This window comes from Shewanella sp. BF02_Schw (genome assembly GCF_014596695.2).
GTDB lineage: Bacteria > Pseudomonadota > Gammaproteobacteria > Enterobacterales > Shewanellaceae > Shewanella.
The window spans coordinates 346028-403698 of sequence record NZ_JABKAW020000004.1 but is presented as its reverse complement, the minus strand read 5'-3'; the positions used below and the strand labels follow the sequence as shown (position 1 = coordinate 403698).

Sequence of the window (57671 nt, the reverse complement as noted above, 5' to 3'; positions counted from 1 at the left end):
TTGTTACACGACAAGTTTGCTATAGTGTAATGACCACGATGGTTGAGACTTACTATGAAACACATTCTATTTTCAGCGTTATTTTCAACGTTATTCTCCAGCTTGATATTAATAAGTGGCTGCACCCCAGCCACCCCTTCACAAGCATTAGGTACCTTAGAGCGCGATCGAGTCATTCTTCGTTCAACCGCCGCAGAAATCATTACTGCACAACCCATTAAAAAAGGCATGCAAGTCAACGCCGGTGATTTATTAGTCCAATTTGATACCCAAAAACAAGCCGCGCGCTTAGCGGTAATGCAAGCCGAAGTGGTCAAAGCCCAAGCCTACTTACTAAAACTCACCAATGGCGAGCGCCCTGAAGATATCGCCAGTGCCAATTCGGCATTAAAAAGTGCTAACGCCGCCAAAATCGAAGCACAAAAGTCTTATCAACGCAGCGCGAGTTTATTAGCAAAAAATCTAGTCAGTGAAGCAGAGCGCGATCGTGCTTTAGCGCTTCGCGATCAAGCCAATGCAGAATATGATGCCGCCAACGATCGGCTTACAATATTGATCAAAGGCGTTCGCCAAGAAGATATTTTTCAAGCGCAAGCCACACTCGATGCAGCCAATGCCAACCTACGTTACGAGCAACAGGTTTACAGCGACTTAAGCATTCGTGCAACTCGCAACGGCAAGCTAGATAACTTGCCTTACAACGTAGGCGAGCGCGTCCAACTGAGTGCAATAGTTGCGGTTATTCAAGCTGATTCAGCACCCTACGCCAGAGTGTATATACCTGAACCCTATGCAGCCAAACTTCATATAGGCCAAACGTTGTCGGTCAGTGTAGACGGTATCGACAGCACATTTAACGGCACACTGCGTTGGATAAGTACTGAACCGGCATTTACCCCCTACTACGCACTGAATCAAGCAGATCGGTCACGATTAGCCTTTCTAGCCGAAGTGAGTTTAGACAGTTCGGCCAGCGAGCTACCTACGGGCATACCAGCCCAAGTTATATTACCGACACAAAAATGACCTCATCCGTAGACCCACAATGGGTAATTCAAGCTCATGGGCTAACCAAAAAATTTGGCGACTTTACTGCGGTAGAGCAATTAGACTTATTGGTGCCTAAAGGCAACATTTATGGTTTTTTAGGCCCTAATGGCTGTGGTAAATCAACCACTATTAGAATGTTAACCGGTTTACTCACCCCCACTGAAGGCACCATTAATGTCATGGGGTTAGCCATCCCGAAGCAAGCTGAAGCATTACGCCATAATATTGGTTATATGACACAAAAATTTTCCCTCTACGATGACTTAACCGTTACAGAGAACTTGCAATTTATTGGCCGAATCTATGGTATCGACAATAGCACCTGCAAAAAACGCATTGATCAACTGCAAAGCACTTACAAACTAAGCCAATATCAGCATCAACTGGCCGGTACCCTTAGCGGTGGACAAAGACAACGATTGGCCCTCGCCTGCGCATGTTTAAATCAACCAAAATTACTGTTTTTAGATGAACCCACCTCAGCCGTTGATCCACAAAACAGGCGTGACTTCTGGGAGCAACTGTTCGATTTATCTGAACAAGGCACCAGTATTTTAGTGACTACCCATTATATGGATGAGGCCGAACGCTGCCATAAAATTGCCATTATGGAAAAAGGCAGGATCAGAGCGGATGACACGCCAAAAGCATTAATGGATAACATCAATGCCCATGTGGTTGAAATCAACACCACTGATTTAAGGCCGTTAAAACAAGCATTAATTAGCCACATTGAAGTGACCTCTGCGGCGCAGTTAGGCCATAGATTACGGGTCTTGGTCAGCAAACAAGTGGCAGATCCTATCTCTTGGTTACTGCATCAGTGCCAACAGCATAATCGCCCCGTTAACCTGCAAGATATTCACTTGGTTAGCGCTAATCTTGAAGACGTGTTTGTCAGTCATACTGGACAGCGTGTTCCAGCCTCCCATGAAGCAACATAAGGGCTAACAACATGCTGAACAGTATTCGCCATAGCTACATGCGCATTCACGCCATTACCGCTAAAGAAGTTAAGCAGCTTATGCGCGATCGAATTACCTTTGCTATGGTGATAATGATCCCGCTGATCCAGCTGTTGTTATTCGGCTATGCCATCAATACTGATGTACGGGCAATACCAGTCGCTATTGTTGATCAAAGTGACTCAGCAGCAGGGCGCTGGATAGTCGAGGCGGTAAAAGTCACCCAGGTAGTGGAAGTCACATCCTATCTCACCACTGCCGAGCAAGCTCAGGCTGCTATTCGCCGTGGCGACATTAAAGCGGCATTAATTTTACCGCCTACGTTGAACGAAAAAATCGCTCGCAATGAACCGATTGGCCAATGGATAGTCGATGGTTCAGACACCATGATTGCTGGCGCGATAAAGCAACTGCGAAACCTATCGCTCAACGATATTGTACCGGAGCAAACCAGCAGCCAATCTCGGTTTGAAGTTAGCTTGTTTTATAATCCGGAGCAGCGATCAGCGGTAAATATTGTTCCAGGTTTAATCGCCGTCATTCTGACCATGACCATGGTACTGTTTACTTCATCAGCCATCGTTCGTGAGCGTGAACGCGGTAATCTTGAATTATTAATCACCACTCCGATTAAACCAATAGAACTAATGATTGGAAAAATATTGCCCTACATCGTCATCGGCTTAGTGCAAATGACCATTATTTTGGGCTTGGGCAATATTATTTTTGCAGTGCCCATCAATGGCGCTATCAGTCATTTATTATTAGGCACTTTACTGTTTATTACCGCGAGTCTGACATTAGGGTTAATCATTTCCACTATTGCAAAAACCCAGCTACAAGCCATGCAAATGACCATTTTTGTATTATTACCGACCATATTACTCTCTGGATTTATCACCCCATTAGAAGCCATGCCGACGGCAGCCAAATGGATTGCTGAAGCACTACCAGGGACCCATTTTATGCGGGTGATCCGAGCGATTGTGTTAAAAGGGGCGACGTTGGGTGAGTTAATTAGCGATGTGTTATGGCTGGTGGGTTTTACAGTCATTGGATTATGGATTGCAGCGATGCGATTCAGTAAACGATTAGATTAGCGCCTATTGCATGACTCCAATAGGCGCTAGAAAAATGGGTCTAGTTATAAGCCACGGTCGATGACATATGCCTCGCCGTTACACTCTAAATAAACAGCACAAGACGGGTAATTAACTTTGCCACATTGCTTCAACACAATGGCATTACCGCCTCGTTGAGTTACTTGTAATTTGAGTGACTTAGTCATTGAAGACAAACTTGGAAGATCATCTAACTTTTCAGGATCCAATGAATTTTCACAATATGACGTGGTCACATCGCCAAGAAACTGTGCTTTGAACCTAGACATTTCTGCTGAGGTGTAGGTATCAACTCCAGCTATTGTGGCATTGCCTAGCGCAATTGTACCCGCATTGGTTCGCAGTGACAGGTTAGAGCAACCCGACACAAAGACCATACTCAAGATAGCGGCAACAGAGGCAGTAAAAAAAACGTGCTTCATAAAAAATCCTTTTAAAAAAGCATGTTTGTCAATGTACTGATAAACATGCTTAGCTATTATTATTGTTGAATTATATTGCTCGGTGCCATTATCCGGCGATTGCTGAATGATTTAGCCAAGCGATTCAGCCAAACAAATTATCCGAACAATGCACCTGCACTATTTACCCACACGATTTACTCACTCTATGCTTTGGCTTTTAGTGCGCGTTGCTTGATAAAGTATTCACGGGTTAAGCCAAATACCACAGGGCTTAATAGCACTAACGCAATTAAGTTTGGAATTGCCATCATCGCATTCAACGTGTCGGCTAATAACCAAATAAACTCTAATGAGCTTACAGCACCCAAAGGCACAACCAAGGTCCAGATTAGACGAAATGGTTTTACGGCTTTATCGCCTAATAAGTATTGAATACATTTTTCACTGTAAAAACTCCAACCCAAAATAGTGGTAAAGGCAAACACAGCCAATGCGATGGCCACAATATAATTACCCATGGGCAAAGCATGTGAAAATGCAAGAGAGGTTAATGCAGCGCCGTTTTCGCCAGATGTCCACGCACCAGAAACTACAATCGCCAAGCCCGTTATTGAACACACAATGAGCGTGTCAATAAACGTCCCTAACATGGCCACTAAACCTTGTTTCACTGGGTTATTAGTTTGCGCCGCCGCATGAGCAATTGGCGCACTCCCTAACCCCGCTTCATTTGAAAAGACACCACGTGCTACACCAAAACGAATCGCAGCCCATACCGCTGCACCCGCAAAACCACCTTGAGCTGCTACTGGGTTAAAGGCACTTTCAATAATCAACATAAAAGCAGCAGGCACTTCGTCTGCATATACAATCAATACCGCTAAACCTGCGGTAATATAAAATACCGTCATCAATGGCACTAACTTACCCGCCACTTCAGCAATACGTTTAATACCGCCCATGAGTACCGCACCCACTAGCACCATTAACACCACACCAGTAACCCAATTAGGTACACCAAAGTTACTGCTCATTGCATCAGCGACTGAGTTAGCTTGTACAGTATTACCAATACCAAAACCGGCAATAGATCCAAACAGAGCAAATGCAGTGCCTAACCAGGCCCATTTACTGCCTAAACCATTTTTGATGTAATACATCGGGCCGCCAACATGGTTTCCATTAGCATCTGTCTCACGATATTTTACCGCCAGTACAGCTTCCGAAAACTTAGTCGCCATACCCACGAGCGCCGTACACCACATCCAAAATAATGCCCCGGGTCCGCCAATAAAAATCGCCGTAGCCACACCAGCGATGTTACCCGTACCAATGGTGGCCGATAATGAAGTCATGAGGGCATTAAACGGACTGACATCACCTTTTTCACTTTCATCAGTAACCTGACGACCCGACCATAATAATTTAAAACCTCGATTCAGCTTTAAAATAGGCATAAATTTTAAGCCTATCGACAGAAACAGCCCGACCCCTAAAATCAAAATCAGCATGGGAACGCCCCATACTATACCGTTAATCATACTGACAAATTGCGTGACTGCTTCCATGTAAAAAACCTCATAATGAGTAATGACTTATGTCGAATATTATAATTATTAGATGTTTGGTTATTTTTATTATGGTTACGGTGGCCCAACTCCACTGCAACGATTGCATTTTTTAGATTACCCCGATTAAGTTAACCATGGCAAGCCACTGCATGAGCTAATGAATCATCTTCAAGATGATTCATTAGCTCATGCACATACAAATTATTTTTCGAGTACCACTTTCAATGACTCTAGACCTTGCTGTAAATCAGTACCTATCATGGTTTCAAAATCGATAAACAAAAACATTAAGTTAGTTGGATAAGCAAAATGGCCACTAAAACCCCAATCAACTTTAGTTTGATTAGCATTAACGGCTGTAGTGCTCATATAGGCAGGCTCGGTCGCTTCAAAGGGTGAAATAAACCGTAATTCAAAATCGATACGTTTACCTTCATCTATGGCAATAATTTCTTGCTCGCCAACACCTACATCTGGGTTTTCACTTGCCCAAGCAGACACAAAGCCTACTGTCGCATCGGTACCGCGGTAGGCTTTCACCATCTCGAGATCCATTTGCGCCCACTTACTGAAATTATCTTGGTTTTTTAGATGTTTAACGTAATCAAAAACCTCGGAGATCGGTTTATCTATGGTGATAGTACGAGTGACTGAATAGTCTTTTTGAACAAATAGGGCGACAACAAAAGGGATCGCTATAATAGTCGCGACAGCAACGAGAATTTTTCTAAGCATTATTATTATCCTCTAGTATACATAGCGTTATATGTCAGTCTTTTAGGCTTAATGGCCAACACGCAATCTCCTCAGTATACCGACTAACAGCAGGCTAACAATAAAAATTAACATTGGGTTAACAACAGCTTCTCATTAAACATCCTGCTGACGTCACGCTAGCGGCTATTGCTTAAAATGCGATCGCATGAGCAGAGGTCTGTCATAAATGACCAGAAAGGGTCTGCTTTATATCCACTGATCATTTAACGCAGTTCGATCGCTATCTATCTCACCCGTATTGACGACACCTCGAGGTTCGATAATCATGATCTTGCATTCTTTTTTCGCCATGGGTTTATGCTCAACCCCCTTAGGAATAACAAACATTTCCCCTGCCTGAAGCGTAATGTCCTGATCGCGAAAAGCGATCTGCAACGTTCCTTCCATTACAATAAACACTTCGTCAGTATCGGCATGTTCATGCCAAACAAACTCACCCTCGACTTTAACCAATTTAAATTGATAGTCATTCATTTCTGCAATTACACGAGGAGACCAATGCTGGTCGAACAAAGAGAACTTGTCATTGAAATTGATCACTTTCGTTGGCATAGAAACGCCCCTAATGAATGGTCATTATTATTATGGTTATAGTTATGGTTTGAGTTCTGATTCAGATTTTGGTTCTGGTTCTGGTTCTGGTTCTGGTGAATAAGTTTCAACGGGGTCTGTGTTGAATTGTTGCGCCAATTTAGTCATACATGACTGACAAACACATTGGCCATTAGGTAAATCAACCAAAGTAGATGCGGCTTTGAACTGCTCAATAATCAATGGCATGTCTAACGTTTGCTTAGCACACCAGCATGCATCAATGGCTAATCCTTGCTCCATCGCACAACCGTTAGCTTGCTGGCAAAGTGGGCACGATTGTGCTGCTGAAGTAAATAATGTCATTGCCCAGCCTATATGGTGATGATGATGACTGAATATACTGACATTTAGCATCATGCTCAATAAGCGCTCTGCGTATTACATTTCTGAAAATGAATTAACAACCAATAAAAATACCCATTAAACGTTAACTTAATGGGTATAACTGACAAAGATTAATGGTTTAGACTAAGCAAATATGATTACTTTATATTATTTTTAAGCGGGAAAACCGGATACGAAGCCGTGCCCAAAACAGGCTTGCCGGCAACGGATTGGCCATAATATCCTTGGTGCTTATGATAGGTGGCTTGAGTCTTACTCACATCACCGTTAAAACGAGGATCTTGTGGCCGATCAAACGAATTAAGGTAAGCCGCTACATCCCAAGCTTGCTGAACCGTTAATTGCACGCTTTTGCCTAACGGCATATTTTCATAAATAAAGTCAGCAGCTGTATTTACCCTATGCATGCCTGCGCCCCAATTATAGCTTTGAGCTCCCCATAATGGTGGTAATGCAGTAACACCAGCAATCACTTGTCCTTGGCCATCTTCACTATGACACACTTGGCAATGTGCTTGATAAACTGCCTGACCACGTTCAGGAGAATAAGCCAGTTCAGGTTGAGGTGTTTTCGGATAGCCGCGCCCAGGAAGCTGGCTTAACGCTGCAGTATCCAAATGTTTAGCAATAGCTGCTGGCATTGGGAAATCATCCCGTTTACCGCCTTTAACCAACTCCACATCAGACAACTCAGGCACTGGGCCTGCAACCTTGTATTGATCCATTAATCCGCTCATGCCCAACCAGTAAGAATAGGCCGATATTGCCACAAGTTCAGGAGAGTTTGCCGCCGGAGCTTTACCGTTCATTGAATAGGTAAAACAACCTTGTATACGCTCTTGAAAAGAGTTTACTTTATCGTTTTTCTTACGATAAGCAGGGTAAGCAAAGTATGCCGCCCATAAAGGCGACGAATTAGCTTGTCGTCCTGAATTCATATGGCAGTTAACACAATTGAGCTCATTGCCAACGTACTTGTCTCGTAGCTGTTGGGTGTTAACAAACAATTGATAACCTAACCGAACCTTGTCACCAAAATCCCCCTCGGGAATAGCAGTTAATGGTGCGGGTTGAAGATAAACAGCATCAACTTTTTTCTCCAGCGCAGGTAATGCAGCTTGGCGATCGGGTAGTGTCGTCGAAGACTCTGACGATTTTACCGCAGTAGGCTTAGCCGGAACTTCGGTCAATAATTCATCGGCCTGTAAAGGCAAGCTAAACAGAGCGCCAATGGTCAATAGCGATAATAATTTCATAGCCATGTCCTTATTTTATATTGGCAAAAAACTGAGATAACCCATCGATTTCGGCAGCCGTTAATTTCAGCGCAATATTGCCCATCATGTTATCAGCATCGCCTGTACGAGAGCCCTCTTGCCAGGCTAATAATTGGGTTTTAAGATAACTGGCTTGCTGCCCCGCTAAACGAGGAAACTGCCCGCCACCCACGGCAGATGGACCATGGCAACTAACACATGCTGGAATGGTACGTGACCAGTCACCTTGAAAGGCTAATTTTTCGAACGGATCGCTAATACCAACCTTGTCACCGCGAAATTGGAGCGGAATGTCAGCAACAGGTTGCTGACTAAAATATTGCGCTACCACAGCAATATTGTCACCTTGCACCGTTGCAGCCATTGCTAGCATGGTTGGATTTTGACGTTTTCCTGCATGAAATAACGCAAGTTGATTGCTGATGTAATCGGCAGATAAGCCTGCTAAACGAGGGCCAATAATGTCGATACCTTGACCTTGTGCACCGTGGCAAGAAGTACATAGCTGAGCCGCAGCAGGAACCGGCAGTTGTGGGGAAGTTGTTTCTGCAGCTTCTGCGGTCATAACAGTTAGCATCGTTATGCCAGCCAATGCAGCGAGCTTGTAAAAGGATGTTTTCATCATCACACCTCTTTAGTCATTCGTTATTGGTTATTGGTTATTGGTTATTGTCTTACCACCATAGGCTAAATATATTCAAAAAAGAATACGGCAAACGTCGAATATTTAAACAAAAACCCCGTTAATGGAACCATTAACGGGGTTTAAATTGAGTGAATGTTACACTGTACTACTTTGGACGCACGCCTAATGTATGGCAAATGGCATACGTTAATTCTGCACGATTAAGGGTATAAAAATGGAAATCTTTAACACCTTCACGGGACAATACTTTCACCATATCAATAGCAACGTTGGCACCCACTAACTGACGTGTTGCAGGGTCGTCATCTAAACCTTCAAATTGACGATGTAACCAATGTGGAATAGCGACATTGGTCATGCCAGCAAAACGCTTAGTCTGTTTAAAGTTAGTCACAGGTAATATCCCTGGAATAATCTCAACATCTATACCAGCTGTAACGCAACGGTCGCGAAAACGTAAGTAGGATTCAACATCAAAGAAAAATTGAGTAATGGCGCGGTTAGCACCCGCATCAATCTTTTTCTTTAAGTTAATTAAATCAGCCTGCGCATTACGCGCATCAGGATGCACTTCAGGATACGCTGCTACCGAAATATCAAAGTCGGCCACTGAGCGCAGTAAACGCACTAAGTCATTGGCAAAGCGAGTTGGTTTTGGGCTACCGTCAGGTAAATCACCGCGCAATGCCACGATGTCTCTAATACCAGAATTCCAATAATGCTTTGCCAGCTCAACCAATTCTTCATCACTAGCATCAACCAAGGTTAAATGCGGCGCAGCGAGTAGATTGGTTTCTTTCTGGATACGTTCAATCACGCTATGAGTACGATCACGTACACCTGAATTGGCACCGTATGTTACTGATACAAATTTAGGGTTCAATGGTTCTAAACGACGAATAGAATTCCACAAAATCTCTTCCATTGCTGGCGTTGATGGCGGAAAAAACTCAAAAGACACATTAATATCATTCAGCTCAGACAAGCTCTGATTTAACGACTGGGCATGTTGTGCATGATGAAAAGCCATAATGTATTCCTTTAACTTCTGTAACACTTAGGAGTCTATACCAATCAGCTTAAATGATTAACTTAACCTAAATCATTTGGCCGTTTGGACGTCTATATGTCCATATACTAGTTTAACTGCATACTAAGTCAAGCTAAAAAACCATCAATAAGCAATTTGTAATAATCACATTAACGCTAGGCCTAAATCATAGACAATATAAAACGGCTGAAAACAGCCGTTTGTTCATCTATCTGCAGGCTTTTTTTTCATCAGCCTGCAGACTGTGTCATTTGATAATGTTCAAATTATTTTTTAAAAAGTGCGCTAACACTTAGGTTCTAACAAAGTTAATAGCATTAGTGACTATATCTGATGTTAATGTGCGATAGACATGATGACTCTCTGACAATTATCGAGTTGCATAACGTTTGGTTTTATTAGCAGTTGCTTTTATTTGCGAACTGGATCGACTTTTGTAAAACCTAACTGCCTAAATTTAGTTTATTGTGCTAAATTTAGAACTCACCGTTCTAATTTTAATCTTTTGTGAGGCAACCATGGCGCATCGTTGGCAAATTGCAATTTCTGCTGGTTTATTAGCAGCTGTTTGGGCTGGTCTTGCTGATGTATTTCATCTCGTGACATGGGTCGGCTTTCTGGGCTGCAGTACCTTTTTCGCTCAAACGGAAACTGGCGCTAAAGGCATGATGATGGCGATGATGACCAATCTTTCCGGTGTATTCTGGGGCTGGTTAATTATTGCAGGCAGCGGTGTTCTAGGTTCGCCAATGATCAGCTATGCATTAACAGGCATTGTCACCGCATTTATGTGCTTACAAGCCAGTAATAAAAACTTCGCCTTTATTCCCGGCACCTTTATCGGTTGTTGCATCACTTTTGCCTTAAATGCTGATCTAGCCGCTATCATTCCACCACTTATTATCGGCGCCGTACTCGGTTACAGCATGAGCCTACTCACAGGCCTATTAATAACGTTAACCGATAAAACAGCTGAATCATTAAAAGATGACGCAGTAGAAGAAGCCTAAGCACAGGCGACTTAGATTGTGTCGCCTTAAGAGTATTCGTTACCTGAGAATAAATAAAGATAACTAAAGACTGGGCCAATCTTTAAATACTCGCAAAAATAGTATCCATAAACATCACTTCAAATTGGTCGAACTCTCAATCGGATATTCATATAATAAAAAGTCTAAGCCCTTCTATTATTGAGCTTTTTCAGCACTTAGAATAAGGACGCAGCTTTATGCTACCTATTCATTTTTATTATCTATTGTTCGTTTATGTCGAGGAGATGATTAAGCTTACATGGAACAATCTCATTAGATTACTGATACCAAATGGTAATATTTAACGTCGCTGGCATAAATGACCCACCGCTTTGAGTTTGTTTAATTTCGGTGATTTCTATAGATGTTTGTGTGGATAACCATAAATTAATTTCGTCTTGTAAACCACAATCAGCTTGTTCTATCGGTTTCATCCAAAAGCTTAGTTTAGGTTTTAACACTTTAGTAAATACTTTGATTTTCATAATTATTTTGAACTCCATTTCAAGATGTGAACACTTGTCATCTAACATTTTAGTATTTATGCGTTGAGCGGTTTGCGGCAAATAAAGAAAAGAGCTGAATTTCAGCTCATAAACATTCCCGAGATGACATAAAAAAAGACCATTAATAATGGTCTTTTTTAACAAAACTACTCTTGCAACAAGTCTTTGCAAATATGCACCAAATCCGACTGCACAGCCGCAGCAGTCACCTCACGCCCTGCCCCTGGGCCGCGAATAATCAATGGATTACCTTGATAAAACGCACTGCGAATAACAAACACATTATCCCCTGGGGTTAAATTCGCATAAGGATGATTATTATCAACCCACTGCAAACCCACTTCAGCCTGTAACTTACCTTCGACTTTATCCAGCGAAGCCACATAACGTAGCACCTTGTTCTGTTCAGCTGCAGCGACATACTGCTGCAACAAATCATCGTCTAACTCACTGATGCGTGTTAAAAAATCTTCTAGTGACAACTCTGCTAAAGCTTGAGGCACTAATGAGTTAAGACTAATATCGTCTAGCTCTACCGCTAAACCTATCTCGCGAGCCAAGATTAACAACTTACGTTGCATATCGCGGCCAGATAAGTCATCACGAGGATCCGGTTCAGTAATGCCTAAACTGCGAGCATGCAGTACTAATTCTGAGAACGGCTTACTGCCATCATAATTTTCGAACAACCAACATAACGTGCCCGAGAAAATACCACCCACGGCTTCAATAGTGTCACCACTATTACGTAAGTCATTTAACGCATGTTGAATAGGTAAACCTGCGCCACAACTGGCGTTATAACGCCAAAATAAGCGGCGATTACTCAGCTGCTGCTTTAATTCACGATAAAATAGCAATGGCCCTGAGCCGGCTAATTTATTGGCACTTACCACATGAATACCACGGGCAAATAGCTCGGGATATTGTAAGGTTAAGGCAGCACTCGCACTGATATCTAAGGCGACAATTTCATCGCATGATAACTGCGCTAATTGATCAAACAGTTGATCATAATCCCATTCAATACCTTGCTGTTGATAATCTTGTTGCCATTGTTCAAGGTTAATTCCGTCGTTAGAAATTAACGCTTTTTTCGAACCGACTAAACCAACGAGCTCAACAGAGGCTTCGAGTTCATGATCTAATGCTGGACTGGCGCGTTTAAACAAATCAATCCACGCCTCACCAATGTTACCCACTCCCAGCAATAACACTCCAATACGCATTCTTGGTCCAGCACAACGACGATGTACTTTTTGGGTCAATAAACTCACTTGAGCTTGCGGGACTAAGGTGACCAAACTTAATGCATCTTGATAAATCGGTTTGGCATCACGGCTGAGTAGTCGGGCAAAACTGCGTCTAAAGTGATGAGCATCGGCACTGACTAATGCCACTAGGCCTAAGTCAGTTTGGGCACTCAACTCTTCAATCAACAATTCGCTGCTGTATTGAGTGAGCAAAGCTTGCACTTGTTTTTGGCTTTCAAGCGTTAACGCCAACTCAAACTTATGTTGTGCTAGCGACCAATAAGCTAACGGCGTGATACCAGCTTTATCCAAAATGGCCAACAATGGTTCAATGTCTGCGTTCATTTTAAAACTAAACAACACCACTTCATTTAAGTTAGTCACGACTGGCGCACTCGCAGATGAACTCAGTGGCGCAATTAAGGTGAAGTCGGTGTGCGAAGCATAGCTTGAGCGTACCGCTAAACTCACTTTAGTATTAAACAGTGGCTGTAAGGTACGAGAATGCAGTACAGGAGAGCCCAGGCGCGCTAAGCGATCCGCTTCTGCGAGTGACATACTCTTGAGTAATTTAGCATCATTAATTTTATTCGGGTCGGCGTTAAATACCCCTTCAACGTCGGTCCAAATGGTCACACGCTCAATGTCAGCTAAGCTGGCAATTAAGGTGGCACTAAAATCAGAACCATTGCGACCCAGCAATAAGGTATCGCCGTGGCGGTTAGCGCATATAAAGCCGGTGATCACTAAACGCTCTTGCGGGTGCAAGGCTAATAAGGCCTGTACCTTGTCACGAGACTCAGCCACTAAAATATTGGGTACGGCGCCTTCATCGGCTACCAAAATAGAGCACGCATCGACATGAGTCGCAGCTACGCCCATTTCTCGTAACAAAGCGGCCATTAAGCGCGCCGACCAACGTTCACCAAAACTCACCACTTGGTTTAATTGGTAATCGTTACGTTGCTCTAAAGATAATAAGCTGACTAACTGAGATTTGTCGGTAGACAAACGTTCGCGTAAATCACGCGCTTGCTCGTTTGATAATAATTGTTCAATTAACGTCTGCTGGTAACTGATCAGAATTTGCAGCTCTTCTTGCCACAACTGACCGCTGTCACGCAGGCTCAATAATTTGTATAAGAAGTTAGTCGTTTTTCCGGCGGCGGATACCACAACTAAATCATCACTCTGACCATGCGTAAGTAGAATATGTGCAACACGGCGATAGCAATCTGCATCCGCTAAACTTGAACCACCAAACTTATGTAAATGACTTCGCGTCATTACTGACTCCTTAAACAACTACGACTTTTGTTGCGACTGCTAGACTTCTATTTTGAAACCAATAGTGTTGCAAGTGCATGTTTTGCTATTTTACCCAATTTGGTCGAAACCACAGCTAACTTAAACTCGAATTAAGCTGATTTTATCGCGGCAACAGCTGCTAGGCCTGCTTGAATATCGGCCAAGAGGTCATCTGCATCTTCAATACCGACAGATAGTCTCAATAAAGTCTCTTTAATACCAGCCTCTTGCCTTGCTTGTGGGTCCATTGCTCTATGGGTCATAGTGGCCGGAACGGCGACTAAACTTTCCACTCCGCCTAAACTTTCGGCAACACTAAACAACGACAGCGCCTTTAAAAATGCCACCACTTCCGCTTCGCCGCCGATTAACTCAAAACTTAACATAGCGCCAAAGCCTTGTTGTTGTTTTGCCGCAATTTCGTGACCTGGATGGTCTTTTAAACCCGGATAATACACCTTGGCCACCACATCACTGGCGCTGAGTAACTCAACAATCTTTTGTGCATTACGTTGATGCTCACGAATTCGTACCGCTAAAGTACGTAAGCCTCGGAGGGTTAAATAACTGTCAAATGCTGACCCCGTAAGCCCAAGAGTATTTGACCACCAATGTAACAACTCACCCACTTGAGGATCTTTAGCCACTACAGCCCCACCGACCACATCGCTATGACCATTGATGTATTTGGTGGTTGAGTGAATCACAATGTCTGCACCTAATAATAATGGCTGCTGTAATATTGGTGATAAAAAGGTGTTATCGACTGTCACTAGCGCGCCAACGTCATGGCAAGCGATACTAATGGCATTAATGTCTACCACCCGCAATAAAGGATTCGATGGCGTTTCTAACCACACCATTTTCGGTTTTTGAGCTATCGCTTTGCTCAGCGCTTGCGCATCAGTTTGATCAACAACCAATAACTTAAATTGGCCTTTTTTGGCCAAGTTAGTAAATAAGCGGTAACTGCCACCATAACAATCGTGCGGCACAACCAATAAATCCTCTGGGCCAAGTAAGCTAGTCACCAATGTAATCGCCGCCATGCCGGTACATGTCACCACGCCGGTAGCACCTTGCTCGAGTTTGGCGAGTGCGTCACCTAAAATACATCGAGTAGGATTACCCGAACGACTGTAATCAAACTCGCGCGGATTATTGTGGCCATCGAATGAATAATTGGTCGATAAATAAATCGGTGGCACGATAGCACCATGTTGTGTGTCTGTTTCAATACCTTGGCGAACGGCCAATGTGGCGTTTTGATGCTTAGTCATGGTAACTCCTAAAATTTCACAAACACACAAAGAGATGTCTAGACGTCCAAATTTACCTAAGAGATCCCCATCCGTCAACTTAAATAGACGTTTAGACGTCTAAACATCAAGAAATCTATTTGCAATCGGGATTAAATAGTAGCAATAATTTGACTAGAGATTGTAACGGTTTAAAATCTGCAGCGTATTTATCGTTAAGGGTAAGTTAATGACTGAGTGGAATGGCGAATATATCAGCCCATATGCCGAGCACGGCAAAAAAAATGAACAAGTAAAAAAAATTACGGTTTCTATCCCTTTAAAAGTATTAAAAGTACTGACGGATGAGCGGACGCGTCGCCAGATAAATAATCTGCGCCATGCAACTAACAGTGAACTGCTATGCGAAGCATTTTTGCATGCGTACACAGGTCAACCATTACCTTATGACGGTGATCTATCAAAAGATCAGCCTGATAGCATTCCAAGTGAAGCGAAAAAGTTAATGGATGATATGGGTATCGAGTGGGAAGAGCTCGAATAATTCACTGATTAGTCAATACCTCACAGACTTTGAAACGACCCTAATAAGAAGTCGTCATGTTTTTAAAGAGAACTTATGATGTCATTTATCGATCCAACGACCTTGATACTGGCATCGATTATCGTGTTTTTTGGCGCGCTAACCCAAAGCTTAATTGGCTTTGGGTTAGCCGTTGTTGCTAGCCCGCTGCTGTATATTGTTAATCCTCAATTAGTTCCTGTTCCTATTATTGTTATGGGCTTTGCCATTTCTGCAATGACCTTATTTAGAGAACGCGGTCATCTACAATTTAATGGTTTGCAATATGCCTTACTCGGGCGGATCCCTGGGGGGTTTTTAGGCGCTGGATTATTGCTGTTTGCCCCACAAGCCATACTAGGCTTAGTGATTGCAGGCATTGTGTTTATTGCTGTTATTCTTAGCATCTTTCGCTTTACCGCCCCTATTAATCGCCTCAGTTTATTTATCGCTGGGGTATTTTCAGGCATATTTGGCAATATCGCTGCTATCGGTGGTCCACCAATGGCCATTTTGCTTGCAGGCCAAGACCCAGGTCAGTTTAGAGCGGCATTATCTGCCTTTTTCGTGTTTAGCTCATTAATTGCCTTAGCTATTCTAACCATCGTCGGCTTAGTTGAAGTGAAGCATTTATGGCTATCACTGCTATTATTGCCTTCAGTCGTTGCTGGTTATCTTGTCTCAGGTAGATTAATTGGCCGCGTTGATAAAGATAAAACCCGCATAGTCACCTTAGTGTTATGTAGTATTAGTGCCACTGTGTTAGTGATTATGTCGACCAACACGTTAATGAGCTAATCAGCTAATCAGCTATTCTGTACCTGTAAACAAAACCAGCCATCAATGGGCTTGTTCGCTAATAATGATTAAAATCTTCCCCTTCTATTTATCAAGCAGTCTATTTCTCACCTAAAAACGCCATCAATAAGTATCAAAAAAACCACTTTTATCTCCTCTAGCAAAATCCTCATCTTGGCGCAATAGATCCACATCACACTAGTTCATTAGATTTCTTTCAATTAACTTTTTTTCAATTAGATTTTTCTCATGGATATGATCTACTTCAAATTAACACTACTCACTTTTAGGTAACATTGTTTACAGCAAAGAAATAATTAAATGCTGTTAATGCACAACCCTAATAAGCCCGACAGAGGACAAAATGATGAACACTTACATTAAAGTTGGTATCGCAGTTGCTATGGCATTATCACTTGGCACCCAAGTGATGGCCGCAGATGGTGGTAATCCTAAAAAAGGTAAGCACCTGTACAAAAAAGAATGTAAAGCCTGCCACAGCGCTAACAGTGAAGGTCCTGAATTAACCCCAATGACCAAAACCATGAGCCAATGGGATCGTTTCTTTACTCGTGATAAGCACAAAGCTAAACCTGCCGTTTTTGAAGCCTTATCAGAAAAAGACATAAAAGATATTCAACAGTTTTTATATGACCACGCCGCCGATTCAGACCAACCAGCTACTTGCGGCTAAATCATCAATGCTGAGTATCTTTTCGTTCTAAACGAAACATCAGCCAATAAACCAAACGAAAAAACTGTGAGGCTTAGCCTCAGGGATCCTGACACAAAAAATTTGCCAAATTGACCTTGTTATTTGGCAAATAAAGGGGAGAAAGACCATGAGAACTCTCATCTCAATATTAGTGGCTAACGCGCTCTTTATGAGCGGCGCAAGCCTAGCAGCAGATACCGATGCACAAAAGATTGCCGATCTTAAACAACAACTCGCTACGATTAATGAAGATCTTGATTACTTAAATTCACGAGTTGACAAAACCGAGCGTCACACAGCCTTAGACAGAATAGCCATTACGGGTGATTTTAGAACCAAAGCACATTCATTACATTATCAAAACGTCACTTGGAACCCAGCCATGAACGTTAACTTTTCTGACTTTGGCGCTAAAGCCATGTCAGGAGTATTTGGCGATCCAAATAGCGCTACCTCACCGTTAGGCCAAATGATGATGGCAAACCCTGATTTAGCCAGCGCGTTTCAAAGCGGTATGCTTCAAGGCGTTATGCCAATGCTGTTGGGCCAAAAAACCCAACAGGACATTGATAACGATATATTTTACACCACGCGCTTACGCCTAAATATTGATGCTAAAGTGTGGGATAACGTCAGCTTTGCAGGACGTTTAACCATGTTTAAGAGCTGGGGAGACTCTGCTGGGGTTAAAGTATTCGACTCATGGAACTCATTCACCATGGATGGCACCAGTAGCGGTAGCACCAGTGGTGATGAGTTAAAAGTAGAGCGCGCCTATTTTAATTGGAAAGACATTAACGGCAGTGGCACTTACCTTTCAATTGGACGTCGTCCTTCAACGTACGGTCCACCAAATCATTATCGTGAAAATGAACTCAGAGGCGGCACGCCATCAGGTCACTTAGTCAATTTCAACTTCGATGGTCTTACCTTAGGTTACAACTTGGGTGATATCACCGGTATTGAAGGCCAAACAGTGCGTTTTTGCTATGGCCAAGGCTTTGAATCACAGTACGGCAATGGCGAATTGTTTGGTGACATCATCACTAAAGATACCCACCTCGGCGGGTTTAATATCGACGTGATTAATGACGGTAACCATTTCTTACAGTTCACTTTATTCGGTGCTAAAGATGTCAATGATGGCTTTACGGGCACCATGGCATTCCCTACTCAACTGGCGGGTATCTTTGCCCCAACCATGTATCAAGACATGCAAAAATTCGACAACTTTAACTTCGTCACCCGCGTACAACCAAGCGGTGTCATTGGTGATATGTACTTAGGTGGCCTAGGTTATGCCTATGAAACCGATGACGACCTGAAAATGTTTGCCTCATTAGGATGGACTCGTGCTGAACCTAACGGCAATGCTGGTTTGTTCGGTGGCATGTTAAGCGATGCAGTATTTGAAGCAGAGTTGAACAGCACTGGTACTGAAATCATTATGGTGCCAAAAGAAACCGTTGATAGCGACACCAAAGATGGTTACGGCATTTATGTGGGCATGCAAATTCCTGCACCATACGGCAAATTCGGTTTGGAATATAACTACGGTTCTAAATACTGGAGTCCCTTCACCCAAGCACAAGACGACCCAATCGGCAGTAAGTTAGCCACTCGTGGCCACGTTGCCGAAGCTTATTATATCTTTGATATTAATCCAAAAATGTTTATCAAGTTAGCCGGTTTGTATTACGACTATGAATATACCGGAAGTGGCTCACCAGTAGGTGCACCGATGAAGGTTGACGATGTGATTGCCGGTAGCGCGTACTCAATGTTGCCCGTTGTTGACACCGCCTATGACGTCAATGCCTCACTGACCGTTAACTTCTAACGCTAACTTAACCTTCTAACTTGGCCCCCCTGAGCACAAGCTCAGGGGTAAGGACAAATATCATGAAACTATTATCAGCACTGGCTGTATTACTGTTATTAAGCAGTAGCGCACAGGCTGCCTTTAACCACAAAGAGGCGCTGAAAGGGCCTTTTGCTAATGGCCCTGAAGTGACGACACAATGCTTAACCTGCCATAAAGAACATGCTGAAGAGTTTATGAAATCTTCACATTGGACTTGGGAGTTAGAGCAAAAACTACCTGACCGCACAGTGATGCGTGGTAAAAAAAACAGTATTAACAACTTTTGTGTATCGATATCGGGTAACGAACCGCGTTGTACCAGTTGTCATGCAGGTTATGGTTGGAAAGATTCTACATTCGACTTTAAAGACATGACCAAAGTCGATTGCTTAGTTTGTCACGACACCACGGGAACTTACATTAAAGATCCTGCGGGCGCAGGCGAGGCCTTAGCTAGAGTCAATTTAGCCAATGTTGCCCAAAATGTAGGTGCACCCGTGCGTGACAATTGCGGCAGTTGCCACTTTTACGGTGGCGGCGGTGATGCGGTTAAACACGGCGATTTAGATTCATCAATGTCTTATCCAGACAAAGCGACCGATGTTCACATGGATACCGATGGCAATGACTTCCAGTGTCAAACTTGTCACGTTACTGAAAATCATCAAATTACCGGTAACTCGATGGGCGTATCACCTGGTGGTGAAAACAAAATTGGTTGTGTAAATTGCCATGATGCTGCGCCTCACAAAAATAAAAAGCTCAATACACACACAGCAACTGTAGCGTGTCAGACTTGTCACATACCATCATTTGCTAAAAATGAACCCACCAAAATGCGTTGGGATTGGTCAAAAGCAGGTCAAGATCTTCCTGAAACAACAGACCAATACGGCAAGCACACCTTTATGAAAAAGAAAGGCAGCTTTATTTGGCAAAAAGACGTTAAACCACAATATGCCTGGTTTAATGGCCGCGCCGATGCGTATATGGCTGGCGATAAAATGGACCCAACTAAAACGGTTAAATTAGCTTATCCATTAGGTGATATTCGCGACCCTAAAGCTAAAATCTACCCATTTAAAGTGCACACGGGTAAGCAAATCTATGATACTAAACTCAATATTCTAATAACCCCTAAAACGTACGGTGAAGGTGGCTACTGGGATAAGTTTGATTGGGACTTAGCAGCCAAATTAGGCATGGAAGCTAACCCAACCATGATAGAGAAAGGACTTAAATACAGTGGCCAGCATGGTTTTGTTGAAACTGAGATGTGGTGGCGCATCAACCACATGGTGTCACCAAAAGACAAGGCACTACAGTGTAATGACTGCCACAACAAAGGCGAGCGTTTAGACTGGAAAGCCCTTGGTTATGATGGCGACCCAATGAAAAATCGTAAAGGTATTAAACACACAAAAGCTGACTAATACTCAGATAAGCTCACTGCAACAGCAATAAGCTGATACAAAAAAACCGCTATCGACTTTACGATGGCGGTTTTTTTATTCGCTAAATAACCAACTAAAAATCCAAACCTTGGCATTGAAAATCTTGTTCAATAGCACTGATTGGGTCGGTAAAACGCAACCGTTTAGCCAACAACTGCAACGGCTTATCAAAATTGTCCGGCCCTTTAGGTTGTAGTACTGGATAAAAGCGGTCGTGTAAAATCGGCATGCCTAAACTTTGCATGTGTACACGTAATTGATGAGTTTTACCGGTAATCGGACTTAACTCAAACAAGCCCAAACCATCTTTTACCGCCACTAAACTGATTTCAGAATGACTATTCGCCTCGCCTTCAACCACCTGCATGGTAAAGCTTGGATTTGCCGCCACAATACGATTTTGAACCGTCCAATGAATAGGAAGCGTACAAGTATTATCGGCTAATTCACTCACCAACCTAGGTGTTAATTTAGCGATGGCCTGATAATCTTTAGTGATCTTGTCATCTAAGAATAGCTGATGATATGCATGGCGTGTTTGCGGATTGAGCGTCATTAACATCACCCCAGCCGTGTCTTTATCGAGCCTATGTGCTGGGGCGACCGTATCAATTTGAGTCGCGATACGTAATCGATGCACTAAACATTCATTGACGTAATTTCCGCCTGGGGTAACAGGTAAAAAATGCGGTTTATAAACCACAATGGTATCAAGATCTTGATACAACACCTGCTCAGCAAAAGGCACTTTCGTTTCGGCCAGCACTTCGCGGTAATAATACACTTTGGCAGTGGCTTGATAGACACTGTCTGCGGTAATCAACTCACCATTTTGCCAATGAACTTTGCCATCTTTGATCCGTTGCTGCCACACACTGGCATCGATTTGCTTAAAATGATCGACCAAAAACTCAACTACTGTGTGGTATTGCTTACCTGCTAATTCATTAGCACGCGGCAACACAATATACGAAGGTTGAGCGGCAATGGCAGCGTTTGGTGTTTGGGAAGAGGATTGAAGATGATCCGCAGTGTAGTTTGATGAATTAGGCATAAACAACTTGGCTATATAAAGATGAAGGTAAGGTTCAAACGAGAAGGTATCTTATCAGGCTAGGCCGAAAATGTATCTTGATTATCTCGATACCGATAACACAATATTGCGCTTATACATCCACGTGAGATTTTAGTAATTGCAGCACAAAATCCATGGTTTTGTGGCAATTAGGTTGTTCAACTAAAATCAGCTTATCACGGTTATACATAGGTAAAACCTCTAACCAACGCTGACTCACCCAGGCGGCATCTTCTAAATGCGTTTGTGAATACAATTCCAGTAAATCTGGATTCACTTGATAAAATTGTTCAAGTGCGGCGCTGATAATTTCAAACTCACCCGCAATGGGCTCATGGCACCAATTAGCGCAAGGGAGCGCACGAGCAATCCAACAACCATCTCGTTTTTGCGCGGCAGATAAAATTTTAAGACGCTGTGTTCCCTCAACAACGATGCTTAAAGAATCATCACCTAACTGGTTGAAATCAATAATATTGCATTGGGTTGCTGCAATATAACAAGGCAGTTCGCTATTCACTTTCAATGGCGCAAATGCTAAACCATAGTGACCTTTTAATACATCGGCAACCATGGCTAAATCACTCGGTGCCACAACTCGAATTTCAAGTCGTCCACCGGGTAATAGCACAGCATCTTGAATCAGTAATGCTACTTCTTTTGTTTGCATAACAGCCTCCTACACCATAGGTGAAGTTACTGAACCAAAGTCAAATCAATGAAACAAGTGTAGCAGTGGTTAATTATTCAACAACTTAAGCAGCATAATATAATGCTTACTACCGACGTCAGCAGCCATTTACACTTGGTCTTATTTCAATAGACCTAGTTCAATAAGACTATCTTTCACTAACAGGACAAAAACACTCAGAGTGTGGCCACTTTACAAACGTTCAATACGATCCATTATCGTGCCAGAGGCGACTATCTCGGCAAATTCATCCGCTAATATTTGACTTTGTTGTACACTTTGCTGCCAATAAGCAATACGAGTTGGGGTATCTAAATACTTAAAATCTTCACGGTCTGGAATTTTACTAAAGGGTAAACTGGCAATAAATTGCTTACTCGGTGCTAAAATTAAGCCATTGTGGTAATTGGCTTTGGCTTTGCGCCATAACAGGGACTTATCAAACCAGCCGGGGCTCATGTACGGATAAAAGTGCGGATACAAACTTAACCCTGTCGCAGCGGGTAATGGCATATCAAAATGATAATCGGTTATGCCTCCATCGTAATAATGGCCTTTTGGCGAGCCTTGCAGATCTTTTACCGGATCAAGCAATAGCGGGATAGATCCTGTCGCTAGTAATCCATGACGGATATTGTCTTGAGTTAACTCGACATGTTTGGTGGGCAAATCTTTCAGGCGCCTAAAAGGTGATGCGGCGTCTTTATGGCTTAAAATAACCCGCTCGAAGTGCCAGCCTAAGCTTTTTCGATTGATGACATTACTTACCGCTGCCATCGATAATCCCATCATTAAGCCAAATTTGGCATGAATGCGATTTAAATGACGGGCACGGCAGGCCACCATATGATGACGAATTAATGGATTAGCAATAATATCAGCGCCTTGCTGTTCACCTAAAATGCCATCAACAATTTGCAATACTTGGGCACTGACTTGTTCACGCGTCGGCTTTTTTTCGTAATTCTGATGAATATAAAAATGTTCTAAACGTTCATAAGCCGCTAATGGATCTTGTTGCGCCATACAAGCTAAACGCCACGCACCCGACGACGCGCCCATGGTATAAAGGGGATCTTCGCGCCCCTGAAAAAACTCACTAAATAAATATTTATCTAAGCCTGCTATCGCCAGCCACTTAGGCCCGCCTGATGCAGCAAAGAGCTGAGTAAACAATGATTGATCTAAGCCATTCGCTTCTAGTTGTTCGTAAGCCGTTGGTCCAGCAAGTAAACGTAATGCAGGCAATGTACAATCCTTCTTATATTTGTAATGCTGTTATCTTTGTAAAACTGTATGCTTTAGCGCTAACACGCTAGCATATTTTTATGGTTCTTATCTTACGGAATTTTTATGATTGTTGATACTTTAGCAAATCGTCACCTATACACTCAACTTAGCCCGAGATTAGCCAAAGCATTAGCTCATCTCGCGGACACCGACTTTAGCCAGCTTGAAGTGGGCAACTATCCGCTTGAAGGCAAAGACATTTTCGTTATCGTCAATGACTATGAAACTAAGCCTAAAGAGATCGAACCCTTTGAAGTTCATCAACAGTATATTGATGTGCAGTATGTGGTTAGCGGTGAAGAAGAATTTGGCTATTTACCGTTAGCCAATCAAACGCCTTCTAAGCCTTATTTTGACAAGCATGACTATGCTGAATACGACTATGAATCTAACAAAGATGATGCGGCGTTTATTCCGCTAAAAGCGGGCATGTTTGCATTATTTTTTCCTGGTGACATCCATATGCCGGGCACCAGCCCTACACCACAAAAAGTCCGCAAAGTGGTGATAAAGGTACGGGTATAACCTTAAAACATGACCAACGCTCAGTCCTACTACTGAGTTATGAGTAAGTCATCGCTATTTGATAGAAGTCTGCTAAAGTTAATTCGAGCACAAGAAGCACCTCGACAGAGCACTTGAGATAGTCTCAATAGAACACTGAAACAGACTTCAATATCATTGTTATACCCAAGCTAAAGACAAATAAGCACTTACCCTGTGTAAAATAGAAAAAGCCCCGTGACTCTCCGCTCGGGGCCTTTTTTTGTCAATTAAACACGCATATCATCATGGATAACACTCATATGGTAAGTTGAACCGTTGAAGTGGTATTTTTTAATGCGATGAAGATCAATTCTTGTTAAAATCAGGGCAACTTTATAGGAGAGTCTTTCAATGGCAATGTATGTAGTGGGTCACAAGATCCCTGATTCAGATTCAATTTGTGGTGCTATAGCATTAGCATATTTAAAAAACCAAATCGATGAACCGGCAATTGCAGCCCGTTTAGGCGAGCTATCACCAGAAACCGCCTTTATTTTAGAAAAATTTGGTTTTGAAGCACCAGAATATAAAACCAGTTACGCTGGTGAAGAAGTCTATATTGTTGACCATTCTGAAATTACTCAAGCGCCAGATGATATCGCTCAAGCCACTATCGTCGGTATTGTCGACCACCACAAACTAGGCGACTTAACCACTTCTACTCCACTAGAATGTTGGATCCGTCCAGTAGGTTGCAGCAACACCGTCATTAAAATGATGTTCGATTTCTACCAAGTAGAAATTCCAGCAAACATCGCTGGTATCATGATGTGCGCCATCTTAAGTGACACGGTTATTTTCAAATCGCCAACCTGTACCACTGCCGATATCCGTTGCGTTGAAGCGTTAGCAAAAATCGCCGGTGTAGAAGACTTTAAAGAACTCGGCATGGACATGTTTAAAGTAAAATCAGCAGTTGCAGGCACGCCAGCGCGTGACCTTGTTATGCGTGACTTTAAAGACTTCAACATGAACGGTAACCTAGTGGGTATTGGCCAATTAGAAGTTATCGATTTGTCTGTATTTGACGACATCAAAGCTGACCTAGAAGCTGATATTGCTAAATTGAAAGTTGAAGGCAATCGTCACAGCGTATTATTGCTGCTAACCGATATCATGAAAGAAGGTTCAGAAATGTTAGTTGTTTCTGATTCAGCAGACTTAACTGAGCGCGCTTACGGTAAACCTACCGTTGATGGTCGCGTGTGGTTAGACGGCGTATTAAGCCGTAAAAAACAAGTTGTACCTGCACTGCAAGATGCCTTTGCAAAGTAACTGGTTGTAAACATCTCAAATAAAGAAAAAGCTGAATCAATTGATTCAGCTTTTTTTATGCTTCAACGCCTATCTATTATGTCGATTAACTAACTTGGTATATCACAGCCCCATAGCTCAATGGAGGGCTGCTCAGTGGTAGGCTCACCCACCCAATAACTCATAGAATGGCATTGTTGCCCAGCCTGAGTCGATGACACACATAACTGATAATCGCCTGCTTCTGGCGTGCGGCCCAACTTTAGCATTGGCAAAATAGGTAAATGCGGTTTGTAGTGCCAACTGCCATCTTTTAACACCGCATCGGCAGGGATTTCCATTCCTGCGCCACTGCCTTTTACCCTTGCTTGTTCTAAAATAAAACCTTCATTAGTTAATCGATAATCTTCGGCCCAACGAATTTTCTCAATTGTGTGAGTCCAAGACAATGTCATCTGTTCAGCAGGCACTTGAGCCCAAATCGTGCCTGCTAAACCCAAACATAGCCCTAGCATTATTCGCCCTGCGCTAAACGTTTTAGCTTACGTGCACGCCATACGTGGTGCAAAATAAACGCCAGTGCCAAACCAAAACCTAACTCATCACTCAGCGGTGTCGCCATAATCAAACAGCCACCAGCAATAAAGCCTAAAACACGTTCCCACCAATAAAGGTTCTGTAATAAGTAGCCGGTAAATATCACGCCCCAAATACCAATAGCCACCGTCGCTTTAAGGACCACATAAACCGTTTCTAGCACACCACCACTTTGGAGCATTAGCGCAGGGTCGTACACCGCCATAAACGGAATAATAAACCCAGCAATGGCAATGCGAATGGCCCATAAACTGATTTTTAAGCCTTTCTCTTTAGCGATTGGCGCCGCGGCGAAACACGCTAGGGCAACTGGTGGTGTAAGGTCTGCCATAATGCCAAAATAAAACACAAACATGTGTGACACAATTAACGGCACACCTAAATCCAGTAACGCTGGCGCGGCAATTGAGCTGGTAATAATGTAGTTAGGAATGGTCGGGATCCCCATACCTAATACCAAACACGTCACCATCGTCAGCACTAAAGACAAAAATAAGTTATCTTGGCCGACAGCCAGAATATAGCCGGCAAACGTTGAAGCAATACCGGTTAGTGACACAACACCAATAATCACGCCCACTAGCGCACAAGCAATACCTACAGGTACAGCATGGCGTGCACCTTCAACTAATGCATGCAAACATAATGTGAGAGTTTCTTTACCACCTTTAACAAACCAACAAACCACCACCAGCATGGCAATAACGCCAAACATCACCCCAATACCTAACTGGAAAAAGCCTGCGCATATCACCCCTAACGCTATCCAAAAAGCAAACCGCATAGCAGCTGATGATAGATTGAGAATAATGGCCGAACCTAAAATCACAATCGCAGTGAGTGCTAGGCCAACCATGCCGGAAAACAGCGGTGTACGACCGGAAAACAACAAACCAATCAAAATAAATAATGGGATGAGTAAGTACCAACGCAACTTAATTGCTGCCCACGGATCTGGACATTGGTCTTTGGGTAAGCCAGATAAATTGGCGCGTTTAGCTTCTAAATGCACCATCCAGAACACCGAACAAAAATACAATACCGCGGGGATCATTGCCGCTTTAGCAATTTCAATAAATTGCACATTAATGGTTTCAGCCATAATAAAGGCTACGGCGCCCATAATCGGCGGCATAATTTGGCTGCCCATACTGGATGTGGCTTCTACACCCCCCGCAAAAGCAGACCGATAACCAAAACGCTTCATTAGCGGAATAGTAAATTGGCCAGTGGTGACCACATTGGCAACCCCCGAACCGGTAATAGTGCCCATGAGTGCCGACGATACCACCGACACTTTTGCAGGCCCACCCACTTTATGCCCAAATAAGCCCATAGCAAAGTCGGTAAATAAGCGGATCATTCCAGCTTGCTCTAAAAAAGCCCCAAACAGAATAAACAAGAAAATATAGGTCGCGGACACATAGGTTGGCGTGCCGTATAAGCCTTCGGTACCAAAGGCCAACTGGTTAACTATTTGGTCGAAACCATAACCTCGATGCATCAATTCACCGGGTAAATACTCACCAAACAAACCATAGGCCAGAAACATACCGCAAATAATCGGCAGGGCTATTCCCATCACTCGTCTTGCGGCTTCAAACACTAAAGCCACTAACACTACACCAATAATCATGTCATTTTGGGTTAAGTCACCGGAACGTTGAATTAAGTCTGCTTCAAACACCCATTGATAAACTGCGGTAGCCATACCCGCTAAACCGAGTATCCATGCCAAAGGTTGCCATGGCTGACTCTTGCCTATACCTGGATAACTAATAAACACCACTAATAATAAAAAGCCCACGTGTACGGCGCGCAATACTTGTGTCGAAACTGGATGAAATGCCGCGGTGGTAATTTGGAAAATAGAAAAAATTAATGCTACTGCAAACAAGGCTTTCGGCCAGTTGCGAGTATCGGCACTTAAGCCCTGCTCTGGTTCGGTAATTTGGGTTGGATCGCTCATGGTATGCCTCGACACTTACTACAACTAAATAACCTCAGCTCAGAAAAATGAGTGGACTAAAAATGACGTTGACTCAATTAGTCACTCTTGATCTAAAACGGAAGTTAGCAAATATGGTTGAAAGACAGAAATAAACAAGCGCTTGCTGGGTTTACCAAACAAGCGCTGTTAACTTAAGACTATTACTTATAGCGCATTCACTTCTTTGTAATAGCGTTCTGCACCTGGGTGTAGTGGAATAGGCAGATCTTTTGCCGCTGTGGCTAAACTGATCGCCTTAGCAGCTGAGTGAGCAGTACCTAAACGGTCTAGGTTTTCAAACATCAGCTTAGTCATTTGATAAGCAATCTCATCAGACACCTTACTGTGACTTACCAATAAGTTTTGTATCGCAACCGTACTCACATCTTCTGTTTGGCCTTCGTAAGTATTGGCCGTAATCACCCCAACTTGATAAGCAGGATTATTAATTTTAGCGACAACATCCGCAGGGATAGCTACAAAGTTGATATCCATTGTCGCGGCTAAATCACGAATCGCTGCCATACCTAAACCAGACGATTGTAAAGTCGCATCCAATTGGCGGTTTTTAATCAGCTCAACAGATTCGGCATAAGGCAAAAACTCCACTTTACCCATGTCGTCGTAACTGAGTCCTGCAGCAGCAAAAATAGCGCGAGCGTTTAGCTCAGTACCTGATTTTGGCGCCCCGACAGAAATACGTTTGCCTTTTAAATCTGCAAGGCTATTAATACCGGCATCTTTATTGGCGACAATTTGGATGTAGTTAGAATAAGTTGCCGCAATAACACGTAATTTTTTAAGCGGAGCTTTAAAACCGGCTTCCTGATCACCTTCCCATGCAGCCGATACCGAATCACCTAGTGCAAGCGCTAATTCACCACGCCCAGCTTGTAGTAAATTAAGGTTTTCAACCGACGCTTTAGTCGCTTGTACTGAGGTTTTAGAGCCCTCAATGCCATTGCTGTAAAGTTGAGATAAAGCCACACCGATAGGATAGTAAACACCACTAGTTCCGCCGGTGAGAATATTGATAAATGTCGGCGCGGCCATAACAGCCGTACTAATAGATAGCGCTGCAGCTGCGCCAATCATGCAAAAACGTTTGGTTAATTTCATCCTGCAATATCCTTATTTTTTATATTGTTACGAGTATTATTATGTAGTTACACTACCACTGACATCCTGTGCAATCTATATAGACTAAAGGCTAATAACATCATTATAAATCGCCTTTATTCCGCGATTTCAGTTACTTCGATACGACACCAATAGCAACATTAGCATTTTTCATCACCAACTTGCTTTAGGGCTGTCTGGGCAGCGAGCAATAAATACTCTGCCATCCACGAGTATAGTTAATTGAAATAAAAAGGTGCCAACAATGTCGGCACCTTTTTATTCTATGGTGTTCGCCCTCATTAAATGAAAGGCTGGAATGTTATTAAGCCTCACATATTCATGCAGTTAGCATAATATGTCACCGTGGCAGGCCAGTCAGAAAACACTCCTATTACCCCGACATCTTTTGCCAGTACATCTAACAGCTCAAAAGTATCACCTTCGTTATCAATCACGTCAGCAATACTCTGATAATACCAACCACCGCCGCCTTGACTCAGTGGCCCCGAACGCTCTAATGACCAAGCAATAATCTTCAAGCCAGCGGCACTTGCTGCTTTGGCATATTCAGATGGCACTATCGCGTTATTGTCTCCTACGGTAACCAGCATCCATAAAGGTGGTGCAATAATCTTGACCCCGTCTGCCGCTAAGGTGTCCATACTCGGTGACCATGTGGCACTGTTTTGCGGATCAAATCCAGCTTGCTCGTCACGGCCATCAAGGTATACCGCTTGATCGGCAAATTCAGGTGCGTTGGCTATCCAATATTTTACATCGTCTAAATTAAACGATTGTGGAAACACTTGCGATGCATCAACGCCTGCTGCGGCATATTCATCTAACATTTTTTGGGCGTAATCTTGTTGGGTAAATCCATCATACGGCATGCTGACACTGGCCGACTTAAGCTCGGGAGTCATCTTTACTCCAGCAGCTTTGAATAAGGCAATACTTTCAGCGTGAGTCATTAACGTGCCATTACCGGCATATAAATCGGTGCGCCAATTTGGCGTGCCATCCATAAACTCTTCAACTGTGGTGGCATTGGGGTTAAAGCCGTCCATTTTGCCTTGCAAGGTTGTAAACTCTGCAACACTAATATCGCTGGTACAACAGGTTGCCGTTGCACTCACGCCATTGACAGCATCGGCTGGTGAAAATGGCACTGAACATTTATTGGCTAGGGCCGGGATAGCAAGAATATTAGTGGTAGTGGCTAAATCACACTGCGAGTGACGGCAAACTAACTCTTTATCTGCGGTAAATGTCACGTCACATTCCACAATACCTGCGCCCGAATCGATAGCTGCTTGATAAGCTTCTTTGGTATGCTCAGGAAATTGCATTGATGCGCCGCGATGACCAATAGAAAAGTCAGTACGGTAAAATGAATTTGAAGCACATTGCGCTAATTGATCTTTTAACTCACTGTCTTGCATTTGACCGACTAAAAATAGCGGCCTAGGGCCTACTTGAGCGCTAACACTTTTATCCACTTCTGCAGTGGTGTCATTATTATCGTTACTGTTACACCCCGAAATCCATAACGTACTGGTTAAAACTGAAATGATACCCAGTGTTATACTTTTTTTCCTTGTCATCTTTTTGCTCCATGTTGTAATGCGGTAATGTCAGTTGTAATGGTTTGCTGAAAAATTCATCATCAGGAACAGTGTACGCATTGAATATGACTGAATTATCGAATTAATATGACAACCTTAGTTTCTACTGTTTTACCGACCGATTGAATAATATAAAACATGACCCTAACTGCGGTAACGGTAAATAGACAAGCAAATAAACGATAGTGAGTAAATAGCTAACAATGAGGTCCACAATGGCAAACACAACACTTTATTATGTTCACGATCCAATGTGCAGTTGGTGTTGGGGATATCGCCCCACATGGGATGCTCTGCAAGTTCAACTACAACAGCAGTTTGGCCAGCAATTGAGTCTACACTATCTAGTCGGTGGTTTAGCGCCCGACTCCGACCAACCCATGCCGCAACCCATGCAGCAAATGTTACAACAAACCTGGCAAAAAATTACTCAACAACTTGGCACCGTGTTTAATCACGACTTTTGGCAGCATTGCCAACCAAGGCGTTCAACTTACCCAACATGCAGAGCTAGCATCATTGCTCGCCAATATGGGCTAGAGCAACAAATGATCAATGCCATTCAACAGGCTTATTACCTGAACGCGCGTAATCCATCTGATGTTGATACTTTGGTATCGATTGCGACTCAATTAGGGATCCCCGCAGACTTGTTCACAGAGCAATTAAGCGCTGATGAAACAGAAGATAAATTACTCAAAGAAATCAATTTTGCTCGCCAACTTCCCATTCAAGGATTTCCCTCATTAGTGCTGATGGTCGATAACAACGCCTATCCTATTCGGCTTGATTATCATCAATGGCAAACAAGCTTGGCAGACATACAGACTATCTTGTTAACAACCCAACCGAGTTAATTAGCCCATAAGGACATTAGGACCGCATGACTTAATGACTCTACGCACCGTCACGGGGTAAACGTCAGTTAAGATATAAAGTTTGCACGACGTTGATTAGCCTTTGGCCTTAATGCCCAATATCCTATACTCTGCACGTCGAAAACGACAACGCCCCACACAGGCTCGTTAAACATAACATGAGGCAGTGAATGACAGATCGTAAACGAGGTTTTTTCGGTTGGACATGGTTTGTCATGTGGCGATTTTTGCTATTACTGGCGCTATTGTTACTGCTGCTTAGATTTGTGCCACCACCGACGACGTCATTTATGCTGCAAAGCGATTATCAGGTTAGTCAGCACTGGGTAAGCATTGATGAACTGCCAGCGCACATGCCTTTAGCCGTAGTGGCCGCAGAAGATCAACTGTTTCCAGAGCACTTCGGGGTCGATATCAACTCCATCACTAAAGCCCTTAACCAGTACGACGGTGGAGAAGGCCTGCGTGGTGCCAGTACCATCACCCAACAAACCGCAAAAAATCTATTACTTTGGCCGGGTAGAAGCTTTGTTCGCAAAGGGATAGAAGCCATATTGGCCGTGAGCCTTGAAGCGATTTGGGGCAAAAAGCGTATCTTAGAGGTGTACTTAAACGTAGCCGAATTTGGTAAAGGTATTTATGGCGTAGAAGCGGCGAGTCAGCACTATTTTAATAAATCGGCCCGCTATCTATCCAACAATGAAGCGGCGCGCCTAGCAGTGTTGTTGCCGAGTCCGCGTAACCGAAACCCTAACAATTTAACCCCATACCTGCGCCAAAGAGTCGCTTGGGGTGAAAAACAAATGCGCCAACTTGGCTCTGGCTATTTAAAGCCTATTCTTACCAATTAACCGCAATACCATGCCCGTTGTTATTGCTCTTTGTTAAGAGCAATAACAACTCAAACTGGTCCCATATTTAAAAGATCAAAATATTGATCATTGATAAGCCATTAGCCTTTAATATCATTCAAAAAATACTTTTCTCTTCCAATCGTCATCATGTGGCGAAAACATGATGCCTACTAGCAAGCCAGATGAAAGCCGGAATTAACAGGATTTGAACTATTTTTACTGTTAGAATGCGAGCTCATTTTTATCGGCTTTTACGATCAAGGCAGGCTATGACCGTTCTTCTAATGACTCCACCGATGACCCAGCTGAATACACCGTATCCAGCAACAGCGTATTTAACCGGTTTTTTACGCTCACGAGGCTATGAGGCGGTTCAGCGAGATCCTGCGATTGAGCTTTTCCTTGAGATGATGACAGCGCCTGCGCTGGACATTATTCGTCAGCACGTAGAAGAAAACTTCGAACACTTTGAAGACGACGAACTGCCAGATGTCATCTTTAATTTTTTGGCTGAATTTGAGCGTTATCACCTCACAGTAGAACCTGCCATTCGCTTTTTACAAGGCAAAGATCCCAGCCTTGCTATGCGCATTAACACCCGCCGTTTTTTACCCGAAGGCCCAGCGTTTGATGCAATTGCTGAGATGGAAGCGGTATCTGGCGACGTGTTGCAAGCCGCCTTTGGTAATTTAGGCGTACAAGATAAAGCCAAGTATCTGGCCACTCTGTTTATTAATGATCTATCAAACGTTATTACTCAGGGCGTTGATCCCTACTTTGAAGTCAGCCGTTATGGCGAGAAATTAGCTGCGGCTAACCCAAGTTTTGACAACCTCTACGACACCCTCATGGGTGAACCGAGTTTCAGCTCTGAAATTTTGGAGCAGCTGGTCGAGATGTATCTGGAAGACACCCAACCAAGTGTTGTCGCATTAACCGTGCCGTTTCCCGGCAATATGCTGGGCGCGTTACGTATTGCGCAAACCTGTAAAGCCATTAATCCAGACATTCCTATCGTCATCGGCGGCGGGTTTGTTAATACCGAGCTGCGCGCACTAAAAGATCCTCGTGTATTTGAGTTTATTGACTTTATCTGTCTGGACGACGGCGAACGCCCGCTTATCACTCTGCTGGAATACTTTGAAGGTAAGCGTGAGATAGACGATTTAGTACGAACCTATTTCCTCGCAGAGGATGAAAATGGCCAGCCCTATGTCCATTTCAATGAAAACACACAGCTGCACGATATTCCACAAAGCGAAGTTGGCGCCCCAATTTACGATGGCCTGCCACTAGGTGACTACCTATCTTTGTGTGAAATGCTTAATCCAATGCACCGTATATGGAGTGATGGACGTTGGAACAAACTGACCATAGCCCATGGTTGTTACTGGCGTAAATGCAGCTTCTGCGACGTCAGCCTGGACTATATCGACCGCTACGATACTGCAGGCGCCGATGTGCTGGTTGACCGAATCGTAGAGCTTGTCGAAGAAACCGGACAAACTGGTTTCCATTTTGTCGATGAAGCCTTACCACCAAAAACCTTATTTGCGTTTGCAAAACGTCTCATTGAACGCGGCGTAGTGATCAGTTGGTGGGGCAATATCCGTTTTGAGCGGACTTTTAGCCCAGATCGTTGTCAATTACTGGCAGATTCAGGTTGTATCGCCGTCAGCGGCGGCCTTGAAGTAGCGTCAGATCGTCTACTTAAACTGATGAAAAAAGGCGTCAGCGTTGAGCGCGTAGCCCATGTAACCAAAGCATTCAGTGATGCCGGTATTATGGTTCACGCTTACTTAATGTATGGTTTCCCAACACAAACCGAGCAAGAAACCATAGACTCGCTAGAAATGGTGCGTCAGATGATGGAACTAGGTTGTTTCCAGTCAGCCTATTGGCACCGTTTTGTCGCCACCATCCACAGCCCGATAGGCATGAACCCAGAGCAATTTGGTATCACCCTTGCTGAACGCCCAGAGATCTTATTTGCTGAAAACGATGTCGATTTCACCGACCCAACCGGAACGGATCATGACATGCTGGGCGAAGGACTGCGCAAAGCAATCTACAACTACATGCACGGTATCGGCTTCGATCAACCAATGAGTTTCTGGTTCAACGAACCCGTTTCCCGCACTTCAATGAAGAAAGACCTGATATCAAAAGCGATTAATAACTTTATTCTGAGTCATGAAGAGTAGGTAATGAAGAGTAGATTCGGGCTATTTCATTAGAATAAGTAAACGCGACCTAAATAATTGGCAGTCAAATTCTGCTATACAGACGCACCATAACCCTACTTAATATAAAAAAGAGAAAGAGTAAGTGGGTCCAAGGTTAGAATATTGAAGGTTGATTTATCACTGTTCTGCATAGAGAATAGCACCCAAATACATTGATATATAAAGCATAGGAATGGCAATAAGATGATGACAAAATGGGCAATACGCTTTTTACAAATGGCCGAGCTCGTAGCATCTTGGAGTAAAGACCCTTCCACCCGAGTTGGCGCGGTGATCACTGAAAACAATCGCATCGTCTCGCTAGGCTTTAATGGTTATCCTCACGGAATATCAGATAGCGCTGAAACCGATAACCGTGAAATGAAACTGCTAAAAACGCTCCATGCAGAAGAAAACGCCATTCTGCATGCCAAACGAGATCTCAGTAGTTGTGAGATTTGGGTAACCCACTTCCCCTGCCCAAACTGCGCCGCCAAGATTATCCAAACAGGATTGCGCGCTGTGCATAGCCCACAACCCAACGAAGATTTCCTGTCACGCTGGGGAGATAAGATTAAAGTCAGCGAAGAGATGTTTGAGCAAGCTGGCGTTCAAGTCGATTGGATGCAAGTAGATTAACCTTACTTTTTCACCGTCGTTCCGGCAATGCGGTTGAGCCGGAATCCAGGTGTTTACTCTTTGCATTTATGGCCTGCGTGGCACTTCATCATAGTAAAGGGTGAACAGTCTAGCTTCACTTTACTAGCTGGCTTTAAAAGGCTAGGTAAAAATTTAATAATGGAAAATTTAACAATGGATGCCATGATTAATTCGTGTCGTTTACAAGCTTTCTAAGAATATTTGCCAAGTAAAAAATAACAACCACAGAAGGCCAAGCATAAAAGCGACATCTTCTTTAATCGATGAGCCAAACTCTGAGCTATTATCACCAAAAAAGTAACCTACTGGTTTGGAATATATTACTGCCGCTAAGCATAAACCTGGCACAAGATAATACAGCACCCAATCTTCTAAATACGTGCTTGTTTCACCGGCACCCATTACAACGTAACTGTGCCCATACATCAGTAAATAGACTATGTATATTAGTACAAGAATAACGGCAAAATACTTACCCCATTTCCATTTTTTTAAGTTATCCGAAAGCGATAAATCGAATTCATGATTTGAATAAATGCCAAAAAAGATCAATGGCAGCATCAGTAAACAAATGCCTAGAAAAGTACTCAAAATACAGCTCGCTCCAGAAATTTAACAATGGGTGGCATGGTTAACGCTTACAACTACTTATCTTTTTATAAAAGTTTTACCCTGCCCCCACTAAATTTTAAGCCCCGATATTTGCACCATTTAAGGTTTTGACAATACTTTGCCAAAATACTCGTTAGCTATATTGATGCGATATTTTCATTTTATTGATGGCTCTAACTAACCAAAATACTCCGCAAATACCTGAACAAATTAGCCCCAATTGCAAAATACTAACTGAATTGAAGCTAAAATCATTTGAATAGGCAACGAGACCTATTAAGTGGCCTAGCTGAAAAATACCCGCTACTATTGCGATTGAAAAGATGCTTAACCAAAGCCAGTTAAAAAAGTTTTTTTGGTATTTCATAACGCTTCCTTGCGGCTTTAAAAACTAACGAACGAGTATTTATTCGTTGCCCTGTGTGCATTGCTATGTATTTCTATCTTCAGCTTTAGCCAGCTTAATTCTTAAACTATGAAATAAAGAAGCAAACACAAAAGTTGTGAATAAAAGAGTTAAACACAACAGTTTTATACCAATACTCTCGCTCTCTACGAACGCATTTAATATTGCGGATAGTAAAATAAAACCAAATAGATAATAAGTTTGTACACTACTCAACGTAACTCCCTGTATACATAACTGCGTATTAGAATTAATTCTGAAAAAACATTCAGATGCTTCTCAAAAACTCATCTAAAAATAACTTTATTTATCAATAATTCCAGTAAGTTATCAGATTAATCATTTGAAATCAATCGCCCTTAAGTCTAAATAAAACCGAACATTATAAAACAATCCTAACGGTGTTTAAAAATCAGATTGCAAAAATTGAAACTAAAATCGTTAATCTCATCGAATAAAATCCTGACTACCAAGCTAAAAATATCAAAAAACAATGCTATCAAAAAATAATGCCACCCATTTTTTAACACTGGCGGTTGCTGGGGCAGTGTTTCCAATCATTCCCGAGATAAAGCGCAGATTAGCGACGCGCAGCTGCCCCTGTTGTCAGCAACCAATGCGCTTTATGGGCATAGTGAAACGACCGACAAACTTACGGCTCACAACCTAACGCGGGAAATGATAATAAGAATAATGGCTTAATCAATACGATGAAGGAGTTAATTTAAGATACTGAAATATAGTGTTAAAAAAATTAGCAGAGGGGCTAAGGGAGCTTGCTGACTACAGAAAATTAGCACGATAACTATCACATCAAACAGCGCGTTTTCTCGAGCTGTTAATTACATAATAAAGAGTCACTCTCAGGTGTTCGGGCTTGTTCAACACTTGGGATAAGGACGCGGCTTCGCGCGGCCTATCCTTATTAGTTATGTATTTATTAAAACGCGTCATCGTCACTATAAACATTAACTGATAGTTCGCCATTAACACTTTCAGAAATTAAGAAATTTATAGGTTTACAACATACTTGGCAATCTTCAATATATTGCTGGTCCGAATCTGATGGATCAATCAGAACTTTAATGACCTCTCCACAGTAAGGACACCTAATAGATTTTTCAGCTAATTGATTCAATTTCTACGGTTCCCCTATTTGCCTAAATACAGACAGCTTATTGAACAGCTCGCCCAATAAAGCCGACCGTTTAAGTTATTGATTTATATCATCCTACATTCTCAATCTCATTGAAGTAAAGCAATTTAATGACTCTTACACTCAAATATAAAACTGAAATTGCGCGTTAAAAGTATCGAATTTAAATGCTAAAAAATTAAATTAAACAATATCAATAAATTAGAATTATTCTATTTTTCTCACCGTACTACTTTAGTTTGATTTTGATTACGTTTTTATGTTTCTAGCAAACGAACGACGTGCTTCCAGTGGTACGCAACAAAGCGCTTTGTGTTCTTTTTTCGTTTGAAATTAATGGAGTCAGAATAAACTTTATTGGTTAGCAACCAATCCAAAATTGTCATCACATTTGACTATCATTAATGGCGCCGTTAACTTGAACAGAGTAAAAAACTCATCACGTATTAAATTAACCCAAGGGAACCACATGAATATACTGCAACGTTATAACCTACTGTCCACCAGCATATTAATGTGTTGTTTCTTTTTTAGTGCGGGAGTATTTAGTTCGGGTGTGAATAGCTCGGAAGTGAATAGTGTCGATATGAACCGCGCAAGCAGCATGGCCAACATTGATACCAGCAAGCTTGGCGACATAAAAGCGATTAAATTTAATAACCAGCAAGTGATTACCGCAGGTTTACCCACAGAGCCGCAATTTGCACAACTTGCTCAAGCGGGTATCAAAACCGTGATTAATCTTATTCCTAATGACAATCCGCATGCATTACAAAATGAGCAGCAGATCGTCACGCAACTGGGCATGAACTATCACAATATTAGTGTGGACTGGCAAAACCCTACCCAAGAGAATCTACAGCAATTTTTTAGCCTGATGGAGCAAAATGGCGACGCACCCGTGCTAGTACATTGCGCGGCTAATTATCGTGCATCAGCCTTTTATTATTTATACCAAACCCGCCAAAAAAAAGCACCGACGATGGCCGAAGCACTCACCCCTTGGGGCGACTTACAACAAAGCTTTGCTGAATATCCTCAGTGGAAAAAACTGATTGAAGACGTACAAGCTCAATAAACAGATTAGTATATATATCGATAATATTGTGATGGTACGATAAAGTAATTTAAGGCTCGTCATGTACCTACAGTTTGTTTTAAGGAAAAAACAACTATGTTGAAATCGATTATCGCCTTTGTTTGTGTTTTATTTTTTACTTATTTTTGCTACTCATATTTTAATCAACAAGCTACTGAACCTATTATTCTGCCTGATATCGCACCGACAATGAATTCTGAACTGCAAACTTCATCAGATAATCACATACCGAATACAGATAAAGAGATAATCGCAGAAGTAACCAATAATATTGAATTCACAAAAAAATTAGTCGATGAGGATAATGAAGATTTCTTCAACCAATTTACCCATTTGAATAAAAGTCATTTTCAGAGTTCTGAACAGTTAACATCAGGCTTCATAAATAAAGATGGAGCTGTATCTCAAATTGCTTTAGAAGAAACATTCCGCGTGAATGACTTTGAAAACTTTATTGAACGTATTAATTCAATTGAAAAGTCTGAAGATGCAGCAATGCGGGAAAGCCTTTTATCCGAGAGTTTGTATAAATTAGAGGGAATTCACGTTTATTCGGAAAGTTACTCTTGCGCTGGAAAAATTTGTTTAGTGTCTTTTAACTTTGATGGTAATGACGAAAGTGCCAGTGAATTGTCTAAATTTATTGATAACTATTCCTTTACCAATATCATTGAAGGTGAAAATGGTTCTAAACAATTTAGAGCAGTTTACATTGAATCAGATGATCCATCTACACTCAGCCTAAGTTACTAATAGTCATAGATTAAGCCACCAGCAGTTCCTCTAGAACTTCACCCGACGACACCATTGGGCATGTCGGAGGCTATAAGTACAAAACATAAAAGAATAGAGCTGGATTGCGGCTCAAAAGCATTACCGGAATAACGGTGGTTTTGGCCCGTGCAGGGTGGAACCTTGCTATCTTAATTCAAACGGAGTTTGAAAAGTCAGGTGTAAGCGAAGCGCCACGACCTTAGTGGCCGTAGGCCATATCTAAAAAATAAAGAAAATCACCTACTGTTGAGTCTGAAAACCTTTCAAATCCATCTTATACAAGGGTGCTGGGATCATCTCTGAGGTGATAAAAACACTGTTACCATCTTGGCTGAAACCCACGGCTTCAGCTTGTTTTATCGCTGGCAGAGAAATCACTTGTGGTGGCGTAGAAAACAGCGTCAACCAATCACCTGGCTCAGTTTGAGTAAAATAGAACGCGTGAGTGTAGGTTAATACCACCGCCGATAAACCATCAGCTGATATATCCATGGCTGTGGGTTTCCCGGCAAAACCAATCCAGGTATAGATACTGGCGTAATCGAGCATGGCTGTTGGTAATGGCGCGATTTCGCCTAGCCTTTTGGCTTGTTTGTTAACAATTTGAACCGATGAATTGCTTGAAGCGCTTTGCCCTAAAACCGGAGCGATTAAAGGCAGCTCGAATAATATTGGCAGTTTATCGCGTTTGCTCAATAACAGTATTTTTTGCTTGGCGACATCAACGGCCACAGATTCACAATCGTGTGCACCATCTGGGTAGGTAAATGTCATGCTCCAAACGGGTTTAGCCGCCAGTGTTTTTTGTCCATTAAGCTGGCTTAAATCTGGCTCTTTGATCAGATGTAACTGATATTGCGATCGTTTAGCTTGGTTATCACCCACATCGGCGATCAATAAATACGACTCACCTTGATAAACGAACGAGGCGATGTCTTCCCAATCGGTATTCCTAACACCTGTAATGTTGACTGTGGCCAACTGATGGCCTTGGGTATCGATGGCAAAAATTCTTGCTGTGTCGCCACTGTCGTTATGTACCCACAATATATTGTCGTTGAGCCGCGATACTGCCAAACCACTGGCTTCGTCAATGGTCGGGGCGGTAATGCTACCCGCTTGGGTCATGCCTATCGGCATAGCACATGCACTGGTTGATAAAGCTAAGATTAAATACAAAAACACAGAAATACGATTAAACATAATGATGAGTTACTCGAGCAGCCGCAGGCAAAAGTTGGTGTATTCTAACAACAATATCCGAGATGGTTACTAAAAAGATAAAAAACGAATAACTCATATTCATCGAAATTTTAAAGATTACTGATTTGTTATAACCATGCTCGTTCAAATGCATTTGTCATATCAAATGGTTGATTAATACCTTTCACTAACTGCAGTTTACTTCGGTATCTCGCAAGTAATGAATCAAACTTTTTTTGCGCTCTCAATTCTGAAACAGAAAATATTAACAATTTTATTTTGTCTATTTCTTGACCGACAAAAGTATTTTGTTTTTTCTTATTTTCATATTCTAAGTCTAAAAGCACTTGGAGTAACTCTGTGTATTCATCTCCAACACAAAGTCTCATCGCTTTAAGATGCAAATAACCTAAAGCCTCCCCAGCTGAAATGGGTAACTGCTTCAGAATGTCTATACTGTTCTCAGATAATTGATTCATTTTTGACATACTTAAACATTTATCATGTTTGATTTCAAAGGCAGTAAATTTATCACCCAATAAATTCATACCAAAATCTAAGTACTCATCCGCTAAAACTTGTGAAGATGAGGTAGTTAAGATAAATAATAAAAACGATAATATCTTCATTTTACTTTGCAACCATAGTGGACTGATTTCCAAAACAATCTCTCCTTTGATGAGATTTCAGATCTTAACATTTGCATACCTGAAATTGTTTCAATTTGATTAAACACCGCCACCTTTATTATCGAATGAAATACATTCTCTATTGTCTAGCGCAAGCTCATAGTTGTCTTGATTTTTATAGCGATAATAATGTCACGACGGTTATTATCTAATTCCCCACGATACTCATATTTTTGATACTCGCTGACTTATCTGCACCTGAGATTTTGTCTCTTCGATTTAGCTTCATTTATAGAAAATTGTAAAAGCAAAAATATTGAAATAAATCCATAGGTGAGTAGTTTTAGTTTTTTACATGACCCATATGAATTGAGGACATCGAGAAAATTCCGTGAGTTTGGCATGTATGCTGCGCTAGCTTTCATTAGGCCAAGGGCGGCCCGTCGGAACCATGAGGTACTGTTGTATTAGACGACAATGGCAGGAGCTGACTACAGATACGCTTTAAAGCGGGATAGTTCCCCATCGAAAATATGCGCTTTTCAGCATTTTTAGTCTGGGGTGCAGAGGATTTTAAAAGGGATAAAAACGCTTTGCCCCTTTGATCTGGTGTAGCCTCAACGCCACGACTCACGTCAGCCGTTGAGGCCGCAGAGCACTCGGCCACTAATCTATTCACTGAGAATTTCATCGTCAATCTAGGTTTAAGATACCAGCTCAATAGCTTGTTTTGCGGTTGTATATAGTGTTTTTATCATCAAGCCTAAAACCCAGCGAATAAACTTCACACTCATTTCTTTAACCGTTTGTATTCTATTTCCAGCAAAAACTAGCATGTGACCTAATAAACCTCTTAACTCCTCAGCTATTTCATCAGTTGACTTAACAACGATACCATGCAGGCAGCGAGCTAATATGTCATAAAACTGCAAACCATGACTTAAAGAGGCTTGGGCGACAATTAATGCATACTGACCTGTTTTTTTCAAAAGAGTGATTAAAGCATCGGTAATGATTTGCTGCCAGCGTTGAGAGAATGATGCATTATGACGTTGATCATATTTTAGTACCGTATGCTTATGGTTAAGCGTTTTAAGAGCTCTATTCATCGCGCTATAGCTCTTATATGATGCAACGGTATTGACATAACCAGGTGTGGCTTTTTCCATAGAATGCGCACCAATCGAGAAAAAAGATCCACTGTTCATTGCTGTTTGGTACTCACCGACAGTATGACTAAAGGGCCATACCGGAACTGCTGGTACAGGGTCCGCACCATGCGTAACACGATAATGCTCGATATTAGTAGATGCTTGGTGAACAAATCTCTCAGTAACAACCCTTGGCGCACCAAAGGTATATAACTTGGTGTCAATCCCTTTCTCACTTGCCCAAAGCGCTGTTAATTGCGCAATAGCCCCACCCAAACTATGACCCACAACATGTAAACAATGAGGTTTATGCAGTGCTACATAATCATTAAATTCAGACTGCATACTGCTAAAAGCTTTTTCAAATCCTGAGTGTACTTCAAGACTTTTAGGCCCAACTGTTATAGCAATATTGCCATTAGTTAACCAGTCAGCAAATGACGTAAAAACAGTGCCACGAACACTAATAATATGATGCTGTTTAAATTGTGGCGAGATCCCTTGTGCCGTTAATGCAAAGCCAGTACTGCGATTCAATAGTTGGTTAACTAAGCCACCACTAACGCCTTGGATCTGACTATTAGTTATTTTAAAATTTTTAATAAAATCAAGATGAAAGTCACTCTGAAAACTTTTATTTTTCCTAGTATCATATACTCTTGAGGCTATACTAGCTGCTGTGCTAGGTGAAATTGTGTTACTCATAATTCGACTTCCTTGCCGGTAAAACGATCCGTTAGTTTATTAAAATCACCATCTTCAACAATATATTCCTTGTCACCATCATAAACTAATACGGGAGTATAATCCTCACCCCAGCGGCAGATGCTTGAAGCCATATGATCAAGATGTTCGTTATTGGTATTGTTAAATTGAAAACTCACACGCTTATCGGTCAATTCACAATTCATAAAAGATAGCTTTTTAGAAAACTCTGGCACTTCCTCAATACCAATATGGTTAGCAGACCATATTGCTAGCAGCTCATTATCGTAAACTACAGTAATCTGTTGTGACACTCTGTCTTCAGAGAAAAGTCTATTAGGAATAGATGAACGAATGCTTTTTTGAGGAAAATGGAAATAACCCTTACTATCGGTAATAGCCACATCAAGATGATCTTTTTCATCAATATACATTAATGAACGCGTCACCTCTAAATTAGCCACTGGATTACCATTTTTGGTAATAACACCATTAACTTCTGAGCTTAAAAAGACTTCCTTTTTTTTAAACCAACCAAACATATTAACTCCATGACTTAGAATAGGGTAAGCAAGCGCTAAAAAAACCAGTAATATGACACGACGGGGCCACTGTAAACGATTGTTCATTCGCTATCCCTGCTAAATAGTAATTTCGATTTTACTTAAAAATACTCACTGTTTATTTTACCCATTCGATTGCAAATTACTATTATCCAATAGAATGGGTTTTATCAATTAGTGACTCTTTTGGGCTGGGCGAGATTACGAACGTTTTACGAACAGACTCAGTATATTTTTCAAACTACATTTGCTCATAACTTTTTCTCTTTATGAATGATTGGAAGTGATTCTATATTTAAATCATTCATTGTGAGTAAAAAGCGCACACTCATGCTGTTGACCTGCTCTTTTGGATGTATATAAGCGCATTACCGGTATAAATTTCATAATATGCTTAAACAAAAAAGGCCACTTTCTTTGTTCCGAAGAAAGTGGCCGTGCACATTTTTAGCGATTGAAATGATGAGTAAAAACCGCTAAAAACAAGTACTCTTTTAAACGTGACTCTTGAACGTGACGATTACATATGGCTATTAAACGTATTAATACTCATAGCTAAACTGCAAGGTGAACTCTGTGCCAGGGTCTTTGGCGTACACTTGCAGATCTTGCTGTTCGTATTCAGTAGTTTCACCTAAGATATTTTTCGCTTTTACTTTTACCGTAAAACTATCTGTCGGGAAGAAACTATACGTAAAATCAAGGCTATGGAATGGCTTTTCAAATACATCGTCTAAACCTCCACGACCACCATAAGCAATACGTTCACCAAACACGTTATACACTAATGTGGCACTGTGATAACTGTCTGACGAGTCGTAACTTAACTGCAAGTTAGCCACCCATTGTGAATGTCCGGTCATGCGGCGCGTTTTATTGGTTGGGTCAATTTCGCCGTTAGCAGCAATATCTATTTCTGAGTCGCCAAGGGTTAAGTTTCCCGCAACAAAGAAGTCTTCCCAAATGCTGCCATCACTACCCAAAAATTCAAGCTCTTGTAAGAACTCGGTTTCAAGGCCGTACACATAGCCCGACTGCGCGTTATAAAACTTGAGCTGACGCCCAGCTTCTGAAATACGTTGAATAGGTTCAATCGGTGCGTCTACATCTTTATAGAATGCGCCCATGCTGAAATTATTGCCTGAATCAGAATAGTATTCCCAACGTAAATCTAAGTTAAGAATGTCTGAACTCTTTAACTCTGGGTTACCGAAGAAGTCAAAACCGGTAACGGGGTCTTGGAATCGAACCGGTGACACTTCACGTAGATCTGGTCGTACAATGGTTTTACTCGCGCCAAAACGCCATTGGGTGGTGTCGGTTTGCTTCCAGGTTAATGACAACGATGGGAACCAACCGTCTTCTGCTATCACGTAGTCAGATAACTGATAACGACCACCTTCATCTGATATTTCACCATTTGGGTCGATAGGCAAAGTGACGCGACGGAAATCTTCATAACGAATACCAGCATAGACGCGCCAAACATCGTCAAAGTCGATGTCCATGCTCACAAATGCAGCGTCGTTTTTCTCGGCGGCAATATAGTCTTCGGTGTCAGTTGATGCGTCTTTTAGCTCTAGCCCTAAGGTATTGTCGGTAATGTTTTTATCAGAGAAAATCTCATCAAAATCACCCGCTAAAATAGCGCCATTGGCATCAGTTGGGCTTAAATCGACATCAAAACCTAAGCGAGTTGCATAGCTTTCGCGAGTACGCTCAAAGTATTCATAGCCGGTAGTCAGTTTAACCACTGCACCGTCTAGATTAATGGGGTACATAAAGTCCCAACCATAGTTTTGGCTGTCATCTTCTAGGCGACTATAAACATACTTGGGTGCATCTTGAGTATTGAGGTTACGTGATAATAATTGATTGCTCTCATCTAAAATCACGTTGTAGGTATACGACACTTCATTCGGGGCATAACGCTCAGAACGTGCATCGGAGAACTTCCAATTAAATTCAGAGTCATTCAAATATTCAATAAAATGATGACCTTTAATTTGGTTACTGATAAGCGAACGTTCTTCGTAATCAATGGCGTAAACTTGCAGTGCATTTGGTTCGCCCAAGGTATCGATGGTTTCTTCAATCCCCATAGACACGTCATCGGAAGTGTCTTGCAGGTAAGTGGTGAAGGTTTCGATTTTATGGTTGTAGCCAATCTCTAAGCCTAAGTTAAGCATGCCAGACACTTGGACTATTGAATCAGTACCGACGATGTCTTTCTGGTTTTCAACTTGTACTTGGCTGCTATCACCATCAAGCTCAACTTCACGTTTAGTGTAGTTTTCAGCTTGCTTCTTGTAAGACACGGCTGACAATGCACCAAAGATAATGTCGTCGGTAATGTCCCAACGATCACCAATGGCGATATCGCCGCGCATTGCAGGGTCTGTACTTTGGCTGTGCACCGTCATATCGCGGTACATGTCTAGTGCCAATTCGCGGTTAACTTGTTGTGCTGCTGGGTAATTTATAGCGCCATTAGAATTACTCACGATATCAATCGGGCTAATTCCACCATATTGATTAATGGTGTTATTAATGTTGCTTGGCATGCTGCGAGTGCCATCGTCTTGGCCGGTCCAATCATCGCCACCCCCGTTGTAGGTGTAGCTGTCGTTTGAGTCATTGGTGTTATAACGGCCGCCAACTGACGCTTTAAAAAAGAAATCGGCCGGAATTGATTTAGTGCGAATATCAACATGCCCACCACCAAATGCGGCAGGTGAATTGGCTGAGGCAGACTTTTGCACCGATAGCGATTCAATGATCGATGCAGGGAACATATCTAAAGGCACTACGTTACGGGTTGGATCCGGTGACGGCACTGTCGCGCCATTCAGTGAGGTACTTGAATAACGCTCACCTAAGCCACGAACATAAATGAATTTGCCATCTTTTAAGGTTAAACCTGTCACACGACGAAGCGCTGCGGCGGCATCACCGTCACCGGTTCTTGAAATTTGTTCTGAGCCCATAATATCGGCTACAGCAATTTGTTCACGACGTTCTTCAGTTGCTTCTGATGCAGAGCTACGTAGACGCCCAGTAACTGAAATCACTTCTATCGGTTCAATTGGAATCACTTCACCAGGATCACGAACAGGCGCTGGTTCTTGCGAGTATACGGGGGTAGCTGTTAATAGTGTCGCCGCAGAAATCACAGAGATAATGGCAAGGCTTAACTTATTAACGGTAAAACTCGGCTTGGTTTTCATACTTAACTATCCTGTATGCGGTTCAGAGATAACCGCCCTTGCGGGCGGCTATTAATAGGTCACAGATTAATGTTATCGAGGTGATTACTGTGGAAAGTAAGCCCAACCTTGACGCCAGTCATTCTGGCCATCGAATGCACCAATAAAGTTGGTTGATTCGAAGAAGCTATCATCTGTGCTTAAGTCTTTACCTTTGCCAAGTAGCGTTGTATCTGTAGCTGCTGGCATACCGTCAGTGATAGTCACTGCAGCTGTTGAGTTACCTTCTTGGCCCATGAACCAGGTTTCAACATTCACAGCGTCTGCTGTTGCGGCATTATCAGAGCTGTACTTAAAGGGCTCGTTACAGTCGATAATTGAATGAGACATAGTCAAAGTGCTGTTGTTTACGTTGTCGACTAAACCAGCGTAAGAGCCATCTAACTCTAAACATTCGCCAGACTCAGTTTCAGCAGTAGTGCCTTTACGACCTTGTACTAGCACGTTGTATAACTCACCTGCAGTAGCAACACGTAACAAGATACCTTCACCTTTATCACCACTTGCGTTAGTAATATCTGTACCCGGTAAAATAGTGAAGTTAGCTAATTTAGGCGCTGACACTGGAGTATCCGTAGCACCTTTATGGCTATCACCTTCGATACCACGGTTAGCATTACCGTCTTCGTGAGTGATATACACAAACTGTGCTTTACCTGTCCAACCGTTAGTCCAATCTAAGCTGTCATCGAAGTTGGCTGTTAAGTAAACATATTTCAAGTTAACTGCACCACCCCAAAACTCAACACCGTCGTCGCCGTTAGCGTGAATTTGAATATGGTCTACTTGAGTTCCGCTGCCCACTGCTGCAAATGAGATACCGTTCATTTCTTGAGTATCATTCACTTTAAAGCCAGCATACTTAATCACTACGTAGCTGATTTGACCGCTGTTATCAGCATTGTTGTTACCACCGTACGGGAAGTCACCGACTTCAAACGACGCTGAACAAGCATTATGATCAGGACATGTGTTGGTTAAACCATTACCTAGAATAACCAAACCACCCCATTGACCACGTTCGCCACTTGCACCCGCAATAACATCTTCTTCAGAGGTCATTTCAATTGGGTGAGTTGCACTACCTTGAGCCATAATTTTTGAGCCACGACTCACCGCGATAAAACTGTTAGATGTCGCGAATAGCTTAGTACCCGCTTGAATGGCTAATGTTGCAGGTGTTGTGTTATCACCACCTACTACTACTGCACCGCCATCAATTTTGTACATTACGTTTTGGCCAGCGAGAAGCGTCGTGTTGCTTAAGACATTGCCTTCAAGGGTACAAATTAACGTGATTGATGCATCTTTATATAACCCTGTTGCCGCTGCTGAAGCTGTTGTGCCTACAGGACAAGAAGTTAATACTGGCAATTCAGTTGGCGTTGGCGTCACATCGTCATGAATAGCTGTAGTCCAGCCTTTAGTCCAGTCGTTAGTGCCATCAAATGCACCAATATAGTTGGCATTAACCAAACGCGCATCAAGGTTAGCCAAATCAGCCTTACCAGCCGTTAATGCAACAGATGATGAATTAGGCATGTAATCAGTTAAATCAGAAGCGGCAACTAAGTTACCGTCTTGACCGTTGTACCAAGCTTCTACATCTAGCGCTAAAGCACGGCCTTCTGCAGCATCTGCCTTGGCACTTTTGAACGGTTCAACACAGTCAATTAAGCTGTTTTGCATCGTCAATTCAGCGGTGTTGGCGTTGTTAACGGTATTGTCGTCGTTAACCTCTAAACATTCGCCAGAATCAACGTCACCTTTAACAAGAATGTTATAAGTATTCACGCCAGTGCCTTTACGGAATAAAATACCTTCCGCATCGTCACCACCACTGTTGGTGCCATTAGCAACCTGAATAGTAAAGTTGGCTAACACTGGTTTTGACATAGGTACAGCGCTGGCATCACTGTTACTGTCAGCTTCAATACCACGGTTAGAAGCATTGTCCGCTTGACGAATATAAACGTGCTGCGCGCTACCTTGCCAACCGTTTGTCCAATCTAACGAGTCATCAAAGTTTTCTGTCAGTACGATATTTGTTACTGAAACATTACCGCCCCAGAATTCAAAACCATCATCGTTATTCATGTGAACTTGTACGTGGTCAATTTCAGTACCCGCACCCACACCGGCAAAACTAATACCGTTCATTTCTTGGGTGTCATTGATTTTGAAACCACCAAACTCAACGCGTACATACTTGATTGAACCTGAATTGTCTTCGGTATCATTACCACCGTAGCTGTGGTTACCCACTTCAAAAGACGCTGAACAATTGGTTAAATCTGGGCAGGTGTTTACTGGCGCATTACCCAATAAAACTAAACCACCCCACTGACCCGCTTTACCTTCTTGGCCTAAAGCCGTTTCAACAGACGTAAATACGATTGGCGCTGTTGCCGTACCGTCAGCCATGATTTTTGAACCGCGGCTAACCACTAAATAAGAATCACTGCCACCTAAGATTTTGGTGCCAGGTAATATTGATAACTCAACCGCGTTAGCATTATCGCCACCGGCAATCACTGCGCCATCAAGCTGCCATACAACGTCATTACCTAACACTATTTTGTCGCCATCTTGGCCACCAGTGGTAATCGTTGATGCTGCAGTAGAAGGAGCTAACGTACCTTTTAATACCCAAACTTCTTTACCATCAACGGCTGTCATTGTGGTGCTTTTAGTTGCAAAGCCACTGTATGATTTTTCTTGAACTGTCTGAGTGGGTGTAGTTGGAGTTGTTGGCGTAGTAGGTGTAACAGTATCGCTACCCGCATTGATATTAATATCACCACCACAACCAGCGAGCCCTAATGTTGCAGCAAGGGCTGTAGAAAGTGCAGTAAGTTTAAAAATGTTTTTCAGTTCCATTGTCATCTCCGAAGACGGATTTAAGCGTGTGAGTTAGTTGGCTGGATGACAAGCTAACCTGCAAAAATGACAAAAAGACTGCGTAAACATGACAGTCACATTTCATTAACATGACAGAAATGTGCAAATCCAATGGCTATGCACCTTAGGAGGAGATTTGAATGGCATAAATTTTTAACAAAAAAAGCGAAAATATAACGTTTTAGACCTAATCAACTTAATAATAGCTAACATAAACGGTCCACAAACCAAAAATGATGGCACAAAATCCCGCGGGTCTAAATGCTTTGACACAATATGAAGCAGACCATAAAGCAAACTGTTTGTGATGTTTTTCGGTCATAAAAACAAGAACAATTGCAATAATAAACAATAAATTACCTATCACTTCGAACACTAATGGTGATGAAGTGTTATGCGCATCGAGCAGTAAGACCGCCCCAATAACTAACCGAGATATAATTTCAATGTAATGGAAATAGCGTTGATGGCTAAAACGAACAATTTGGTCTGCAAAATGCGCTGGAGCCAGCATCATGAACAGGCCAAAACTGAATGTGATTACGCCCCACAAGCTAATGAATATGGCCATGTTAACTCCCAGTGATACTGCTTACGCTAATATTAACACCTCACTAATGAGGTAATTTGTTAACTAAAAATGTCGCATCCACTATCAACAAGATGATTAAGCAAGATGTGTTAACAAAAAAGGTTAATGTGAGTGGCTATTTATTACACTTATATAGTCTAATAAACACACGGCAATGACATTAATCAAATTGATTATAAGAATATAAAAAAATATTAATAAATGCTCATAAAGTAAGTTTAGGCGATTTTAATGCTAAAATAGCCATTTGATACAATCTTCATCACACAAGGAGTGCCCATATGCCATCAGATATTATTATTTTAGGGATCTCCATACTTATTGCTATTGGCATTTTACTCCATCACCCTTCTAAAACATTAGGCTTACCGTCGTTATTAATCTTTATGGGTGTCGGCTTGGCATTTGGCAATGGTGAATTTGGTTTTGTATACGACGACCTGCAACTGACTTCAGTTATCGGCACCTTAGCATTAAACACCATAGTATTTGTCGGTGGCCTAAATACGCCAATGAAACACATTAAGTTTTCTTGGAAAGAAGGTGGCATGTTATCCACTGCTGGGGTGATATTCACTACCATTATTTTTGGCTTTATCCTTAATGCGTTACTCGACTTTAACCTTATTACTTGCATGTTGTTCGCCGCGGTAGTGTCGTCTACTGATGCTGCGGCCGTATTCTCTATTTTAGAGTCAAAAAAACTTAAATTAAAACACGGTACGGGCACCATTTTAGAATTCGAATCAGCTACCAATGACCCTGTAGCCTTGTTAATGGTGGTGATGTTAACCGACTTTATTATCAATAGTGCCAACGGCGCACCCACAGCACTTTCAGTGATATCGAGTCTCGGCCAGCAAATTGGTGTTGGGGCTGTCGTTGGGTTAATAATGGGTAAATTAGCCGTTTGGGCACTTAATAACATTAAACTGCCTGAATTCGGACTTATTCCTGTTTTTATTTTGGCCAGTTTTGCCATTACAGTATCAAGTACCGAAATCTTAGGTGGTAACGAACTTATTGCGGTTTATATTGCTGGGGTGATCATCGGCAACTATTTAAAGAAGGGCGCTGAAGTCAGTAAGCATTTCTTTAATGGTATATCGTGGTTAGCGCAGTCATTAATGTTCATCATTTTAGGCTTACAGATATTCCCGCAGCAATTAATGCCGGTGTTCATGGCATCATTGCTCCCAGCCATATTACTTATTATCGTCGCGCGCCCATTGGCTGTACAGCTGTGCTACTTGCCATTTAAACAAGCTAATTGGCGCAAACGTTTGTTTGTTTCTATGATCGGATTAAAAGGTGCTACGCCAATTGTCTTTGCGCTTATTCCCGCTGCGGCAGGAGTAGAGGGGTCCCGTGAAATGATCCACATGGTGTTTTTCATTGTACTGATTTCGGTCATTGTTCAAGGCGCCGCAATTGAACCGCTAGCCAATAAACTAGGGCTAAAACTGCAGCCCAAAAATCCTGATCTATAAAAATGATTCAATGCCCCATAACAATGAGGCATTGAATCATTTTCAGTATCTTTGATATAGGTTATTTTACAGTGATTCTCTCAACTGATTTATCAGGTTGATGGATCACATAGTCTAATTGTACTTGTAGGTCTTTAAACCCAGTTGCAGAGGGTTGATACTTCCATTGTTCAAGCGCCGCAACCGCCGATGCATCAAACACTTGTTTCGGCGACGACTTGGTCACTCTAACATTGTTCACACTGCCATTTGGACTGATATCAAATGACATTTGCACATAGCCATTAAGCCCTTCTTTAGCGGCATCAATTGGATAGCTAGGCTCAATTCTTATCACAGGCATTGCCATAGAGTCGGTTTTGTTTTCAACGCTGAGATTATTGCCTGCAAATACCTGCGGATTAAACATAAAGGCACTAACACCAATAGCCAATGTCATTCCAATTAATGCTAAGGTGCTTTTTCCATGTTGCTTTTTCATCTGTAAGATCCTCTCTTTTAAGATGGTTTTATCCCCATAATGGGTGTGTAACATGCTCAAAGGTGCATGTTGTGAATAGGCCAATAGTGTTCTGCTATAGGCAATTTTAGCTTGGGCTTTCATATCGGCAGTGACTTGTGCATCACATGACAATTCTTGATCTTGTCTAAATCGGCGGTAACTCAACCACATCAACGGATTGAACCAAAACAATACGGTTAATCCATAAGCCAGGGCATTTGCCCATAAATCACCACGTTGATAGTGATAAACCTCATGCTGAATAATGGCTTGCTGCTGGCTTTCATCGAGTAACATAAAACTATTAGGGACTAAAATACTGGGGGTAATAAACCCTGCGAGCATAGGTGATTCAATATCTGGATGGACTAATACGTTAAGCTTTACAGAAGGAATATTTAGCTGACGTCCATGCTGGATTAACCGTTGTAGATAGCCATATTCCATCACGATATTAGCGACCAATAACGTGATAACTGCACCGTAGAGGTAAGGCAGGTATAACAGGTCAAGTAAGCCTGCCGACAACGCAGCGGTATCGCTAGCAAACACATAATATTGCTGGATGATTGAGGCAGTATTATTACTGCCAAACCAGTTAACGGTGTGCGGTAATATTATTTGCAGTAAATCGGCAATGATCAATAGTGGCACTGATATCCACATAAAATAGGTATAGTGCGCCCCAACTCTAGACAATATAAACCGGTGCATTACCAGTAAAGCCAAACACACCACGCTCAATGAGATGGTTTGTTCCATAAACCAAGTAATCATCACTTTTGTTCCTTTTGCCAATCATCAAGTAAGATTTGCAGTTCGGCGACATCTTCTGCCGACAGCTTGTTCTTTTGTGCAAAACCGGCAACCAATGGGGTTAACTTGCCAGCAAACATGCGGTCCACAAAAGAAAGCGACTCTTTAACGGTATAGTCCTGCTCAGCAATTAATGGTGAGTAATGGTAAACCCGACCTTGTTTTTCAAAACTGACGGCTTGCTTTTTGACTAAACGATTAAGCAAAGTTTTAACCGTTTTTTCATGCATGTTATGGCTTTGTTCTAATGCATCAACCACTTCACTCGAGGTTAATGGCGACTGCTGCCAAAGCTGCTGCAACACGACTAATTCACTATTGCTGATTTCTTTCATGTGATATCGCTCATTTGTTGTTAGTACTTGTTAGGCTGAAAATGGATTACAGGTGTAATCCGTTTGTTTAAATTACAACTGTAATCATAAATAAGCAAGGTTTATTTTCGAGCAATTTACGAATAAAAATGAAAAAGCCTAATCAGATAATTAGGCTTAAAATTGAAATGTTATTTAGCTAATTGGCTTTATCTCGATGATAACTTATCTCGATATAACCACTGATAAACCGTCGGCAACACCAGTAAAGTCAAAGCCGTTGAGCTAAACAAGCCGCCAATGATCACCACCGCTAATGGTTGTTGAATTTCACTGCCCACACCAGATGATAACAAGATAGGGATCAGCCCCAATGCAGAGGTGAGTGCCGTCATTAACACCGGACGCAACCGCCCTACCGTGCCTTGATAAACACTGTCGTACAAGCTTTCATCTGCTGATTGTCTGCGCTGGTTAATCGAGTCCACCAGCACCACACCATTCAACACCGCAACACCAAACAAGGTGATAAAGCCGATTGAACTGGGCACCGACAAATAGGTGCCAGTGGCATATAAAGCCACTACGCCGCCGATTAATGCCAATGGCACGTTAGCCATAATCAATGCCACTTGTTTGAGTGACCCAAACGAGAAATACAGCAATAAGCCAATAAGTGCGATAGAAATGGGCACCACCAACATTAGCTTTTGTTGCGCCCGTTGCTGGTTTTCATATTGGCCGCCCACCACAACCGTATAGCCAGCAGGTAACTCCGCTTGCGGCACAATGGCATAAATATCGTTGACTACCGAGCCCATGTCACGCCCCGATACGTTGGCTTGCACCACCACTCGGCGCTGTACATCGTCACGACGAATATTCGGCGGCGCCATTTCAATCACCACATCAGCGAGATCGCCCAAGCGTACAATCGCGCCATTAGCACCACTGAGTAGCAAGTCTTCAATCGCATCTGGCGCATTACGATATTGCGCCGCTAATCGCAGATTAATGTCATAACGGGCGTTACCATCAATCACTTGGCCTGCACTGGCACCACCAATACCTTGAGTGACTAAACTCATGACTTCATCGACGCTTATACCATAGCGAGCAAGGACTTCACGTTTAGGTCGAACCACTAACTGAGCTTCACCGCTGACTTGTTCTAGCGACACATCAACCGCCCCAGGAATGGCAGCGACTAAATCGGTTAACACCTGACCTTTTTCCGACAAGATGCTCAAATCGGGGCCAAATATCTTAATCGCTAACTGCGCTTTAACGCCCGATAACAACTCATCGACTCGAGTCGCTATCGGTTGTGAGAAGGTTAGCAATAGTCCTGGGAACATCGCTAGCCGTTGCTCCATTAAACGCTGTAGCTCAAAGCGATTGCTTGCCGATGTCCATTGCTCTATCGGTTTAAGACCAATATATATTTCAATATTACTCACAGGCTCAGGGTCGCCGCCAAGTTCGGGTGCCCCGATTCGACTTAACGCATATTCCACCTCAGGAAACTCAAGCAGCATGGCTTCAATTTTAGGCGCAACGTTGACCGAAGTGGCCAAACTGGCTGTAGGCGCCAGTGTCACCCGTAAGTTGATGGTGCCCTCTTCTAATTCAGGCACAAATTCAGTGCCTAGCTTTGGCAATAACAGCATACTTGCAGCAAACAAAACAACTGCCGCTAACATCACCGATTTAGGGCTTGATAACACTAGCGTGAGTACTCGTCGATAGACTGCGTCAATGGGGGCCAACACTTTGCTTTGACGCACTACAATACCGCGTTTAAATAGAAATACCGCCAATGCAGGCACTGCAAATAACGCCACAACTAATGCTGCCATCATGGCGAGAATAATGCTCACGGCCATAGGTTGAAATAATTTACCCTCTACACCTTCTAGGGCAAATAACGGCATAAATACTACGATGATAATCGCTGTTGCAAAGAAGATAGGGCTGCACACTTCTTTTGCCGCCAACATGATCCTAATCGCCATGCTTTGGGTTTGTGCATCAGATTCACTGTCAACATCACTATCAACATGAACTTCAGCTGATTGGTTGACGCCAGTTTCGCCGCTAACATGTTTAAAGATGTTTTCGACCATCACCACTGAACCATCAACTAGCATACCAATCGCAACTGCAAGGCCACCTAAAGACATTAAATTGGCTGACATGCCGTAGTAAGACATGATCAGTAGTGCGATCCCGATCGACACTGGGATCGACAGTAATACCAACAATGTCGCCCGTATATTGACCAGAAATAACGCCAAAATAATCACGATAAATCCAAAGGCCATCAATAGCGCTTCAACCACAGTCGTGACCGCTTTATCGACTAAATCCGCTTGGTCGTAAAACACCTCAAATGACACTCCTTTTGGCAAGGATTGCTCAATTAAACTAATACGTGAATTGATGTCATCAATAGTGGCTTTGGTATTGGCGCCCATGCGTTTAAGCACAACGCCTGCAACCACTTCACCTAGCGCTTGTACATCGGACGACGAGCCATTAGCCGCTGCCTGCCTGCGCGACATGGTCACTGCACCGACTCTTATTTCGCTACCAAAAGCCACATTAGCAATGTCGGCCACTCGTATTGGCGTGCCATTGATTTCGGTTAACGGAATGTCGGCAATGGCCTGTAAACCTGCGTCGCCAGCGGGCAACAAACCATAACCACGAACCACTAATTGCTCCTGGCCTTGGTCCATAAACCAACCACCAGCATTACGGTTATTACTTTCCAATGCTTGGCTAACTTGGGTCAGCGACAAGCCATAACTGCGCAGTTTATTAGGATCAACTTGCACTTGGTATTGCAACACCTCGCCGCCAAACGACAGCACCTCAGTCACCCCACTCACCGGCATTAATATCAACTTCACTAAATAGTCATTTAAGCTCCGCAGCTCAGATGCGCTGATATTGGTTTCGGGTTCAGCCCGTAAAATGTATTGATAAATTTGCCCTAAACCAGAGGTATTCGGGCCAATTTCAGGGTTACCGACACCCGCAGGAATCGACTCTTTTGCAGCTTGCAGTTGTTCAAACACTTGCTGACGTGCAAAATAAATATCGGTACCTTCGGCAAACACCACTGTCACTAACGATAAACCAGTACGTGATAATGAACGCACCTCGGTCACCGCCGGTAATGCATACATTGCCGATTCGACAGGATAGCTGATCAGCTTCTCGACCTCTTCTGCCGCCAAACCTTCCGCTTCAGTATTAATGGTCACCTGCACATTAGTGACATCCGGAAACGCATCTAAATTTAGTTTTGGTAACATGAATACCGATGCCACCACAGTGGCCAGTAATCCAAGTAACACCAATAACCGCTTTTCAACGGCAATCTCAATTAATTTATATAACATAATGATGCCTTAGCGCTTAGTGGTTATGAATATCAAAGCCAGATTTGGCTTGCTCAGATGCTAAGAAAAACGCACCAGATACAACAACGCGAGTTTGTGGGGATAAACCACGAATAAAACTCAGTCCGCGTTGACGCTCCACCACAGAAACTTCTACTGCACTAAATCCACCATCTTGTTCTATGAACACCTGCCAGTCACCGTCACCACTGCGTGTTAACGCCGCATCTGGCACAATAAATCCAAGCGGCTCTGCCCCCTGATTTGCTGCGAGGTATAATTCGGCAAACTCGCCTGCATGTAAGTCATGGCCGGGGTTTGCCATACGCACTAATACTTGCTCAGTGCGGGTTTGCGCGTTAATTTCATGCGAACGCCCGATAATGACGCCATCACGAGTACGGCTTCCTACTCGCACCAAAACATCGCTGCCCATGTTGACTTGATCTGCCTGTAATGGCGTCAGTTCTGCTTCTACCCACAAATACGATTCATCGGTCAGTTGCATTAAAGGTGTGCCCGCAGTTAGCACTTGTCCTACTGTGGCAACATCTTGCTGAACGCGGCCATTTATAGGCGCTAACAGCTGAAACTGACCAATTGAACTTGGCGATGTTGCTAGCTCGGCTATCTGTTGTTTGGACATCATTACCGACTGTAAAATGGCACGTTTAAGCTCTGCATTGACCTCAGTTTGCATCCGCTGACTAGCACTAATCGTTCC

50 protein-coding genes and 1 pseudogene (1 of these 51 cut by a window edge) are annotated in these 57671 nt (G+C 42.5%); 19 read left to right on the top strand and 32 right to left on the bottom strand.

Translation table 11 applies throughout. The annotated features are described in order from the left end of the window. Window positions 1-54: 54 nt before the first annotated feature. From HNW13_RS17100 to HNW13_RS17090, 3 genes are read left to right on the top strand one after another with little or no spacing between them, the layout of a single operon-like run. A complete protein-coding gene (locus tag HNW13_RS17100; RefSeq protein WP_192114151.1) occupies window positions 55-1026 on the top strand; it encodes an HlyD family efflux transporter periplasmic adaptor subunit in 972 nt (323 codons plus the stop codon). Further along, a complete protein-coding gene (locus tag HNW13_RS17095) occupies window positions 1023-1994 on the top strand; it encodes an ABC transporter ATP-binding protein (protein ID WP_192114150.1) in 972 nt (323 codons plus the stop codon). The genes HNW13_RS17100 and HNW13_RS17095 overlap by 4 nt, the downstream gene beginning before the upstream one ends. An 11-nt stretch (window positions 1995-2005) precedes the next feature. Next, window positions 2006-3115 carry an ABC transporter permease gene (locus HNW13_RS17090; protein ID WP_101085123.1) on the top strand — a complete coding sequence of 370 codons (1110 nt, stop codon included), beginning with the start codon at window positions 2006-2008 and terminating at the stop codon, window positions 3113-3115. Window positions 3116-3159: 44 nt separating this feature from the next. Here HNW13_RS17090 and HNW13_RS17085 read toward each other — a convergent pair whose 3' ends face one another. From HNW13_RS17085 to metF, 8 genes are all read right to left on the bottom strand, one after another. Next, on the bottom strand, window positions 3160-3558 hold the full coding sequence (locus HNW13_RS17085) for a hypothetical protein (RefSeq protein WP_192114149.1): 399 nt from the start codon (window positions 3556-3558) through the stop codon (window positions 3160-3162). Between the two features lie 185 nt (window positions 3559-3743). Further along, window positions 3744-5108, bottom strand: coding sequence for a sodium:alanine symporter family protein (locus HNW13_RS17080; RefSeq protein ID WP_162023928.1), 1365 nt, complete (start codon window positions 5106-5108; stop codon window positions 3744-3746). Window positions 5109-5312: 204 nt separating this feature from the next. Next, window positions 5313-5846 carry an SRPBCC family protein gene (locus HNW13_RS17075; RefSeq protein ID WP_192114148.1) on the bottom strand — a complete coding sequence of 178 codons (534 nt, stop codon included), beginning with the start codon at window positions 5844-5846 and terminating at the stop codon, window positions 5313-5315. 228 nt (window positions 5847-6074) lie between these two features. Then, window positions 6075-6440 (bottom strand): cupin domain-containing protein, encoded by a 366-nt coding sequence (locus tag HNW13_RS17070; protein WP_101085119.1) that lies wholly within the window; start codon window positions 6438-6440, stop codon window positions 6075-6077. Window positions 6441-6482: 42 nt separating this feature from the next. After that, on the bottom strand, window positions 6483-6785 hold the full coding sequence (locus HNW13_RS17065) for a cysteine-rich CWC family protein (protein WP_192114147.1): 303 nt from the start codon (window positions 6783-6785) through the stop codon (window positions 6483-6485). A 179-nt stretch (window positions 6786-6964) separates the two neighbouring features. Then, window positions 6965-8083 carry a c-type cytochrome gene (locus HNW13_RS17060; protein ID WP_101085117.1) on the bottom strand — a complete coding sequence of 373 codons (1119 nt, stop codon included), beginning with the start codon at window positions 8081-8083 and terminating at the stop codon, window positions 6965-6967. 10 nt (window positions 8084-8093) lie between these two features. Beyond that, window positions 8094-8681, bottom strand: a complete 588-nt coding sequence (locus HNW13_RS17055) for a c-type cytochrome (RefSeq protein WP_243756329.1) — start codon at window positions 8679-8681, stop codon at window positions 8094-8096. Window positions 8682-8895: 214 nt separating this feature from the next. Then, window positions 8896-9780: a methylenetetrahydrofolate reductase gene (gene metF, locus HNW13_RS17050; RefSeq protein WP_011638965.1), complete on the bottom strand. Its 885-nt coding sequence runs from the start codon at window positions 9778-9780 to the stop codon at window positions 8896-8898. Between the two features lie 539 nt (window positions 9781-10319). Between metF and HNW13_RS17045 the strand changes: the two genes are divergently transcribed. After that, complete coding sequence (locus HNW13_RS17045; RefSeq protein WP_162023932.1) at window positions 10320-10811, top strand: DUF1097 domain-containing protein; 492 nt, start codon at window positions 10320-10322, stop codon at window positions 10809-10811. Window positions 10812-11110: 299 nt separating this feature from the next. Here the strand turns inward: HNW13_RS17045 and HNW13_RS17040 are convergent, their stop codons facing one another. The 3 genes from HNW13_RS17040 to metB all read right to left on the bottom strand — a co-directional run bounded on the left by HNW13_RS17040 (window position 11111) and on the right by metB (window position 15179). After that, window positions 11111-11317: a hypothetical protein gene (locus HNW13_RS17040; protein WP_162023933.1), complete on the bottom strand. Its 207-nt coding sequence runs from the start codon at window positions 11315-11317 to the stop codon at window positions 11111-11113. Between the two features lie 167 nt (window positions 11318-11484). Continuing rightward, window positions 11485-13878, bottom strand: a complete 2394-nt coding sequence (locus HNW13_RS17035) for a bifunctional aspartate kinase/homoserine dehydrogenase II (RefSeq protein WP_192114146.1) — start codon at window positions 13876-13878, stop codon at window positions 11485-11487. A 131-nt stretch (window positions 13879-14009) separates the two neighbouring features. Further along, window positions 14010-15179: a cystathionine gamma-synthase gene (gene metB, locus HNW13_RS17030; protein ID WP_101085113.1), complete on the bottom strand. Its 1170-nt coding sequence runs from the start codon at window positions 15177-15179 to the stop codon at window positions 14010-14012. 208 nt (window positions 15180-15387) lie between these two features. Between metB and metJ the strand changes: the two genes are divergently transcribed. The 5 genes from metJ to HNW13_RS17005 all read left to right on the top strand — a co-directional run bounded on the left by metJ (window position 15388) and on the right by HNW13_RS17005 (window position 20530). Then, on the top strand, window positions 15388-15702 hold the full coding sequence (metJ, locus tag HNW13_RS17025; protein ID WP_011638970.1) for a met regulon transcriptional regulator MetJ: 315 nt from the start codon (window positions 15388-15390) through the stop codon (window positions 15700-15702). 75 nt (window positions 15703-15777) lie between these two features. Continuing rightward, on the top strand, window positions 15778-16518 hold the full coding sequence (locus HNW13_RS17020) for a sulfite exporter TauE/SafE family protein (RefSeq protein WP_101085112.1): 741 nt from the start codon (window positions 15778-15780) through the stop codon (window positions 16516-16518). A gap of 364 nt (window positions 16519-16882) precedes the next feature. Beyond that, window positions 16883-17212 (top strand): cytochrome c, encoded by a 330-nt coding sequence (locus tag HNW13_RS17015; RefSeq protein ID WP_101085111.1) that lies wholly within the window; start codon window positions 16883-16885, stop codon window positions 17210-17212. Between the two features lie 148 nt (window positions 17213-17360). Further along, window positions 17361-19073 (top strand): DUF3373 domain-containing protein, encoded by a 1713-nt coding sequence (locus HNW13_RS17010; RefSeq protein WP_162023936.1) that lies wholly within the window; start codon window positions 17361-17363, stop codon window positions 19071-19073. A gap of 62 nt (window positions 19074-19135) precedes the next feature. Continuing rightward, complete coding sequence (locus HNW13_RS17005) at window positions 19136-20530, top strand: tetrathionate reductase family octaheme c-type cytochrome (RefSeq protein ID WP_162023937.1); 1395 nt, start codon at window positions 19136-19138, stop codon at window positions 20528-20530. A 94-nt stretch (window positions 20531-20624) separates the two neighbouring features. Here HNW13_RS17005 and HNW13_RS17000 read toward each other — a convergent pair whose 3' ends face one another. From HNW13_RS17000 to HNW13_RS16990, 3 genes are all read right to left on the bottom strand, one after another. Continuing rightward, complete coding sequence (locus HNW13_RS17000) at window positions 20625-21605, bottom strand: pseudouridine synthase (RefSeq protein WP_192114145.1); 981 nt, start codon at window positions 21603-21605, stop codon at window positions 20625-20627. 112 nt (window positions 21606-21717) lie between these two features. Further along, window positions 21718-22296: an LON peptidase substrate-binding domain-containing protein gene (locus tag HNW13_RS16995; protein ID WP_192114144.1), complete on the bottom strand. Its 579-nt coding sequence runs from the start codon at window positions 22294-22296 to the stop codon at window positions 21718-21720. A gap of 213 nt (window positions 22297-22509) precedes the next feature. Further along, a complete protein-coding gene (locus tag HNW13_RS16990; RefSeq protein WP_192114143.1) occupies window positions 22510-23565 on the bottom strand; it encodes an alpha/beta hydrolase in 1056 nt (351 codons plus the stop codon). 105 nt (window positions 23566-23670) lie between these two features. Here HNW13_RS16990 and HNW13_RS16985 point away from each other — a divergent pair, with 105 nt between their 5' ends. Both HNW13_RS16985 and HNW13_RS16980 read left to right on the top strand, forming a co-directional pair. Beyond that, a complete protein-coding gene (locus HNW13_RS16985; protein WP_102036963.1) occupies window positions 23671-24132 on the top strand; it encodes a YhcH/YjgK/YiaL family protein in 462 nt (153 codons plus the stop codon). A gap of 372 nt (window positions 24133-24504) precedes the next feature. Further along, the gene (locus HNW13_RS16980; protein WP_192114142.1) at window positions 24505-25428 is read left to right on the top strand and encodes a manganese-dependent inorganic pyrophosphatase; all 924 of its coding nucleotides are present in this window, start codon (window positions 24505-24507) and stop codon (window positions 25426-25428) included. Window positions 25429-25517: 89 nt separating this feature from the next. On the opposite strand, the gene HNW13_RS16975 is transcribed toward HNW13_RS16980, so the two are convergent. From HNW13_RS16975 to HNW13_RS16960, 4 genes are all read right to left on the bottom strand, one after another. Further along, window positions 25518-25922 carry a DUF1850 domain-containing protein gene (locus HNW13_RS16975; RefSeq protein WP_011638981.1) on the bottom strand — a complete coding sequence of 135 codons (405 nt, stop codon included), beginning with the start codon at window positions 25920-25922 and terminating at the stop codon, window positions 25518-25520. Beyond that, entirely contained in the window at window positions 25922-27955 is a 2034-nt protein-coding gene (locus HNW13_RS16970; RefSeq protein WP_162024405.1) for a TRAP transporter permease, read from the bottom strand. Before HNW13_RS16970 ends, HNW13_RS16975 begins: the two co-directional genes overlap by 1 nt. A 204-nt stretch (window positions 27956-28159) precedes the next feature. Next, the gene (locus HNW13_RS16965; RefSeq protein ID WP_011638983.1) at window positions 28160-29113 is read right to left on the bottom strand and encodes a TAXI family TRAP transporter solute-binding subunit; all 954 of its coding nucleotides are present in this window, start codon (window positions 29111-29113) and stop codon (window positions 28160-28162) included. Between the two features lie 332 nt (window positions 29114-29445). After that, the gene (locus HNW13_RS16960; RefSeq protein WP_192114141.1) at window positions 29446-30720 is read right to left on the bottom strand and encodes a glycerophosphodiester phosphodiesterase family protein; all 1275 of its coding nucleotides are present in this window, start codon (window positions 30718-30720) and stop codon (window positions 29446-29448) included. Between the two features lie 236 nt (window positions 30721-30956). Between HNW13_RS16960 and HNW13_RS16955 the strand changes: the two genes are divergently transcribed. The 4 genes from HNW13_RS16955 (at window position 30957) to HNW13_RS16940 (ending at window position 35337) form a co-directional block, all read left to right on the top strand. After that, window positions 30957-31598: a DsbA family protein gene (locus tag HNW13_RS16955; RefSeq protein ID WP_192114140.1), complete on the top strand. Its 642-nt coding sequence runs from the start codon at window positions 30957-30959 to the stop codon at window positions 31596-31598. Window positions 31599-31789: 191 nt separating this feature from the next. Then, entirely contained in the window at window positions 31790-32470 is a 681-nt protein-coding gene (gene mtgA / locus HNW13_RS16950) for a monofunctional biosynthetic peptidoglycan transglycosylase (RefSeq protein WP_192114139.1), read from the top strand. Between the two features lie 272 nt (window positions 32471-32742). Further along, the gene (locus tag HNW13_RS16945) at window positions 32743-34677 is read left to right on the top strand and encodes a radical SAM protein (RefSeq protein WP_101085101.1); all 1935 of its coding nucleotides are present in this window, start codon (window positions 32743-32745) and stop codon (window positions 34675-34677) included. Between the two features lie 225 nt (window positions 34678-34902). Beyond that, a complete protein-coding gene (locus tag HNW13_RS16940; RefSeq protein ID WP_101085100.1) occupies window positions 34903-35337 on the top strand; it encodes a cytidine/deoxycytidylate deaminase family protein in 435 nt (144 codons plus the stop codon). A gap of 201 nt (window positions 35338-35538) precedes the next feature. Here HNW13_RS16940 and HNW13_RS16935 read toward each other — a convergent pair whose 3' ends face one another. Continuing rightward, window positions 35539-35949 carry a hypothetical protein gene (locus HNW13_RS16935; protein ID WP_192114138.1) on the bottom strand — a complete coding sequence of 137 codons (411 nt, stop codon included), beginning with the start codon at window positions 35947-35949 and terminating at the stop codon, window positions 35539-35541. 154 nt (window positions 35950-36103) lie between these two features. Continuing rightward, a complete protein-coding gene (locus HNW13_RS16930) occupies window positions 36104-36337 on the bottom strand; it encodes a hypothetical protein (RefSeq protein ID WP_192114137.1) in 234 nt (77 codons plus the stop codon). A 562-nt stretch (window positions 36338-36899) separates the two neighbouring features. Here HNW13_RS16930 and HNW13_RS23565 point away from each other — a divergent pair. Continuing rightward, window positions 36900-37046 (top strand): annotated as a pseudogene (locus HNW13_RS23565) (IS91 family transposase); the annotation flags it as partial. 270 nt (window positions 37047-37316) lie between these two features. Here HNW13_RS23565 and HNW13_RS16925 read toward each other — a convergent pair. Then, window positions 37317-37514: a CPXCG motif-containing cysteine-rich protein gene (locus tag HNW13_RS16925; protein WP_192114136.1), complete on the bottom strand. Its 198-nt coding sequence runs from the start codon at window positions 37512-37514 to the stop codon at window positions 37317-37319. Between the two features lie 487 nt (window positions 37515-38001). Here HNW13_RS16925 and HNW13_RS16920 point away from each other — a divergent pair, with 487 nt between their 5' ends. Together HNW13_RS16920 and HNW13_RS16915 are read left to right on the top strand one after the other, a co-directional pair. Beyond that, complete coding sequence (locus HNW13_RS16920; protein WP_101085095.1) at window positions 38002-38610, top strand: protein tyrosine phosphatase family protein; 609 nt, start codon at window positions 38002-38004, stop codon at window positions 38608-38610. 96 nt (window positions 38611-38706) lie between these two features. Continuing rightward, window positions 38707-39384: a hypothetical protein gene (locus HNW13_RS16915; RefSeq protein WP_101085094.1), complete on the top strand. Its 678-nt coding sequence runs from the start codon at window positions 38707-38709 to the stop codon at window positions 39382-39384. A 261-nt stretch (window positions 39385-39645) separates the two neighbouring features. Here the strand turns inward: HNW13_RS16915 and HNW13_RS16910 are convergent, their stop codons facing one another. From HNW13_RS16910 to HNW13_RS16880, 7 genes are all read right to left on the bottom strand, one after another. Beyond that, window positions 39646-40608, bottom strand: coding sequence for a hypothetical protein (locus HNW13_RS16910; RefSeq protein ID WP_101085093.1), 963 nt, complete (start codon window positions 40606-40608; stop codon window positions 39646-39648). A 128-nt stretch (window positions 40609-40736) separates the two neighbouring features. Further along, window positions 40737-41270: a hypothetical protein gene (locus HNW13_RS16905; RefSeq protein WP_101085092.1), complete on the bottom strand. Its 534-nt coding sequence runs from the start codon at window positions 41268-41270 to the stop codon at window positions 40737-40739. 671 nt (window positions 41271-41941) lie between these two features. Then, window positions 41942-43093, bottom strand: coding sequence for a lipase family protein (locus HNW13_RS16900; RefSeq protein WP_101085091.1), 1152 nt, complete (start codon window positions 43091-43093; stop codon window positions 41942-41944). Then, the gene (locus HNW13_RS16895) at window positions 43090-43722 is read right to left on the bottom strand and encodes a DUF6795 domain-containing protein (protein ID WP_192114135.1); all 633 of its coding nucleotides are present in this window, start codon (window positions 43720-43722) and stop codon (window positions 43090-43092) included. Before HNW13_RS16895 ends, HNW13_RS16900 begins: the two co-directional genes overlap by 4 nt. Before the next feature lie 476 nt (window positions 43723-44198). Beyond that, on the bottom strand, window positions 44199-46883 hold the full coding sequence (locus HNW13_RS16890; protein WP_192114134.1) for a TonB-dependent receptor: 2685 nt from the start codon (window positions 46881-46883) through the stop codon (window positions 44199-44201). An 84-nt stretch (window positions 46884-46967) separates the two neighbouring features. Beyond that, the gene (locus tag HNW13_RS16885) at window positions 46968-49802 is read right to left on the bottom strand and encodes a hypothetical protein (RefSeq protein WP_192114133.1); all 2835 of its coding nucleotides are present in this window, start codon (window positions 49800-49802) and stop codon (window positions 46968-46970) included. A gap of 217 nt (window positions 49803-50019) precedes the next feature. Then, window positions 50020-50394 (bottom strand): hypothetical protein, encoded by a 375-nt coding sequence (locus HNW13_RS16880; RefSeq protein ID WP_192114132.1) that lies wholly within the window; start codon window positions 50392-50394, stop codon window positions 50020-50022. A gap of 302 nt (window positions 50395-50696) precedes the next feature. Here HNW13_RS16880 and HNW13_RS16875 point away from each other — a divergent pair, with 302 nt between their 5' ends. Beyond that, the gene (locus HNW13_RS16875; protein WP_192114131.1) at window positions 50697-51905 is read left to right on the top strand and encodes a potassium/proton antiporter; all 1209 of its coding nucleotides are present in this window, start codon (window positions 50697-50699) and stop codon (window positions 51903-51905) included. A 61-nt stretch (window positions 51906-51966) separates the two neighbouring features. On the opposite strand, the gene HNW13_RS16870 is transcribed toward HNW13_RS16875, so the two are convergent. The 4 genes from HNW13_RS16870 to HNW13_RS16855 all read right to left on the bottom strand — a co-directional run. Continuing rightward, window positions 51967-53184 (bottom strand): M56 family metallopeptidase, encoded by a 1218-nt coding sequence (locus HNW13_RS16870; protein WP_192114130.1) that lies wholly within the window; start codon window positions 53182-53184, stop codon window positions 51967-51969. Then, window positions 53184-53558, bottom strand: a complete 375-nt coding sequence (locus HNW13_RS16865) for a BlaI/MecI/CopY family transcriptional regulator (RefSeq protein ID WP_192114129.1) — start codon at window positions 53556-53558, stop codon at window positions 53184-53186. The genes HNW13_RS16870 and HNW13_RS16865 overlap by 1 nt, the downstream gene beginning before the upstream one ends. 188 nt (window positions 53559-53746) lie before the next feature. Next, a complete protein-coding gene (locus tag HNW13_RS16860; RefSeq protein ID WP_192114128.1) occupies window positions 53747-56947 on the bottom strand; it encodes a CusA/CzcA family heavy metal efflux RND transporter in 3201 nt (1066 codons plus the stop codon). Between the two features lie 16 nt (window positions 56948-56963). Continuing rightward, on the bottom strand, window positions 56964-57671 hold the 3' portion of the coding sequence (locus HNW13_RS16855) for an efflux RND transporter periplasmic adaptor subunit (protein ID WP_243756323.1). Its footprint extends 579 nt past the window's final position; 708 of the gene's 1287 nt are visible here — the last part of the coding sequence; its start codon lies beyond the right edge, outside the window; its stop codon occupies window positions 56964-56966.

Bases quoted from the DNA above. Each gene is read 5' to 3' on its own strand.
- HNW13_RS17070 (WP_101085119.1), bottom strand. From the start codon at position 6,440: ATGCCAACGAAAGTGATCAATTTCAATGACAAGTTCTCTTTGTTCGAC.
- HNW13_RS16890 (WP_192114134.1), bottom strand. From the start codon at position 46,883: ATGAAAACCAAGCCGAGTTTTACCGTTAATAAGTTAAGCCTTGCCATT.
- HNW13_RS17060 (WP_101085117.1), bottom strand. From the start codon at position 8,083: ATGAAATTATTATCGCTATTGACCATTGGCGCTCTGTTTAGCTTGCCT.
- HNW13_RS16915 (WP_101085094.1), top strand. From the start codon at position 38,707: ATGTTGAAATCGATTATCGCCTTTGTTTGTGTTTTATTTTTTACTTAT.
- HNW13_RS17005 (WP_162023937.1), top strand. From the start codon at position 19,136: ATGAAACTATTATCAGCACTGGCTGTATTACTGTTATTAAGCAGTAGC.
- HNW13_RS17000 (WP_192114145.1), bottom strand. From the start codon at position 21,605: ATGCCTAATTCATCAAACTACACTGCGGATCATCTTCAATCCTCTTCC.
- HNW13_RS17090 (WP_101085123.1), top strand. From the start codon at position 2,006: ATGCTGAACAGTATTCGCCATAGCTACATGCGCATTCACGCCATTACC.
- HNW13_RS17010 (WP_162023936.1), top strand. From the start codon at position 17,361: ATGAGAACTCTCATCTCAATATTAGTGGCTAACGCGCTCTTTATGAGC.
- mtgA (WP_192114139.1), top strand. From the start codon at position 31,790: ATGACAGATCGTAAACGAGGTTTTTTCGGTTGGACATGGTTTGTCATG.
- HNW13_RS17085 (WP_192114149.1), bottom strand. From the start codon at position 3,558: ATGAAGCACGTTTTTTTTACTGCCTCTGTTGCCGCTATCTTGAGTATG.
- HNW13_RS16965 (WP_011638983.1), bottom strand. From the start codon at position 29,113: ATGAAATTAACCAAACGTTTTTGCATGATTGGCGCAGCTGCAGCGCTA.
- HNW13_RS17040 (WP_162023933.1), bottom strand. From the start codon at position 11,317: ATGAAAATCAAAGTATTTACTAAAGTGTTAAAACCTAAACTAAGCTTT.
- HNW13_RS16875 (WP_192114131.1), top strand. From the start codon at position 50,697: ATGCCATCAGATATTATTATTTTAGGGATCTCCATACTTATTGCTATT.
- HNW13_RS16900 (WP_101085091.1), bottom strand. From the start codon at position 43,093: ATGAGTAACACAATTTCACCTAGCACAGCAGCTAGTATAGCCTCAAGA.
- metF (WP_011638965.1), bottom strand. From the start codon at position 9,780: ATGGCTTTTCATCATGCACAACATGCCCAGTCGTTAAATCAGAGCTTG.
- HNW13_RS17015 (WP_101085111.1), top strand. From the start codon at position 16,883: ATGATGAACACTTACATTAAAGTTGGTATCGCAGTTGCTATGGCATTA.
- HNW13_RS16920 (WP_101085095.1), top strand. From the start codon at position 38,002: ATGAATATACTGCAACGTTATAACCTACTGTCCACCAGCATATTAATG.
- HNW13_RS16930 (WP_192114137.1), bottom strand. From the start codon at position 36,337: ATGAAATACCAAAAAAACTTTTTTAACTGGCTTTGGTTAAGCATCTTT.
- HNW13_RS16880 (WP_192114132.1), bottom strand. From the start codon at position 50,394: ATGGCCATATTCATTAGCTTGTGGGGCGTAATCACATTCAGTTTTGGC.
- metJ (WP_011638970.1), top strand. From the start codon at position 15,388: ATGACTGAGTGGAATGGCGAATATATCAGCCCATATGCCGAGCACGGC.
- HNW13_RS16980 (WP_192114142.1), top strand. From the start codon at position 24,505: ATGGCAATGTATGTAGTGGGTCACAAGATCCCTGATTCAGATTCAATT.
- HNW13_RS16960 (WP_192114141.1), bottom strand. From the start codon at position 30,720: ATGACAAGGAAAAAAAGTATAACACTGGGTATCATTTCAGTTTTAACC.
- HNW13_RS17080 (WP_162023928.1), bottom strand. From the start codon at position 5,108: ATGGAAGCAGTCACGCAATTTGTCAGTATGATTAACGGTATAGTATGG.
- HNW13_RS16995 (WP_192114144.1), bottom strand. From the start codon at position 22,296: ATGCAAACAAAAGAAGTAGCATTACTGATTCAAGATGCTGTGCTATTA.
- HNW13_RS17055 (WP_243756329.1), bottom strand. From the start codon at position 8,681: ATGCTAACTGTTATGACCGCAGAAGCTGCAGAAACAACTTCCCCACAA.
- metB (WP_101085113.1), bottom strand. From the start codon at position 15,179: ATGACTAAGCATCAAAACGCCACATTGGCCGTTCGCCAAGGTATTGAA.
- HNW13_RS16975 (WP_011638981.1), bottom strand. From the start codon at position 25,922: ATGCTAGGGCTATGTTTGGGTTTAGCAGGCACGATTTGGGCTCAAGTG.
- HNW13_RS17100 (WP_192114151.1), top strand. From the start codon at position 55: ATGAAACACATTCTATTTTCAGCGTTATTTTCAACGTTATTCTCCAGC.
- HNW13_RS16865 (WP_192114129.1), bottom strand. From the start codon at position 53,558: ATGAAAGAAATCAGCAATAGTGAATTAGTCGTGTTGCAGCAGCTTTGG.
- HNW13_RS17075 (WP_192114148.1), bottom strand. From the start codon at position 5,846: ATGCTTAGAAAAATTCTCGTTGCTGTCGCGACTATTATAGCGATCCCT.
- HNW13_RS17095 (WP_192114150.1), top strand. From the start codon at position 1,023: ATGACCTCATCCGTAGACCCACAATGGGTAATTCAAGCTCATGGGCTA.
- HNW13_RS16860 (WP_192114128.1), bottom strand. From the start codon at position 56,947: ATGTTATATAAATTAATTGAGATTGCCGTTGAAAAGCGGTTATTGGTG.
- HNW13_RS16870 (WP_192114130.1), bottom strand. From the start codon at position 53,184: ATGATTACTTGGTTTATGGAACAAACCATCTCATTGAGCGTGGTGTGT.
- HNW13_RS17035 (WP_192114146.1), bottom strand. From the start codon at position 13,878: ATGACGCGAAGTCATTTACATAAGTTTGGTGGTTCAAGTTTAGCGGAT.
- HNW13_RS16885 (WP_192114133.1), bottom strand. From the start codon at position 49,802: ATGGAACTGAAAAACATTTTTAAACTTACTGCACTTTCTACAGCCCTT.
- HNW13_RS17020 (WP_101085112.1), top strand. From the start codon at position 15,778: ATGATGTCATTTATCGATCCAACGACCTTGATACTGGCATCGATTATC.
- HNW13_RS17045 (WP_162023932.1), top strand. From the start codon at position 10,320: ATGGCGCATCGTTGGCAAATTGCAATTTCTGCTGGTTTATTAGCAGCT.
- HNW13_RS16955 (WP_192114140.1), top strand. From the start codon at position 30,957: ATGGCAAACACAACACTTTATTATGTTCACGATCCAATGTGCAGTTGG.
- HNW13_RS16945 (WP_101085101.1), top strand. From the start codon at position 32,743: ATGACCGTTCTTCTAATGACTCCACCGATGACCCAGCTGAATACACCG.
- HNW13_RS17065 (WP_192114147.1), bottom strand. From the start codon at position 6,785: ATGACATTATTTACTTCAGCAGCACAATCGTGCCCACTTTGCCAGCAA.
- HNW13_RS16895 (WP_192114135.1), bottom strand. From the start codon at position 43,722: ATGAACAATCGTTTACAGTGGCCCCGTCGTGTCATATTACTGGTTTTT.
- HNW13_RS16910 (WP_101085093.1), bottom strand. From the start codon at position 40,608: ATGTTTAATCGTATTTCTGTGTTTTTGTATTTAATCTTAGCTTTATCA.
- HNW13_RS16985 (WP_102036963.1), top strand. From the start codon at position 23,671: ATGATTGTTGATACTTTAGCAAATCGTCACCTATACACTCAACTTAGC.
- HNW13_RS16940 (WP_101085100.1), top strand. From the start codon at position 34,903: ATGATGACAAAATGGGCAATACGCTTTTTACAAATGGCCGAGCTCGTA.